Origin of the sequence: Oceanobacillus sp. E9 (assembly GCF_001741975.1) — a bacterium.
Taxonomy (GTDB): Bacteria; Bacillota; Bacilli; order Bacillales; family Amphibacillaceae; genus Oceanobacillus; species Oceanobacillus kimchii.
In genome coordinates this window covers 288,357-346,027 of record NZ_LSNA01000008.1, presented here as the reverse complement: position 1 = coordinate 346,027, position 57,671 = coordinate 288,357, and the positions used below count along the sequence as shown (strand labels likewise).

The window sequence follows — 57,671 nt, the reverse complement described above, 5'->3', positions numbered from 1 at the left end:
CGAGATTATGAAAATAAATCAATCCCAAGTTTTGTAAGGACGCCTATTAAGATTCCATAAATACCAATGCTTATTGCGGATGATAAAAACAGGCGTTTTTTATCCATTCCAATTACTTTACCAACCACTCCAATTGCCCAAGATCCGAATAATGGAGTACCTATAAGTACTATCATAAATCCACCTTTATTTAAACGTTGGCTTGTTTTCGAATGAGTTAACTTATGAAAATATCTTTGAATCCTCTCGAATTTCGTTAACCAATCATAACTATATGCAATAAAAGGAATGGCAAAAAAATTACCAAACCAGGCCCACACAATAGAAGATACCATATCTAACCCTAAACCCATACTAACTGGAATTGCTAAATAAATTTCGAATAAAGGGAAGAAACCCATAAACCAAGCTGTAGCTGCTAATACAATGTACTCCATCATACATATCACCTCTGTATACACAAAATAAAACCTAACGTTCGGTAGTTATATTTTAACATAATTACAATACTTTTAGTAACCATTGAGGCTCAAAAATAATTGTGGGGGGGAAGGTTATTGAGAGATAGAGGGTCGATTATATTAGCTGTAAACAATAAAGTGGCAGTCATCAAGAGAGAATTCGGTAATAAAGTTTATTATGTTTTTCCAGGCGGAGGAATTGAAAAAGGTGAAACGCCCCAAGAAGCTGCGAAGAGAGAAGCTTATGAAGAGTTAGGATTACAGGTGACAATTGGAGAGTGTATTGCAGAAATAGCATATAATGGTATACAATATTATTTTGCTGCTCAAGTCATCGATGGTGAGTTTGGAACAGGAAAAGGAGCAGAATTTTTTAATGAAGGTAGAGGGTCATATACACCCGAGTGGATGGAAATCGATAAGCTCTCTATTGTTGATATGCGTCCTCCTGAATTACTGGAAGTAATTCAAGCTCATTATACTGCACAGCATAAGAAATAAATTATAAATCTGAGGAGAAAACAATGACGGGAAAGACACATATAATGGGAGGTATTGCAGCTACGACTGCCTATGCCTATTATTCAAATTATGATCCTACTGCATTAATTATTTCAGGTGCCATTGGTTCCATCATACCGGATATTTGTCATGGTGGAAGTAAAATTGGAAGGCGTTTTCCGATTTTATCAAACATTATCAATGCAATTTTTGGACATCGCACCATTACACATAGTTTGATATTTTTAGTACTAATAGGATATATTCTCACACTAATCACCGATAATCAGTCAATTATTATGGGTGTGGTGATTGGAATGGCGAGTCATTTGATTTTAGACGCATGTACAAAAAATGGCATAAAGCTTTTATATCCTGCTTCGGTAACTGTACGTTTGCCAATAACGACAAAAACTGGAGGGGCAGTTGAGAATATTGTTCTTATTGCTTTAACTATTGTAACGATTTATCTTGGAATAGAATTTATTCTCTAAACATGTACATAAAAAAAGGAAATGCCGGTCGGAGGCACTTCCTTTTTTAGTGATATTGTGACATGTTTATTCTGCTCGTTCTTATGATTTGGATCGTAACATGTCTGCTACAGCATGGAATACTTCTACGCCTTGATACGTAAAGACTGACAAGGCTGTTAATGAAAAGAATCCAACAATGATATAACGAATAATCATTGATTGTTACCTCCCTTGAAAAACTTTTACTTTATGTTTGTCAAAGGAGATTCACCCAGATAACTCGACTGATAAAATATCGGAGTGAACTGAATTCTGCGAGTAATAGATAAAACTTGAAAATTACTCGAAAGTCGTTGAATCAAATTAATTATAATGATAGCTGAAAAAATAGATAAAAAAATAACCTTATCGTTATAGCCGCTTTGAGAATAAGATAAATCAAGTGTGTTCTGATGTTCTACAATGTTTGCTTTTTCTAAACTTACGTGACTATGTGAGCCGACGGTTAATTGAGAAACCGGCAATAAAAGAATCATTAATGCAATTATTAAATATCGATTCATTAAGTCACGTCCTTTTTCATTTATTCTTACAATATGTTATTGAAATGAATTTAGTACTTCAAATAAACTTATTAAATAATTTTTATCATATAAATGTATCATAATTATGAAATTCACACAATGAAAAATATTCCATTTGCAAATAAGATAATCTCATTGTAAAATCAATTACAGATAATAAAGGTCTATAATAGTTATTTGAGAAAGGGTAATAACATGAAATTTTCTAAAGCGACAAATTATGCATTGCACACAATGGTGTATTTAGCGGATAAGCCAAAAGGAACATCTATTGGTGTGGAGCGATTAGCGGAAACACAAAAGTTGTCTCCAACGTATCTATCCAAAATATTGACCAAACTAGTGAAAGCAGGATTAATTGAATCCACACCAGGTGCTAAAGGTGGTTATCGATTAGCGAGAAAAGGGGATAATATTACGTTTTTAGACGTTATTCATGCCATTGAAGGACAAACAGTGTTATTTTATTGTTCTATAGATCATGATGACGACTTTTCTAGAAATGAAGAATGTTTAATAGAGAATGCTATGATTGAAGCAGAGGAAAAAATGAAAGAATCCTTAGATCGTAAGTATATCATGGATATTGCAAAGTTAATGCGCTCTCAAAAAAATCTTCAATGAGAGTGTTCTTTTTTAAACCTATTATAGATATTATGAGTCTTTAATATATTTGTTATAAGGAGTGTATGATGAATGTTAGACAGTATTGTTATTGGTGGAGGACCTGCAGGGTTAAGTGCGGCACTTGTATTAGGTAGAGCTGGAAAAAGAGCGGTTGTCTTCGATGATGATAATCCAAGAAATAAAGTCACCCATGAATCACATAGTTTTTTAACGAGAGATGGTATTCATCCTTCAGAACTAAAAGAATTAGGGAAACTGGATATATTAAAATATCCGACGGTTAGTATGGAAATGCAACGTGTGAATGAAATCCATAGGGAGAAGAATCATTTTCAATTAATTACCGAGAAGGGGGATTTATATCAAACAAAAAAAGTTCTCCTAGCAACGGGGCTTAAGGATGTTTTTCCAAAAGTGAAAGGACTCGATAAGTTCTACGGTTCCAGCTTATTTAGTTGTCCGTTCTGTGATGGCTGGGAAATGAGAAATCAAGCTTTAGTAGTCATTTCTGACAATAAAAATGCAGCATTTCAAATGGGTAAAAAGTTATCTAATTGGAGTAAAGATATTATCGTCTGTACGAACGGAAATCAAGTATTAACTGAAGAACAGAAACGTTCTTTTGCTAAAAATGGCATTCAAGTATTGGAAGAGGAGATAGATGAACTTATAGGAAACAATGGACAGCTTCAGAAGATAAGATTTATCAGTGGTGAAGAAATTCTTCGTGAAGGTGGCCTTGTTACAGTAGGTTTAGAGCAAGCTTCTCCATTTGCAGAAAGTTTAGGTTGTGTGATGTCAGATAATGGAGGAATTAAAACGGATGGTTTGGGTAGAACAAGTATTCCTGGTATTTATGCCAGTGGAGATGCTACAATCTCTACTCCTTCCCAATTAATTATGGCTGCTGGTGAAGGTAATAAAGTTGGAGCTATGATTGTTTCTGACTTGATTGATGAATCATTTAAATTATAAAAATAATAAATGTACGCTTATTTAGATTCAATGATTTAAATTTGTAAAACATGGGAATATATAAGTACACATAGGTATAAAGGAGTGTACAAATTGAGTGAACGAATTTTTATAAGTCCAGCAAAATATGTACAAGGAAAGAATGCCATCCAACGAATTGGTGAATATGTGAAAGATATTGGTAATCAAGCCATTGTTATTGCAGATGAAACTGTCTGGGAAATAGCAGCAAATGACGTTGTAAAGCATTTAAAAGAAGAAAGTATTGAAGTAGAGGAAGTAGTATTTAATGGAGAAGCTTCAAAAGCTGAAATGGAACGGATTTCTAAGATTGCAGGTGAATCTAATTCTACTGTAGTTGTTGGAGTTGGTGGCGGTAAAACGCTTGATACGGCAAAAGCTGTTTCTGATGAAGTAAAAGGTCAGACTGTTATTGTGCCAACAACTGCTTCAACTGATGCTCCAACTAGTGCGCTTTCTGTAGTTTATTCCAATGAAGGCGTATTTGAGGGATATCGTTTTTACGATAAGAACCCAGATTTAGTAATTGTAGATACGAAAATCGTAGCAGGAGCTCCTAAACGTTTCTTATCTTCAGGTATTGCGGATGCTCTAGCAACTTGGGTGGAAGCACGTAGTGTAATCGAAAATAAAGGTAAAACAATGGCGGGTGGATATACGACTATTGCAGCACAAGCTATTGCGGAAAAATGTGAAGAAACCTTATTTAAATATGCGGAATTGGCATATGAATCTGTGAAGGCGAAAGCTGTAACACCTGCTCTAGAGAATGTTGTTGAAGCAAATACATTATTAAGTGGGCTTGGATTTGAAAGTGGCGGCTTAGGTGCAGCACATGCAATTCATAATGGTTTCACTGCGTTAGATGGTGACATCCATCACTTAACTCACGGTGAGAAAGTTGCATTTGGTACCTTAGTTCAATTGGCTTTAGAGGAGCGCTCTAAAGAAGAGATTGAACGTTATATAAAATTATATATAAGTCTTGAACTTCCAGTAACACTAGAAGACATCAAGTTAAAAGATGCGTCTCGTGAAGATATTATGAAAGTTGCCGAAGCAGCTACAGTTGATGAAGAAACAATTCACGAAGCTTTTAAATTAACAGCAGATGATGTGGCAGATGCTATCTATGCCGCAGATCAATATGCGAAGTCATATAAAGAAAAATATCAGAAGTAATTATAATATAGAGAAAGCATATCAACACTCATAGTTGGTATGCTTTTTTAATGCCATTAATTTATCTTAACAAAGAAAGTAGTGAAACTTTTCTTATATATTAATCGTCTAATTAAATACAATCAGATTGGAAGGGAGAATGTATAGGTGAATATTAAAAAGATATATTTGTATATGGGCTTGTTATTTATTATTATTTTAATAAGTTGCTCTTTTTTAGAGAATGGATTGATCAAGGGAGATGTGCAAAGCATTCAAATAGCTAAATCCAAAGGTTTTGGATCTTATGCTAGTAATGACTTTCTTAATGAAATAAGGGACAAAGAAAAAGTTAAACTTTTTAAGGATGCTATTAATAGTGCTGTAAAACAATCTGGAGTAGTAGATATGATAGATCCAATTTACGATGTGAAGTTGATAAGCGATGATGATCAAACACAAGAATTGTATTTGTGGTTGTATGAAACTTCTGGATCAGTAATGACAGTCGAAGATACGCATACAGTTTATTCAATTTCTGAAAAAAACGCAGAAAAATTATATGATATTGTGAGGGATTAAAAGAAATATTAATAAATTTATTCGGATAAGATTCATCAAAAAAATTTGATATATTTCTTGTGTGATTTATTTAAATATTTTATAATTAATACATCAAGAAAAATTGATGTGAGGGGTTGATCTAAATGAACCAATTTTTAGAGTATGAAAAAAAATTCAAGGCACTAGCTGACCAAAAACGCTTAGAAATAATGTATGAACTTTGTCAAAGAGGAAGAACCTGTGTATGTGATTTAACTGATGTATTTGATGTTTCTCAATCAAAACTTTCTTATCATCTCAAGATATTATTAGAGGCAGGGTTAATTACTAAAGATACAAAAGGTAAATGGAATTATTACGTTTTAAATGATAAGGAAGTAAATAACCTGCTATCAGAAGAACTATGCTGTATTTTTAGGAAATAAGGAGAAAAAGATTTTTTTATTTTTTATCTAATACATCAATTTTTTTTGATATAACTATTTAGAGGGGGAATTTTTAATGAAGTATGTTCATGTTGGTGTAAACGTAACAAACCTTAATGAATCTGTAGAATTTTATTCAAAAGTTTTTGGAGTGTCACCAGTAAAATCGAAGTTTAACTATGCTAAGTTCTTACTCGATCAACCTGGCCTTAATTTCACACTTAATGTGAAGGATGACGTAGGAGGAAACCAGATCAACCATTTTGGGTTTCAAGTAGAGACAGCTGAAGAAATTTTATTGCACAAAAAAAGATTAGAAAAAGAGGGTTTTTTTGCTCGTAAGGAAATGAATACAACTTGTTGTTATGCAGTGCAAGATAAGTTTTGGGTGACCGATCCTGACGGTAACGAATGGGAATTCTTCTACACAAAAGCAGATAGTGAAATAGAGCGTAATACATGTTGTGCCAGCTAAATATATACTAGTCTCAATGCAAAGTAACTTGTGTATATACTTAATTAATTGTGATAAAAGAATATAAATAGAAGCGAACTTTTATTCAATCCAATATAATGTTCGCTTTTATTTGGATTCTAGGGAATTTCTAGTTCCCCATTTAGTTTGCACATAACACAAAGCAATTTAAAAATTGAACCTCTGATGGTTTGTTCATAATCGTATTAATTTTAACATGTGTTTGTATCGTTGGAGCCTCCTGGGAAAATGATTCTATAATGGGTTTACATAGGATATCTCCCATTGACCATCTTGTAAATATGTCGCATCTTACCCAGGGCGAGAGAAGCTATTATATCTCTTTAACCATATCCAATTTCAATAATAAGCATTGCCTTTTCTATTTGAAAAGATTCTACTAGCTCCATTCTGTGAATTTATTTGGACTGTCTGTAAATTAACAAGCAGTAGGAGAAAATTCCCCACTGCATAGTTTCACATTAAGCTTTTATATGAGATAAATAAAGATCTTTCATAATTTCTAACTGACGCCTTGGCTCAACTTCTACATCATAGTAGTTAACAGCTTTCATTAATGCCAATTTGCGAGCGAATAAACCAAAGTTATTTATGAACGATATCATTGTTTCTTTTATATTTAAATTATTACGAATCGATCCATCTCTTGAACCTTCTTGGATAAGTGTAGACATTAAGATATAAATTTCTTCTCTAACTGCATCGTACAAATCTATATCCTCTAAGGGTTCTTTGGAAATAGCTACGTAGTTTTCAAATGAATCAATAAACTTTGTAGAGTTTTTAGAAGCATGTGTAACAATTTGACTTAGGAAATCAAATACCTTTTCAAATTTTTTATATGCATTTTCGGTGTTATTGATAATTAATTGAAACTGATAAAGTTCTTCTTCCATGATGGATGTTGCAACGGCGACGATAAGTTTATCTTTCCTTGGAAAGTATCGAAATAATGTTGCTACTCCAATTCCTTCTTCATCTGCAATATTTTGCATTTTTACATTTTCTAATCCTGATTCCGCAAATAATCGTTCCGCAGTTTGAATGATACTTTGATAGCGCTTGTTTCTATTTTTTTCTCGCAATCCTGTTTTATTGGAAGCGTCCATAACAATCTCCTTCATGATAAATCTATATTTAATTTATACATGGAATAAATTTATTTTGCAATTATATCAGAATTCGTATACAATTTAATTAATGATAGTTTAACTATCATTAATTTATCTAATTAAAGTATTTATGATAGAATTCGCTATTATAGTGTATTTATATATTTTATGGAAATGTTCATAGGTAGAGCATTCCATAATGAATGGAGGAATTACAATGGGGCGATTAGTGAATAAGGTGGCTATTATTACAGGAGGAGCAAGAGGCATGGGTGCTTCTCATGTGAGGCTTTTTGCAAAAGAAGGAGCAAAAGTAGTGTTCACTGATTTAAATGAAGAGGGTGGAATTGCTTTAGCAAATGAATTAGGAGACAATGTTAAATTTGTAAAGCAAGACGTAACAAATGCAGAAGACTGGGCTACGGTTATTTCTGAGACAGAAGAAGCTTTTGGTCCTGTAAATGTATTAGTAAATAATGCGGGAATTAGTTTAAGTGTTCCTTTGATGGAGATGACAGAGGAACAATATCGTAAAATTATTGATATTAACCAAGTATCCGTATTTTTAGGAATGAAAGCAGTAGTTCCTTCTATGCAAAAATCAGGAAGCGGATCGATCGTTAATATTTCCTCTATGAATGGAATTGTAGCAGGTGCAGTAGGATATACAGATTCTAAATTCGCTGTACGTGGAGCTACAAAAGCAGCTGCAGTTCAACTAGGCGGGTTAGGAATTCGCGTGAACTCTGTTCATCCTGGTGTAATCGAGACTCCAATGGTTACGCAAGGCGATGCAATAGAACAAATTAAAGAATTTGCGAAACAAATACCATCTCAACGCATGGCACAGCCAGAAGAAGTTTCCAACATGGTACTTTTCCTTGCATCTGATGAATCTAGCTACTCTACAGGTTCTGAATTTGTCATCGATGGTGGTTTAACAGCAATGTAATAAATAGATTTTTTAAAGTATTACCTCTATGAGAAGAGCGATTCTTTCTTATAGAGGTTTTTGATTTTGTAGTAGTTTTAGCTACCTTAAAACTTTAAGAATAAAAACAGAAGCGTATAATAAGGTCTATACATTATCTATAGAAATTAAAAGAATCGAGGAAGAGTAATGAATGTAAGAAAGAAGCAACAAAGGAAGACTATGATGATTGTGCGTGGAATGATGATTATTATTGGAGGGTTTATCACTGCTTATGGATTAGAAGCTGTGTTAATTCCAAACAGTGTATCCGATGGGGGCGTGACCGGATTAAGTATTGTTGGTTCACAATTAACAGGGTTACCATTAGGTGTACTAATAGCATTACTTAATATTCCTTTTGTTTATTTAGGGTATAAACAAATCGGAAAGAGCTTTGCTGTATATTCTATAATCGGTATTGTTTCATTAGCTGTGAGCACTAGTTTAATGCATCATATCCCAACCATTATTGAAGGAGATACATTGTTGATTACGGTGGTCGGTGGTATTATCATTGGTTTTGGAATGGGGTTAGCACTTCGCAACGGCGGAGCATTAGATGGTATTGATATGCTTGCGGTATTGTTATCTCGAAAACTACCATTCGGTACAAGTGATCTTATTCTATTCTTAAATATGTTTGTTTTTATAATTGTCTCTACAGTATTTGGATTACAAGGAGCGATATTATCAGCCATAGCATATTTTATTGCTTCCAAGGTGATTCATATTGTAGAAGAAGGACTAAGTGGTTCAAAAACTTTCAATATTATCACAGATGAGCCTGAACAAATGGTTAAAACGATTTATGAAAGATTAGGAAGAGGAGCTACGTATAAAACTGTACAGGGAAGTTATTCAAAAGAATCTTATAGAGAAATCTCGTGTGTAATCAATCGATTAGAAGAAAGTAAAATGAAGGAAATTATCCAAGAAATTGATCCAAAGGCTTTTGTGACAGTATACGATGTTGCTGAAGTACGAGGTGGAAACTTTACAAAACATGATGTGTATTAGTGAACAGCCATCAAGGAGTTGTCTTACTCTTTTGATGGCTTAACTGTTTCTAAAAAAAATTTATTTGAACCTGAGGTGTGTGTTTTAGTGCAAGTAAGTTTAGGATTGAGGTTACTTTTATCATGTGAATGTGGATATCCTGTAGGCATTTTCATTGAACGAAATAAATACATACAGCTATTAACGCAGAGAGGATACCAATGCCTCCTGCCTTTAATCCAAAATTAGTGCGATAATGACGTTGTTCTTTTGATTGGGAATAATAATCGGCACGGTTATCGGGTCCTGTCTTCCATGTTCCAAGTACCAGCCCAGATATAATTAAACTAATCAAGCCTATTAAAAAGAATATATAAAACAATGCTTCTAATAATGTGGATAGCAATTTACTTCCTCCTCCTTTTTATTGTTTTGTAATAAATCAAAAAAAGGATATCTGATATAGTATCAAATATCCGCTGTTCCTACCTATCTTATTCAGGATAGTTAAGGGATATGCTTTTTATTGTGGATAATATATAATTACCCGTAATTGAACTATGTAAATCGTCGAAAAGGTGGGGACAATTTAATGAAGGATTTAGAGTTTAAATCAGAAGTAGATGGAGGCTACAAATTAGTTTTATGTATTGCGACGCTCATTTTATTTGTAGCTTGCATATTCCCGCTTATCCTTCTTCCTTTTAATTGGGTAATTTTGATTATACTTGTTAGTGTATTTGTTTTATCTACATTACTTATTTTGTTGCCATACTTTAATCTTCGTTATATTTTTTGTTCTGATCACCTTTTTGTTAAAAGTGGTTTATTCCGTTTTCATATTCAGTATAATCAAATAACCAAAGTAGAAGCGACATCCAACTTTTTAATTGGAACAAGAGCAATGATGGCGACAAAAGGAATTGTTATCTATTATTCGAGTGGGATTATGGGAGAATTAAAATTATCTCCTGTCAATCAAGATACCTTTTTAAAAATTCTGCAGGAGCGGGCTGTACAAGCAGATATTTATGTAAGGTGAAGGTAAATATTTTATTTAATCAAGAGATAAACACATATTGTGATCAAAGGTCATTTCCTATAATATATAGAATATACAGTCTTTAACGAATTCTTTTGTAGAGGGTGATCGGATGAAGCTCATTGGTAGACTGCTGTTAATAGTTGGAATAGTCATGGTTGCGGTAGCTGGATTTCATTTATATCAGACTGAAAAATCCCAAGATGAAGCTTTACTTGAAGCAGAAGAACGTATAAAGCAAGGCCTAACGGAAACTGAAGGGGAAACAGAAGGTTCTGCATCAGTTGATAAAAAGGAACCAATAGATTTTCAAACAGAAACTGGAGAAGCATTTGGGACTTTAGAAATTCCAAAACTAGAAAAAACACTACCGATTGTAGCTGGGACAGATCCAGATTCTTTAGATCGAGGAGTGGGACATTTAGATAATTCTATGTTGCCTAGTCAAGGAGAACAAATCGTCTTATCTGGTCATCGTGATACTGTATTTCGTAATTTTGATCAAATAGAAATAGGGGATCAATATATTGTCCACTTACCTTATGGATCGTACACATATGAAATTAAAGAGACAGAAATAGTTCCAGAGGATGACACATCCGTAATCAGACAAATGGGTGAAGAAGTTCTAGTCGTAACAACGTGTTATCCATTCCACTACGTAGGAAATGCACCGGAACGTTTTGTTACGTACGCTTATCCCGTAGAGATGCATGCAAATAGCGACTAATGAGCATTTTAGGTAGGCACTTGAATTGCTTGCTACGGACATAGATCACTAATCCGGTAAAGAAAGAACGATTTTTGATTCGTTTCACTCGTTCTGTGCTCTTTGATAGGAGAAGTCCTGCTGATGGAATTCTCACTTATTATATTGGGAAGGTGAGAAATATATGGAAAAATCTTTTCTATCTATTGATTTAGGGGGAACATATACAAAATATGGATTGGTTGATCAAAAGGGTAATGTAAGTAAAACATATAAGATAATAACACCAAAGGACTTGTCAGCATTATTAGAAGCAGCAAGAGTAATGGTAAATCAAAATCCAACCATCGATGGTATCGCTATTAGTGCTCCTGGAGCAGTTTCACATTCAGGGGTCATTCACGGAACGAGTGCAATACCATATATACATGGTCCAAACATTAAAAAATTAATGCAGCAATCTACTGATAAAAAAGTTTCAATTGAAAATGATGCAAATTGTGCTGCTCTAGCAGAAAGCTGGAAAGGTAATGCGCAAGAAGTACAAAATGCTATTGTTATTGTTGTAGGAACTGGAATAGGTGGGGCTTTTATTCATCAAGGAGTTGTTCAGCAAGGAAAGCATTTACATGCTGGTGAATTTGGTTATATGCTGCTAAAGCATGAAGGTCAATGGCATTCTTGGAGTGAGGTTGCCGCGATGTCTTCATTAAGAAAAGAAGTTGCTAGGCAAAAAAGTGTTCCGTACGAAAGTATATTCACTGGAGAGCAAATTTTTGAAATGGCTGCAAACGGGGATCCTGAATGTATACGTGCGATTAAACAGTTCTTTTATTACCTTGCAGTGGGAATTTATAATATCCAGCATATGTATGATCCTGATATAATTCTTTTTGGTGGGGGAATCAGCGCGAGAGAGAATTTCATAACTGAGTTATATCGTGAGTATGACGCCTTAACGGAAAATATGCATTTTGAAACGGTTCGACCAATACTAGATACGTGTTCTTTTAAACAACATGCGAATTTAGTTGGAGCAGTAAAGCATTTTCTACAATCAGAAAGAAATTAATCAAACGTTTAATTAAGTTGTATTATTCGTTTGAAAATAGAACTTTGCAATACATTATTTCAAGAGAAAAACTAAACAAAGGTAGGTCCACAGCATGAGTGAAAAATTAACATTTAGAAACGCCACTATAGAAGATTTACCAGAAATAGTTGCTATATATAATTCGACGATCGCAAGTAGAATGGTAACAGCGGATACAGAACCTGTCACCGTAGAAGATAGATATCATTGGTTTAGTGAACATGAATCTGAAAGACGACCTTTATTAGTAGCAGAATTGAATGGAGAAATCTGTGGGTGGATTAGTTTGGAGTCCTTCTACGGACGACCTGCTTATAATCATACTGCAGAGGTTAGTATATATATGGACAGTCGCTTTAGAGGAAAAGGATTGGGAAAGAAATTATTAAGCTATATTATAGAAAAAAGTCCTGTTTATGGAATCGAAATATTATTGGGATTCATATTTGCGCATAATGAGCCAAGCATTAAATTATTTGAGCACTTCGGGTTTGAACAATGGGCTCATCTACCGAGCGTTGCGAAACTGGATCGTGTGGATAGGGACGTTATTATATTTGGGAAAAGCTTAATAAAATAAGTAAGTAAAAGGATTAACTTGTGTAATCCTTTTTTCATGGAAAAAAATGCCTAAAATTCACTTTACAATAGGGGTTATTTGTTTTAATATTAATATTCTGATTTTATACCACATTATGGACGGGTGATTGAAAAGGAAATTGAGATACATAGATGAGGAGTTTTATAATGAGATTATTTCATGGAAAGCAAAAAGGGGTATTGTATTTGCTTGAGTGGGGAGTTGTGATTTTATTGTTGAGCTTCTTTATTATGAAGTGGTTTGATTACACACAATATCATTTTTCTGCAGATGCTGCTTTTGAAGAAGAACAAGATTTAAACTTTTACGGACCATCGAAGAAAGTTGAAAAAGTGGTTATTGATGATCGGGTATTTTACTTGAATACATATGATGATCAATTCTCTGTTGGAATATTAAAGAAAGATTTTGGACTTCTTTGGAAATATGAAAATTCCTTTTTTAGTATTAAAAGGGAAGATGAAGACCCTATAACCTACTTAAACGATGGATATATGGAAAATAATGATGTGTACTCTATTTACCTAGTAGGCGTTGTCAATGATCCGGATATTAAAAAGATACGAATACAGTTTAATGATGAAAAAACATTAGCTTATCCGATAAAAGATAGTGGTATGTTTGCGTTTTTCATTGAAGATAATCATGTTGGTTATGGTAATTGGGAGAAATTACTTGGAATAAATAAAAATGGTAAAGTGATTTATGAGAAAGCATTATAAGTTCATAGCCGTTCACGTATAACAAATGATAAAATAATTAGATAGATGGAAGATGAAGAAAAGAGGGTTTTCTATGACAGAAATATATTTAGTTAGGCATGGGGAAACGAATTGGAATAAGGAAGGAAGAGTACAAGGAAGAACGGACATTCCTCTAAATGAAACGGGAAGAATGCAAGCAAAACTTTGCTTTAACGGAGTGAAAGAATTTGAACCATCGATTCTAATTGCCAGCCCTTTACAACGAGCCAAAGTAACAGCTGAAATTCTAAATGAACAATGGGGTTTACCCATTATTGAAATGGAAGAATTTAAGGAACGGTCCTATGGTGATGCGGAAGGAATGACATTGGCGGATAGGGAACGATTCTTTCCTGATAAAGACATTCCGAATATGGAAAAATTGGAAGATGTAAAACAACGGGGGATTAAGGGAATACAAGAAGTATGTCAACGATTTCCAAATAAAAAAATCGTAATCGTAGCTCACGGAGCGTTAATCAATGCGATTCTATCGGTAATTTCTAAAGGAGAAATTGGAACTGGGAAAACACATTTAAACAATACGTGTATTAATAAGCTCACTTTCGTTGATAAAGTGTTTGTAATTAAAGATTATAATAACACGGATCATCTAATAACTGTGAATGATTAATTTAATAGTGAATTCATTTTAAAAATCCTGAGTAAGTATGTATGAGCTTATTCAGGATTTTTAATCTGTATGGAGTCGGCAGTAATACCATCGAAATGAAGTCTTAAAGTCTTAACTGGTACAAAAGTATGTTCTGCCTTGTTTTAGACAATATTTTCATAACAAAAACAGTACTATTTACCCTGCAAATGGAGAAGGTGTTTTATTATAATGATGCATATAAGTAGGAAAATAAAACCAATATAGAATAATAAATCGGGTATAAAGAGGTGGTAACACAATGGATGTATTTTCTATTAATGCAGAATTAAGCCGACTACAACATCGTATTTATTTAAATAATAACGACTTACAAGCAAAGCAAGAATATTTAGAGCGATTAAAGCGTACATTGCATAGCCTTGATTCCAAACGAGGGGACTTTCGTGGAAATAATCAATTATGTACGAAACCAGAATGTTCAAAGTCTACTTTTTTTGGGAATAATGCAGATACTGTTGAAGGGCTACGTGATAGTGACATCATTCCTAGTTATAAGGACATTACAGATAATCAGTTACATAGGAAGATTGATCAGATTGAAACTAAGATTAAGGAACTTGAAGGAGACATAAGTGCGCTAAATAGTTCTATTAATACCCTGGAATCAAGTAAGAGAAGTTTAATAGATAGGAGAAATGAAATGAGGAGATTATCATGAGTTAGGAAATCCAACTGAATTATAATTTAGTAGGTTTTTAGCGGTTCAGCGTACTAATGATTCTGTAGAAACGAACATAAACAGGAGAATTAATTGATGATACTATACTAAAAACCACGACATTATAAAATAATAATTTTTTTAATTGAGGATATAAAGGGTTATTACATGATAATTTAACAGTTACGCAGACGAATATCCAGTCTTTTGGACAAGCAGAAGAGCAGATGATTATTTCTATAAAAGGGCCGTTCCGGATATGGTAATAGAGACCCCTTCAAGACTTTGGTATCGTTAGAAGGGGATTTATAGTCACCATTTTGAAATAGAGTTCATTTCAAAAGCTTCCATTTTTTCTATTAAAGATTTAGGATTTGGGTCGATAATAATTAAATCTAAGTATGATTTTTTCATAAATCCCTCTTTGACCGTGTTTTCCAACATGCTTATTAAAGGATCATAAAACCCATTTATATTTAGAAATCCACAAGGCTTTTTGTGGTAACCTAATTGTAGCCATGTAAAGACTTCAAACCATTCCTCGAGGGTTCCAGCACCTCCGGGTAATGCAATAAAACCATCTGCGAGTTCTGCCATCTTCGCTTTTCGTTCGTGCATATCAGCAACAGTATGTAATTCATTTATATCTTCATGAGCGATTTCAACATCTACCAGTTTTTGAGGAATAACCCCAATGACGTGACCGTGATAAGTAAGAGACGCATTTGCTAATTCTCCCATGCATCCTACTTTTGCACCGCCATAAATTAATTTTCGATTGGTTAATGCCAAGAACTTTCCCATGTCATTAGCTGCTTTTACATAGCTTTCGTTGGCTCCATTACTTGAACCACAGAAGATAGCAATATTATTTAAATTCATTGTTTTTCCCTCCTCCTTCACTAGCATTATAGTATATTTTAGAATTATTTCCACATTGTTCGAGGTGTTTTACTTTTTTAGAATTGAATCAGATGACAATTATGAAATTGACTCAACTAGTAAGCTTAGATATTTTTGTGTCATAATATAAGTATTATAAATTGCTAAAGTGAGGGATTTATTGTGAGAATTAGAAGTTATATGAAGAAAGATAAGGGGAGTTTTTTACGTTTATCTAATCGATTAACAAATGTGGATTTCCCCCAGTATAGAGATATGGAAGTTATGGAGATAAAACAAAAGCAACTTGCTTTGAAAAGTCTTGAGAATAATAAAGATAATATATTTATTGCTGAAGTTGAAGGAGAATGTATTGGTTTTATCGAAATGAAAGAAAAACAAGACTTCTTCTCCGATAAGATATATGCATATGTTGCCACGTTAGTCGTAGATGAACGGGCAGAAGGTAAAGGTGTTGCAAAACGATTGATGAAGCATGCAGAAGATTGGGCCGTGCAACGGGATATATCTGTGTTAACATTAGATGTATTTGCTTCAAATAATCGTGCGAGACAGTTTTATCAACATATGGATTTTGAAGAAGATGTTATTAAGATGACGAAAGAATTACCATGAAAATGAATTGCCTTTAGGATGAGAAGGAGAAAAACAGATGAATGTCGACTATGTAAAAGTAGAGGTATACTTACCAGAAGAATATGTAGAAACCATGAGGAATGAGTTAAATGACCATGGTTTTTTAACCGTCGGTAATTATGATCATATTATTTCCTATTCAAAGGTAAAAGGGTTTTGGAGACCGCTGGAATTTGCTACTCCTTTTGAGGGAGAGCACGGGAAAATAACTCATGGAACAGAGTGTAAAATGGAGTTTAGCTGTATGCGGGATCAAATTGAACAAGTCCGAAAGATAATCATTGATAATCATCCATATGAGGAGCCAATAATTTATTTTATACCTATTTTAGTATAATACGTAGTACAGAGAAAGGTGCTCAGGACGTAACTAGAATTTTTCAGCCAAAAGACGGATTATAATCACAATTAAGCGTAATCGATTTTCTGCGCGTGATGCAATGCTATCGAGGTCTTCCTTGTCCAGTAGGAGTGAAGCTCACCAGCCGCCTCTGATAAGCAGAGTATATTTATGAAGCGGGTTTTCAAAACCCATTCATTCGGATTTATTTTTTGTGTACATACTTTTGTCCTATCCACTCCTTTTTTTCTGAATATTCTTTTTTAAATAGGTGTTGAAAAGATGCAGAAAAAACAACTCCTTATTTTTATCTTCGTCTTTGGCTTAACGTTAACTACTGGTTGTATGCGAAATATGTGGTTGGATATAACGGTTTTTGTTGGTACTAAAAGGGAAAAAAGAAAGGTTTTCTCGTATAACTATTTAAATGAACAACATGAAAAAATAGATAAAATAATACAAATGGTAGTTATTGTACTAGCTCCGATAACATTACAACCAATTATAAATATACGTTGGCTGAGACTCCATTTTGGACAACAATTATTGTTGTTGGCATTTTATTGATTATCGCTTACATTATCTTTAATTCTTAAGCTCTCATTAACGCTGAGATAATACAATTTTTTCAGCTTTTTTACATGTATTCGTGTAAATTATAAAGAGAATAAATAAAAATCTAACTTGTACGAATAACTTTGGCTATGTATAATATCGATAAGGAGGTAATAATATGAAAATTAAAAATATTAACCCAGTCGAATTGGAGATAAATGATAGTAATGATGTGAAATCATCCATTCTTCCACGAAAAGTAGCCGTTGAATTAGAAGATAGTGTGGTTGGAGAAATCGGTGTTTCTTGGGGAGAGTTGAACAAAAAAGAGTTAAAAGAAACAGGAGAAACAGTTGTTTATGGTGAAGTACATGTAAATGATTACCCCAACCCTTTAATTGAACAACGAGCAGATCCCTATATATACAAACATGTAGATGGGTATTACTACTTTACAGCTTCATACCCATTATACGATCGTATCATATTGCGAAGATCGAAATCCATTCAAGGACTTACAGATGCGGAGGAAGTAGAAATTTGGCACAAACATGAAAAAGGAATTATGTCAGAACATATTTGGGCACCAGAAATTCATTTTATAGATAATCATTGGTATATTCACTTCGCAGCCGGTGACCGAGATGATATATGGGCTATACGACCGTATGTGATTGAGTGTACTGACAAAAACCCACTAGATGGAAGATGGGGGGAGAAGGGTCAAGTAAATACGAGTTTTCAAAGTTTCTCATTAGATGCGACAACGTTTGAGCACCAAGGAGAAAGATACCTCGTTTGGGCGCAAAAAGTTAAAGAAGATACAATATCAAACTTATATATTTCTAAAATGGATAATCCTTGGACTCTAAAGGGAGAGCAAGTACTTATAGCGACACCGGAATATGAATGGGAACAACAAGGGTTCTATGTGAATGAAGGACCAGCTTTTATAAGTAAAAATGGAAGGGTTTACATATCGTATTCCGCTAGTGCAACAGATGACCGTTATTGCATGGGATTACTCTATGCCGATGAAAATAGTGATCTATTAGACCCTCATTCATGGATGAAATCGTCAAATCCTGTAATGGAATCGAATCACCATGAATTTGGGCCAGGTCATAATAGTTTTACTGTAGATGATTTTGGAGGGGATGTACTTGTTTATCATGCTAGACCATATAAAGAAATAAACGGTAATCCACTTTATGATCATAATCGTCATGCTCGTGTACAGCAATTATTATGGAGAAAGGATGGTTTCCCATATTTTGCTTCCCCGGGTATGCGATTGGAAAATACTACGTTACAGGCTAAAGCTATCGTAAAAATAAAAAAAGAAGACGTGGTTACATGATGAGTTATCCACTATAATTTGAACGTATAAGTTTTTTGTTGTATTCTGATAGTTAATAACAATCAGAGTACAACTTTTATTTTGGATGAGCGAAAGGGGGAGTTTGATTGAAAACAAAATATAGTATGGTAAAAGAATATATTCTTTCAAAAATCTTAGACGGTACATTTAAACCCAATCAAAAGATTAGTTCAGAAAGTGAATATATGAAGCAATTTAATGTGAGTCGTCATACGGTTAGACTTGCGATTGGAGATTTAGTTAGTCAAGGATATTTATACAGAGAACAAGGGGCAGGTACTTTTTGTGCGGATCGCAAGAATATAATGAATTCAGCATCAGTGGTAAATCAAAAAAACATTGCTATAATGACAACGTATATTTCTGATTATATTTTCCCGTCCATAATTAGAGGAGCTGAATCGGTCCTTAGTCAACAAGGTTATCAGGTAAGCTTGTTTAGTACGAATAACGATCATGAAAAAGAGAAGCAATTTTTACAACAAATCCTAACTCAACATTTCGACGGAGTAATAATTGAACCAACTAGAAGTTCGATATCCAATCCTAATATAAATTATTATTTAAGTTTGGAGAAATCGCAAATACCATATATTATGATTAATTCATATTATGATGAGCTGGAACCACTAAGTCTTACGATGGATGATGAAGCAGGTGGTTATAAACAAACCGAACACCTAATTAACTTAGGTCATAAGAATATCATTGGATTGTTTAAAACAGATGATATTCAAGGAAATAAACGGATGAAAGGTTATTTAAAAGCTCATAGAAAAAATAATTTAACTATTGACCCAACAAACATAATAACGTATTTTACAAATGAAAAAGGAACAAAACCATTAAAAGAACTAAGTAGGTTACTAGATAATTCAACGGAGGAAAGACCTACTGCAATTGTTTGTTATAATGATGAACTTGCAATCAAATTACTTGATGTTCTTAGAGAAAGAAATATATCAGTACCCCATGATATGTCGATCGTAGGATACGACGATTCATTCTTAGCTAAAGTTTCAGAAGTGAAATTGACTACAATTGCTCATCCGTTAAGTGAGATGGGATCAAAAGCAGCTGAAATGATATTGAGTTTGGTAAAAGGTAATAAACCATTAACAAGAAAAAATGAATCGATTGTATATGAGCCAGAATTAATTATAAGAAATTCAACGATTTCCATTAATAATCAAGAAGAAGAGATGCCTATATAAAGGCATCTTTTTTACTTATGCGTATAAGTTGTAAATATAATTCAAGTAAGTTATTGACTAATTTTTGTTAAAGTGCTAATATTTACACAATAAACAACTTATCAGTCTAACTAGAATTCATACGTACATTTAAGGTGTATATCTTTCTTAATAAGGGGGATAGAGTTAATTAGATAAATTGTAAGCGCTTAATAAAAGGAGGGTTAAAATGAAAAAGTTTTATTTACTTATTTTATTAATTATTTCCACCCTATTAGTTGCATGTGGTGGTGGCGGTGATGAAGAAGCACAGGCTGATGAAACTAGTGTTATTGGTGATGATATTGAAGGAGCTACAGAATTAACCTATTGGACATTTGCGACACAACATGTCGATTTATTTGAAGAATCTGCTAAAAGATGGAATGAAGAAAATCCGGATAATCCTATTAAATTAGTTGCAGAGGCTTATCCATTTGATCAAATGCATAATAATCTTTTACTGTCTTTACAATCAGGAAAAGGCGCACCAGATATTGTTGATATTGAGCTTGGTAGATTTGCAAATTACTTACAAGGTGAACCTCAATTAGAATCAATGAATGAGTATGTTGAACCTATAATCAATCAAGTGGTAGACTCACGTTTTGAAATTTATGCAAAAGATGGAGAATATTATGGTATCCCAACGCATGTGGGAGCAACAGTGATGTATTACAATACTGAAATTATGGATGAAGCTGGTGTAGATATTGATTCTATTAAAACTTGGGACGATTTTATAAATGCTGGTAAAGAAGTTGTTGCGAATACAGATTCAGTTATGTGGAATGTCAGCACAACGGATTGGTTAATGGACTACTGGCCAATGATTTCCCAACAGGATACGGATATGTTTGATGAAAACGGCAATCTAATCATGGATAGCCAGACACATATTGATACATTACAATTCTTACAAGATGTCATTTATGAACATGAAATAGCAGAGTTAACTCCTGGTGGTATGAACCAATCTGAAGAATTCTACGGATACATGTCGGAAGGAAAATCAGCAAGTATATTAGCTCCTATTTGGTATATGGGACGTTTTCTTGATAATATGCCGGAATTGGAAGGTAAGATTGCAATTAGACCAATGCCTGCATGGGAAGAAGGTGGAGATCGTTCTGCTGGAATGGGGGGAACTGGGACTGTAGTTACGAACCAAACCGAAGAGGTAGAACTTGCTAAAGAGTTTTTAGCATACACAAAATTATCTGAGGAAGGTAGTCAAGATCTTTGGACGGTACTTGGATTTGATCCTCCGAGATGGGATGTATGGGAAAGCGAAGCGGTGAGAGAAAATAATAAATATTATCAATATTTTGGGGATAACATATTCGATGTATTGTTAGATGTACGAGAGGAGATCAATGTATTAAATATTACAGAATATACTCCAGATGTAGTAACGGAGTATAATACAAACGTGGCGGAGAATGTTTTAAGGCAACAAGCACAAACGCCGGAAGAAGCGCTTAAACAAGCTTCCGAGACGATTAAGTCTAGTATGAATGAATAAACTTAAGAAGAGTAGGATGGTCATACCTGCTCTTCTTTTATGTAAAATAACAAAAATATTGAATTATAAGAAAAATGATGTATAATAACCATATTGCAACTTATACGTACAAATTAATAACTGCAAATGAAACCGTATACAAATATGGATTGAGGAGAGTGACATATGGTAAATCAATGGAAAGCGAAAATGTTATTGGATAAAAACTATAAAATTGGAGTGATTGATAAAAGAATCTATGGTTCATTTATCGAACATCTTGGTAGAGCGGTATACGGTGGGATTTACGAACCTAATCATCCAGAAGCTGATGAGCAGGGATTTAGAAAAGATGTTATTAATCTTGTAAAAGAATTACAAGTTCCGATTGTTCGCTATCCTGGTGGAAATATGGTTTCTGGTTATCATTGGGAGGATGGAATTGGTAATGCGAGTGACCGACCTAGACGACTCGAATTAGCCTGGAGAACAATTGAAACAAATGAAGTAGGTACAAATGAATTTATGGATTGGTCAAAAAAAGTACATGCTGATGTGATGATGGCAGTTAACCTTGGTACTAGAGGAATCGATGCAGCCCGTAATTTAATTGAGTATACAAACCATTCGCATGGAACTTACTGGAGTGATTTAAGGAGATCACATGGCTACGAAAATCCGCATAATATAAAAACTTGGTGTCTCGGAAATGAAATGGATGGGCCATGGCAAGTAGGGCATAAAACGGCAGTTGAATATGGAAGAATTGCACAAGAAACAGGTAAGGCAATGAAGCTTGTAGATTCATCAATCGAATTAGTTGCCTGTGGTAGCTCAAATACGGATATGCCAACTTTTCCTGAGTATGAAGCAACTGTATTAGATTTAGCTTATGACGAAGTAGATTATATCTCGCTTCATCAATACTATGGAAACAAGTCTGATGATACCCCTAACTATTTAGCAAAAAGTATGGATATGGACCACTTTATTCAGACAGTTATATCTACATGTGATTATATCAAAGCGAAAAAAAGAAGTAAGAAAAAAATCATGTTGAGTTTTGATGAATGGAATGTTTGGTACCATTCCAATGAAGCAGACCAAAAGGTAGAACCATGGAGTGTTGCTCCTCCTTTATTAGAAGATATTTACAATTTTGAAGATGCTTTATTAGTTGGAAGTATGTTGATTACACTTTTAAAACATGCAGATAGAGTGAAGATGGCATGTATGGCTCAACTCGTAAATGTTATTGCACCTATTATGACAGACAATCAAGGTTCTTCATGGAGACAATCTATTTTTTACCCATACAAACATGTTTCTGTGTTTGGGAGAGGTATCTCCTTACACTCAATAATAGATTCTCCTAAATATGATAGTAAGGACTTTACAGATGTCCCTTATATAGATAGCGCAGTTGTATATAACGAAGAAAAGGAAGAGCTTACTATTTTTGCTGTGAATAAACATCTAGAAGAAAATATAGTACTAGATGTCGATATACGTAGCTTTCAAGGTTACGAGTTAATAGAACATATCGTTCTTGAAAATAATGATTTAAAAGCGACGAATACCGTTCATCGTTCAAATGTTGTCCCTCATAACCAAGGGGAATCTGTTATAGAAGATGGAGAATTGCAAATTCAATGTACATCGGCATCATGGAATGTTATTCGGTTAAGAAAGAATCATGAATAACGAAATTGAATTGAAAATGAGTCAATTTCATAATTGCCAATTATTATTAAAAAAAAGAATTATTAGTAGTTATATATTATTGATCGGAATATAGGAACAACTTGATTTTGATTGGAATGGAAGGCGGCGACTCCTGGTCAGAACAGGGAGTTTGAAGATTCTCTCAGAAATTGTGTTCTTCTTTTACAAGTAAGCTAAAACCCAGTGTCTTCGGAAAGCGTCGTCTGCAATGGAGATCAAACAGCATCACATTCGGATTTCATATAAATTATCTTATTATGAAATTGGTTCAAATAGGAGGGAATAAAATGGAGTCAATGTCAAATTCTGAAGAACTCTCGCATCAAAAACCTGGATCTATTCAGAAAGGCAAACCACCAAAACCAAAAAAGCCAAACAATAAATTTCTCAATTTTATTAATTCGAGAAAAGTTGTACCATATTTATTTGTTTCGCCATTCATATTGTCTTTCTTGGTGTTAACGTTATATCCAGCAATACAAGGGATAACAATGAGTTTTCAGCAAATCCTCCCTGGACAAAATACATTTATTGGTTTTTCTAATTATGAACGATTGTTCAATCCAGTATTTTTCAAAGCACTTTCTAATACATCACTTTATGTATTATTTACTGTGTTGATTCTAACAGTACTACCATTGTTTTTAGCAGTGTTTTTAGATTCAAAATTTGTGAAGTTTAAGACTCTTTTCCGTGCCTCTCTATTTATACCTGCATTAACATCGACGATTGTCGGCGGTATGATTTTTCGGTTAATGTTTGGTGAACAGGATACAGCTGTGGCAAATCAAATTATTAATTTTCTTGGATTTGAGACCATGAATTGGAGATTTACAGCTTGGTCGGCTATTTTCTTAATGGTTATTTTAGCATCTTGGCGCTGGATAGGGGTTAATATTTTATATTTTCTTGCCGCCTTACAAAATATTCCACGAGAGTTATATGAAGCAGCTGAAATCGACGGTGCATCGAAATGGCAAAAACTTCGATTTATTACTGTTCCGCAATTAAAACCGATAATTATTTTTGTTAGTTCGATTACGATTATTAACGGATTTAGAATGTTTGAAGAGAGTTTTGTATTTTGGGAAGCTGGTTCGCCTGGAAATATAGGCCTATCGGTTGTTGGTTACATCTATCAAGAGGGAATCCGTCAAAATGATATGGGGTTCGGAGCGGCAATAGGGGTAGTTTTAATGTTGATAATTGCTGTTGTAAGTATGATTTACTTGATTGCAACAGGGGCCTTTAAGAAGGGGGATCAGTAAAATGGTAGAAAAAAGAAAGAATACAATACTTACATGGATAGGCACAATTAGTTTTACTATTATATCCCTTATAGCGTTATTCCCAATTATTAGTTTGATTATATCATCGTTTCGTCCATCTTCAGAATTAATGCGACAAGGAATATCTTTTAAAATCAATTTGAGTGAATTAAGTCTCGATAATTATACTTATTTATTTACTCAAGCAGGCGAATATTGGGCATGGTATGGAAATAGCTTGGTTATCTCAGCTTTGACCATCATTCTTTCATTATTCTTTTCTTCAATGGTTGGATATGCATTAGCAGTATATGATTTTAAAGGGAAAAATTTATTCTTTGTCTTAGTTTTATTAATACTTATGATACCTTTTGAAATTTTGATGCTACCTCTCTATCAGCTTATGATAAATACACAATTAATTGATACTTATTTTGCGGTTATATTACCAATGGTGGTGGCTCCAGTTGCTGTATTCTTCTTTAGACAATATGCGTTAGGATTACCAGTACAGTTAATGGATGCAGCTCGAATTGACGGAAGCACCGAATATGGCATTTTCTTTAAAATAATGTTGCCTTTAATGGGTCCTTCCTTAGCAGCAATGGCAATTCTGCAAGGTTTATCAAGCTGGAATAACTTTTTATGGCCGTTATTGGTACTCAGATCTAACGATATGTTTACGCTTCCTTTAGGATTAGCTACTTTACTTACACCATATGGAAATAATTATGACGTACTTATTGTTGGATCAGTCTTAACAATTATACCAATTGTAATTTTGTTTATTTTCTTCCAACGTTATTTTATTGCAGGATTAACGACCGGTGGAGTAAAAGGTTAAAGACAAAGGTGGAGATATATGATGTACTCTGGTGGTTTGATACATTCAATCGATCGAATTTTTGTTTGGATTTCTAAAGCAGCGTTACTCCAGCTAATTTGGTTATGGTATACCATTGCTGGATTAATAGTTTTGGGTATATTCCCTGCGACGATTGCTGCCTTAGGAATAGCTAGAAAATGGCTGCAAGGAAATGACGATATTCCGATTTGGAAAACATTCAAACAAATATATGTTGATGAGTTTAAAAAATCAAATGTATTAGGATGGGTGCTACTTACGGTAGGAATAGTTCTATATTTAAATTTCAAAGTCATAGAGAGTTATCCAATGAATTTGCCAATAGTAGTACCATTTTCATTTTATTTGATTATACTTTTTTATTTTATCGTATTTGTTTGGTCCTTTCCGCTGTTAACACACTATAATACTTCTGTTTTAAAACTGTTGAAGATTGCTTTTATTATCGGAATCTCAAAAATTCATGTTTCTCTATTGATTATGATTAGTTTATTTTCCGTTGTATATGTTTCATTGCAATTTCCTGCATTTTTATTTTTGTTCTTTTCTAGTTTAATTGCAGTAGTGTGGATTTGGTTCTCCTTACGTGTTTTTAAGAAGATGGATAAAGAACAAACGAATGAGATGTAACGATTTAAAACTATTGGAGGGATAGTATGGTAAGCTTAGAAAAAATCAATATTCTTGCTCAAAATTTAAATTTGGAACATGTCGAATTACCGTCTATTTTTCTTGGTCAAGGAGTAATAAAGGAAATAACGGAGTATTTAAAACAAAAAGAGTTCCAACATATTACGATTGTTGTAGATAACAATACGTATGAAGCTGCAGGTAATAGAATTAAATCAAATGTAATAAATGAAGGAATTGAAGTCAATGTAGTGGTTCTGACAGACAATGAACATCAACAAGTTATTGCTGATGAACAAACGTTGGTGGAACTTTTTACAAAAACATCAGTGTATACGGATGTGTATATTGCTGTTGGATCCGGTACTATTCATGATATTACTCGTTTTTGTGCTTACTATATGAAACTGCCATTTATATCCGTGCCGACTGCTGCATCTGTCGATGGATTCACATCGAAAGGGGCACCTGTCATCTTGAAAGGAGTGAAGAAAACACTTCAAACTTCCTCACCGATAGCAGTTTTTGCAGATACAAACATTTTAGCAAACTCTCCAAAAGAACTTACAGCAGCAGGATTTGGGGATATGATTGCAAAATATACATCGCTGATAGATTGGAAGATTTCAGCATGGATAGCAAATGAACCATATAATCAACAGGCTGCAGATATTACAAAAGCTTCTTTACAACTTTGTGTAGATCACCGTGAAGAAATCGCGGACCGGAGCAGTTATGGATTGGAAATCCTAATGAAAGCATTAATTGAATCTGGATTAGTTATGCTATTATTGAATTATTCTCGACCAGCTTCCGGAGCTGAACATCATCTGTCTCATTATTGGGAAATGTCCTTATTAGAAAAAGATAAAAAACAACTATTACATGGAGCAAAGGTTGGGGTCGCTAGTACGATTATTATCAATGAATATAAGAATGAATTGGCAACAAAAAGTTTCGATTCATTTATTGGAACAACTTTTGAACAACAACTAAAGCAACATTGGCCAGAGATAATGACTCTAATAGATAAGCTACCTTCAGTAAAAGAAGTAGCTGAGATGTTATCACTTGTTCATGGACCTTCAACGGTTGAAGAATTAGGATTAGAGAAAGAGTTAGTACTAGAAAGTCTACAGAATGCGCACACGTTGCGAGAAAGATGTACAGGTCTCTTTCTATTAAATACATTATCAACTCATAATCGGATAATAGGTTATGAGTTGTAAAGGCTGCAATAGGAAAACTGACTTTTCCTCAATTCAAGTGGATGAACTTGTAAAAGAACAGCTTGCTTTGGAAGAGGATTTAGTTGATGACGCAATATTTGAACATAGACTAGACAAGTGTAATCAATGTACAGCCTTGCTCAATCAAACCACTTGCAGTTATTGTGGTTGCTTTGTAAAGTTTAGAGCGCGATTAGCTTATAAAACATGTCCCTATCCATCTGGAGGAAAGTGGGATATCTGATGTTAGGTTTGGGAGGAATAGAGATGGAAAAACCTCTTATAATTGCGATATCTTCTGTTTCAGGCCAAAACGTATTTAGTTAACAGAACAGTATCAATTATTGACATAGGAAAGAAGTTATCTAAATTTATTTGATAGCTTCTTTTTGTGTATTATAACTCATGAGTAAAAATAAGAATTCGTTCTATTAGCTTATTTTTTCCATTTTATGTAAGGAAATCTGACAAACTCCTAGATATCTATTTGGATAAAGATATGATTTTAGTAGAATCATTCTTTCAAAATAGATTTACAGGAGGCGGAAACCATGAGAATTAAAGCAATGATGAACAACACTGTAGCGATCTTTGTACTTTCATTTACACTACTGATAGGAGTTGCCTTTACTCCTACTGTTTTCGCAGAAGAACAATTCAGCCTTGAAGAGATTACTGTTAAGGAGTTAAAGCAGGGCTATCAAGATGGTGATTTTACAGTAGAAGAAGTAGTAGCGGCATATTTAGAAAAAATTGAACAATATGAGAATACGTACAATGCATTCACATTTATGAATGAAGATGCATTAGATCAAGCAAAAGAAATGGACCAACGAATACAGAGCGGGGAAGCTGAAGGCGAACTTGCAGGGGTACCAATTGTAATAAAAGAAGCAGTAGATGTAGCTGGTTTTCCTTCCACTTTTGGATGGGAAGGTTTTAGTAAAGCGAATGGGGGCGTTGAAATTATGCCGGAGGTGGACGCACCTATTGTACAGGAGTTAAAAGAAGCTGGAGCTATTATTTTAGGTAAGACAAATATTCCTGCATTTAGTGCTTCTGGAACAAATGCTAGTTCAAGTTGGGCAGGAGATACTTATAACGCTGTTAATCCTAAATTTGCACCGGGTGGAAGTAGTTCGGGTACAGCAACAGCGATTTCTGGTAACTTCGCAGTTCTAGGTATTGCTGAAGAAACTGGTGGATCGATTCAAAATCCAGCAGCCGCTCAAGGTATTGTAGGGGTGAAACCGACGTTTGGTTTGGTTACTAGTGCTGGTACAACACCTTTAGCAGCTAATACTAGGGATGTATTAGGTCCACATGCTAGAACAGTGGAAGATGCTGCAGCGATGTTGGATGTGATTGCTGGGCAAAATGACCAGGATGAAAATACAGAGCAAGCGGTTATTCCAGAAGAGGGTTACTCAAGCAGTCTTGATGCTTCAAGTTTAGAAGGAAAGCGTCTAGGAGTTTATGGTGACGGTTGGCGTGATGAAGAACTTTCTAAAGAGACTCAAGAGATGTATGATCGTGAAATCAAAGAGTTAGAAGCACAAGGAGCAGAGATTGTCGAAGACCCATTTGCTAATTCGGGATTTAAGGAGTTTGTGGAAGAGTCAGGAAATATCGGATACGATGCACTAGTAAGTGATATGCAAAGCTATTTGGATCGTATGGACCTAGACGGGAATATGCCCACAATATCAGAAATATTTAATCAAGTAGAAGAAGTCCCTTGGGCGGAAGGTGGCCCTCTGAATCACTTTAAAGAAGAGCGCGGAATTAATTTTGAAGAGGATTTAAAAGACCCTTACGAAGTACCAGACCAAAATGAATTTGAAGAGGTTAGAAATAAGTATATCGAAATAATAGATCAAGTTATGGAGGAAAACGATTTGGACGGTTTCGTTTATCCTCAAATGTCACAAGAAACACCTCTTTTGCATGATGAAGAGGGAAGCATTGAAGCAACAACAGTATCAGAAATTAACATAAGTGGGTTACCACTTGTGACAGTTCCTGCAGGTTACTATGAAAGTGGATCACCATTTGCATTAGCATTCTTCGGTAAACAATGGAGTGAAGCAGAATTATTAGCTATGGCGTATGATTATGAGCAAGCTACGCAACACCGTGAAGCACCTGCACTACAAGAAGGTGAAGAACTGCCTCAAACTGCTACAAATAACTTAAATTATGTTATGTTCGGAGCAATGATTATCGTAGTGGGTGTTATATTACTCACAAGCAAAAGAATAGCTATAAGAAGAGCGAACTAAGTAGCTGTTACTAAGACTAGGGATGAGAGAAGAGATTAATTTATAGATAAAGTGAACTTGATTCAGGAAGAATCCTGTGCGCAATATGTGGAGTAGGCTTTTGAAAAGTGTAACAAAAATATACCCCACTCATCACTAGGAAAGTTGGCGAGACCCTATGCAATTATAGAAGGGGTTGGCCCAATCGAATTTTAAGAGAGATTATGTCTAGCGGTTGTCATACCTGTTTCAAATGGATTAAAACCGTATAGCAAATCCTAAGTTATTAGGATAGCTATACGGTTTCCCGTCTTTAATGGGGCATCACCACGGAATAAAGTTTCATTTTATCTTTTCTTTTTATGCTGCATGCTGATTTTCTTCCACTTCTTTTTTTCTTCAGAAGCTAATTTTGCATTTTGTTTTCGTTCGATATAAGCTAACTCACGTTGTAACTTAAGATAACTATTCCAACGCCCTTCATCAAGATCACCCGTTTGCAAAGCTTCTTTAACTGCGCAGCTTGGCTCCGTATCATGTTTGCAGTCTGTAAATCTACATTCAGCTATCAAATTATTAATATCTGAGAAAGTATGGCTTAATGTATCGCCATCTTCTGTCCATAATTGTAATTCTCGCATTCCGGGAGTATCAATAATTACCCCGCCAGTTGGTAAGATAAATAATTCTCGATGTGTAGTGGTATGCCTACCGCGTTTATCATCTTCTCTAACAGATCCCGTCTTTAGAACTTTTTCCGTCAAAAGTGCATTAATAAGTGTAGATTTCCCAGCGCCTGAACTTCCAATTAAGACGACAGAATCATCCTCGTGAATATTGGCCAAAATGTTTTCCTTGCCTTCTTCAGTAGTCGCATTCCATTTGAATATTGGAATACCAAAAGCAATACTGTCAGCATGTTCAATGTTTGTATCAATATCGCTGGCGAGGTCTACTTTCGAAAATATAATACATGGTGAGGCTCCGCTCTCCCAAACAGCAGTTAAATAACGTTCTAATTTCCGTTCATTTAATTTTTCATCCGCACTAATGACAATAAATACTTTTGTAACATTACTAGCAACGATTTGTGCGTCTGTCTTCAAGCCAGCAACCTTTCGTACAATACTACTAAATCTAGGTAGCACTTTATCAATAATTACGATATCATTAGAGTCTTTTTCTTGTAAGGTCACCCAATCTCCAACTGCTGGATAATCTTCTCTAGAGATAGCTTCATGTCGCAATTTTCCTTTTATTACTGCGGGTTTGGAACCATTTATCGTCTGTAAGATGTATCGTTCTTTTTGTTCCGTTACTACACGAGCTAATAGATCCATTTGTCCGTTATAATTGATTTCTTCTCGATATGCATATTTTTGTTGAAATTCGTTCAAGTTCATTTCCTCCTAGTGTTTTGTTGACATAAAAAAATTCGGATAGGCACTCGCCAACCGAATAAGACAAAACACTAGAATAAACATGTATAAACAATTACATGTTAATGGGCGTCCGGCGTATAGGTAGGCAAGTGCATAAGAAAAATACGATAATTTACATTTATCATTTTCATCACACATCACCTTCCTCCACATTATTTTCATTCATCATACAACAATTTCGGAATAATGTAAAGAAAATATAGAAAAATTAGGCGATTATACTGATTTTTCATGGTAAAGTAAAAGAACGAGAATAAATTAAAGGATGATTCTAATGGAATATGTTTTACTAGAACCTTTAAAGTTAGAGGATGCATATGAACTTCTTTCATTTGAAAAAGAAAATAAAGATTATTTTGAGAGGTTTGTCCCTTCAAGAGGAGAGGACTTTTATGACCATTATAGCTTTATGCACCGTATGGAAAATTTAATTAAAGAGCAAAAGGCTGGAATTGGAATTTACTTCTTAATTAAGAATAACCATGGAAATATTTTAGGGCGTATCAATGTTGCTGAATTCGATAGAGAAAGTGGGCATGGAATTCTGGGTTATCGAATTGGGAAACTATACATAAAACAGGGAATTGCTAGTAAAGCTCTACAAATGTTATTAGATAATGCTGATACTTTAGCAATCCATAGTTTAAGCGCTCAAACTACGATAGAAAATAAAGGATCGCAAAAGGTATTACTGCGAAATGGTTTTGTAGAGGATACATCTGTGGCGAAGTATAAAGTATCGTTTAATAATACAACTGACGATTTAATTACTTATAGGTGGGTGCGGTAGTGTTAAGTGAACAGGATTTTAAAACTAAATTAAAACAATTGTATGATGAAGAAAAAATTAGATTAAAAGATAATGATTTAGAATATGTATTAATCCATATGCTACGTTATATCGGTAGTACGGACAGTGAACTGCGGGATAATCTTATTTAGTTATTAAGGGATGATTGCTTAAACAATTATGGTTGAAAATCCTTATATAGATGATGAAGAAGTAAGACTTTCTTATATACTTCCAATATTATTAAAAAAAGAATCAGGAGAGAATATCATTTTAAATTGGCTCGATGGGATCAACAAAAAGTAGAAATGTTGATAGCTGGAAATAAACAAAGTAATAGGTCTTATCGACTTAAGTGGAATGTTATCAATTTTTATAAAGCAGCATATTTCTTTTTGAATCAAAAAAATTTATCCGTAAATGTACAGGAGAAACTGTTGGATTACATACATGAATGGTATGTGAAGGCCTACAGTTAATGGAGGAAAAGATTTGTTAAAGTTCTTTGAGTATAATTGGCAAGTTCGTGACGAGTGGCTTAATTGGTGTGAAACTCTACCTGAAGATGAGTTGTTTAAAAGAAGAGTCGGTGGAGTAAATAGTATTCATTATACGTTATTTCATATTATTGAAGTGGAGTATAGTTGGCTCAGAGCCATTCAAGAGAAGCAAGATGTTCCGATAAACTATAAAGACTATTCATCTATTGCGTCATTACAATCCTTATCAAAAGAATGTCGGCTTGAAATAGCTAGTTTCTTCGTCGACAATCCTACTTTTGATAGTAACAAACAAGTTCAGCCAGAATGGGAAAAAACAAGCCTATCCATACAAGATATCTTATACCATATCATTGTTCATGAAATTCATCACATTGGTCAATTATCTATCTGGGCGCGGGAAATAGGACTAGAACCTGTCTCTGCTAATTTTGTTGACAGGGATATGATTCAAGTATCACATTATTTGGAATAGAGGGAAGTGAACAAGTTTGATAAAAGCGGTCCTATTTGATTTGGATAACACATTATTAGACCGAGATGAATCCATTATCCGATTTATCGAGAGCCAATATAGTCGTATGAAATATATATTTATTGATATTAGTCAGTATTATTATGTCAATCGTTTTATCGAATTGGATAAACAAGGATATGAGCCCAAAGAGAAGGTATATAATGTGCTAACTCAGGAACTTTCCTTACCTGTTTTTGCTAGAGATTTACTTTATGAAGACTACATGAATCATTTTCATCAATATTGCGTACCATTTTCCCATATAATTGATACATTGAGTAATTTGAAACAATCTGGATATCAATTAGGGATTATAACTAACGGGTTGACGGATTTTCAGTCGGCAAGCATTAAAGCTTTACGAATAGAAGGATTTTTTGACCTAATCCTTATATCTGAAAAAGAGAAAATAAAGAAACCAAACGCTAAGATATTTCAACGTGCTTTGAATCGGTTACAACTATCACCGGAAGAGGCAATATTTATAGGTGATCATTATGAAAATGATGTGAAAGCTGCGGAAAATGCAGGTTTACATAGCATATGGAAAATTAGAAATCAAGAAGTCGAAAGCCAATTTCCAACATTTAGCGATTTCACTGAACTCATTTTCATAATTGAGAAGCTACAGTAAAGAAGTGATTTATTATTTAAATTAGTAATGAAAGACTGCGTCCCCGTAAAAATAAAGAGCTGAAACTGAACTGATTGTTTCTGTAAAAACCGATGCCTGTTCTTTTTAAAATGAACGATAGAGGATAGGACATAATATAACGTTTTGTTTAAAAGACAAATGATATTTAGAATAAGCGAAAAAAATATACGGAGATACTTTGAAAATCAAAAAATATTTTCTGCGTGTGATGCAATGCTGTCGAGGTCTTCCTTGTCCTATAGGAGAGAGGCATAGGCGAGACCCCGGTGCATAAGCGTCTGAAGGCTCACCAGCCGCCTTAAGATAAGCGCAGTATATTTCTGAAGCGGGTTTTCAAAATCTATTCAGACGGGTTTAACTTTTGTGTAAAAACCTTTGTCTCAACTTCTTTTGTTATCCTATAAATTAGCATGTAGCATACCATTGTTGCTGACTTCTGTAATTATTTTAGTCATTTCTTCCGTTGACTCCTTCATTCCATCTTCTAGCCAACGCTCAATGACGTTAATACTACCACTAATCACATATAGACTAATATACTTGGAACGGGTTTTATTGGATATTATATGGTCATGAGTTAATGAACTCATGATATGCGACTGGGCAGCTTCCATTACTCTATGCTGAAAACCCTTGTTACCATGTTCACTAAAAAGAATTCGGAAATGCTCACTTCTATTAACTACATAGTCCAGTAAGTATTTTGCCATTGCAAACATTTCTTTTTTATTTTGATAATTATATTGCAGTAAACTTTGATCCAATTCTTCAATTATCTCTTCTTCAATATGATTAAGTAAATCATATTGATCCGTGAAATGGCTATAAAAAGTGGAGCGATTGATATCCGCTTGAGAACATAGTTCTTTAATAGTAATAGAAGAAATGGGTTTCTCATTTAAAAGTTCCATTAAACTGTTTTTTAATACCATTCGAGTATATTTTTTTCTTCGATCTAATTTCTTTTCCATATAAAAACCCTTTCATTTTGTGTTTTCCAACATTTTTCAGATAAGTGTTGTTAAAGTAACACAAGTTAAACAACTGTTTGTTGTGTAACTAACATCATGTATATATAATGTTAATGTAAAATCATTAAATCATCAAGATGTGGGGAAATTACATTGTCAAATATAATTATTCGATTTAAAAAATCTGTGGTCATTCTGTTCTTCGTATTAATGGTGATCTCAGCAGTTGCTTTCTTATTTGTAGATGTTAATTATAATATGCAAGATTATTTACCAGAGGATGCAGAATCAACTGTAGGATTAGACGTAATGGATGAAGAGTTTTCAAGCGGTGTTACTAATACGAATGTAATGATTGAGAATGTCACGATTCAAGAAGCAATAGACTATAAGCAAGAAATAGAGTCACTTGATGGTGTCACCGAGGTGTTATGGCTAGATGATGTCGTCGACCTGCGTGAACCAATCGAAGTGGCTGATACTGATACTGTAGAGAATTACTATAAGGATAATAAGGCACTTTTGGCTGTTACGATAGAAAGTGGTGAAGAAGTAGAAGCTACCGATCAAATTTACGAACTAATCGGTGAAGAAAATGCTATCTCTGGTGAAGCAGCGAATACAGCGACACAACAGAAGATGGCTGGTAGTGAAACAATGTATGCTGCAGCTTTACTAATCCCGATTATTGTTATCATACTTGTTCTATCGACAAATTCATGGTTAGAACCGGTATTTTTCCTAACTGCAATTGGTGTATCTGTACTGATTAACCTAGGTACAAATATCTTTGTAGGTGAAGTTTCTTTTATCACTCAATCGGTAGCGCCAATCTTACAACTAGCAGTCTCACTGGATTATGCCATATTCCTATTACATAGTTTCCAGGATTATCGTAATAGGGGAAATAGGCCTGAAGAAGCTATGAAACTGGCAATGAAAGAATCTTTCCCAGTTGTTAGTGCTAGTGCCTTAACTACTTTCTTTGGATTCACAGCTCTAATGTTTATGGACTTTGGAATTGGTGCTGATTTAGGATTAAGTCTTGTTAAAGGTATTTTATTGAGTTTCATTAGTGTCATGGTGTTTCTACCAGCATTAACATTATTATTCTATCCTTTGATTGATAAAACACAGCATAAATCACTTATTCCAAGTTTCAAAGGTGTAGGAAAGAAATTAATCAAATTACGAATTCCGGTATTTATTCTTATAGCACTGGTAATTGTTCCGAGTTTTCTTGCTCAAAGTAGTACTGAATTCACTTATGGTATGGGTGAGCAGCCAGAAAACACTCGCTTAGGTTCTGATATAAATCAGATTGAAGAGATTTTTGGAGAATCAACATCTGTCGTTCTATTAGTGCCAAATAATGATATTGGAAAAGAACAAGAAATGATACAAGAAATTGATACGATAGAACATGTAACATCTGTTGTGGGTTACGCTAATATGGTTGGAAGTACAATTCCACAGGATTATTTAGAGGAAAATGTAACCGAACAATTTCTTTCGGAAAACTACAGCAGAATTATTATTAATACTGACGTTGGTGCAGAAGGAGATGTACCATTTTCGTTAGTTGAAGAAGTTCGAAATGTAGCCTCCTCTTATTATGGAGATGAAGCATTAACGCTTGGAGAAAGTGTTGCGCTCTATGATATGAAAGAAACGGTCACGGCGGATAACAAATTAGTTAATATCCTTACAATTGTAACTATAGCAATTGTTTTGTTATTCAGCTTCCGTTCGATATCTATACCTGTTGTATTATTGCTGACTATACAATCAGCAGTATGGATTAACTTATCAGTACCATATTTTACAGATACCTCCCTCGTATTTGTAGGATATTTAATTGTGAGTACGGTACAATTGGCTGCAACGGTAGATTATGCAATTCTTTTAACCGAGACGTATAAACAAAATCGTAAAGATATGGCTGCCTTACCTGCCATTAAAAAGACGCTTGATGATAAATTATTCTCCATAGCGGTATCTGCATCAATATTGTCTAGTGTAGGATTTATATTGTGGTTAACATCATCAAATCCGATTGTAGGATCGATTGGTCTATTGCTAGGTAGAGGGGCGTTATTAGCCTTTATTCTAGTAATTACATTATTACCAGCATTGCTTGTTATTGGAGATAAGTTGATATGGAAGACTACACTCGGTACGAGAGTTTATAAGGAGGAAAAGCATGAAGATAATTAAATGGTTATGGCTTACACTAGCAATCTTTTTCTTTCCTGTATTGATTACAAATGCAGAAGCGAATACTTCTGATTCTAATGATATAGATAGTGAAAATACAGAAGCTGGAGAGGTTTCCAGTAAGAATGAAGTTATTTACGCAAATTTACAAGCCGGTGGAAGCTTGAAAGATATGTATGTTGTTAATGCTTTTGAATTATCAAAGCCTGGTTTGATTGAGGATTATGGTAATTATCAAGGTGTGAAAAATCTAACAGATACGTCACCTGTAGAACAGAATGATAATAAGATTTCGATGATAGCAGAAAATGATACTTTTTATTATCAAGGCAATATTGCTAAAGAGTTACCTTGGGCTTTTGATATCGCGTATTTTCTAGATGGTAAAGAAATGGAACCTAAAGAGATGATTGGTAAACCTGGAGAAGTTGAAATAATCATTGATGTTCAAGAAAATGATATGGATACATCTGCATTCTTTGAAAACTATATGCTTCAAATTTCATTACCATTGAATACAGATCACTTTCAAAAAATAGAGGCACAGGATGCAACCATAGCAAATGCAGGTAAGAATAAGCAAATTGCGTTCACCGTAATGCCTGAGGAAGAGGAAACGTTTTCCATTAAAGCACAAACAGATAATTTTGAAATAGATGGCTTAGAAATTTCTGCATTACCATCTTCTATGTCTATAGATAGTCCAGATACAGGTGAAATAACGAGTGAGTTTGAATCTCTAACGGATGCTGTTGGAGATATCGATGATGGCGTAGGAGAATTAAATAATGGCATAACTGGATTAGCTTCTGGATTGTCAGAACTAGAAAATGGCTCATCCCAATATAAAAATGGTATGGATGAATTGAACCAATCTAGCAGTCAATTAACAAATGCTTCGTCTCAAATCAATGATGCATTATCTGCGATTCAATCCCAAATAGGGCAAGCAAGCGGTGCAAGTGGATTAGAGCAATTGGAAGAATTAGAGACTGCTGTAACTGAAATGTCCGATGGATTAGAAGAATTAGCTAATGGCATGGATCAATTAGCTTCCAACTACAGTGACGCAAATCAAGCTTTAAAGAATGCAATTAACCAGATTCCTGACAGTTCAATTTCAGACTCAGATATTGAGGAGTTATACCAAAGTGGTGCAGATCAAGAAGTTGTTGATGAATTGGTAAAAACATACGAAGCAGCTCAGGCGGTAAAAGGAACGTTTGATTCAGTTGGAAAAGCGTTCGGTGCAATTGAACCTAGCTTAACTACTTTTAGTGAGTCTACAAGAGAAGTATCAGGTCATTTACGTGATTTAGGAGCCGGTTTAGAAGAATCTATGAATCAAGTGGATGTTGATGAAGGGCTGAATGAACTTACGTCTGGCTTAGAGGAAATGTCTGCTAATTACAGCCAATTTCATGATGGATTGATAGAATATACAAATGGTGTTAATGAATTAGCTAATTCATATGGTGATATTCATAATGGAATCGGTGAATCTGCTGACGGTGCAGACCAAATTGCTGATGGCGCTAGTGAATTAGAAGATGGTACTGGACAGCTTTATGATGCAACCTCAGAAATACCTGATGAAATGCAAGAAGAAATTGATTCTATGATTTCACAATATGATAAATCGGATTTTGATCCAATTTCATTTATTTCCGATAAGAATGATGAAATAACGGATTCGGTTGAATTTGTTATTAGTACGGACAGTCTTGTAAAAGAAGAACAAGAAAATACGGAAGAGGAAACTGAAGAAGATAAAGGGTTCTTAGAAAAATTAAAAGATTTATTTCGATAAAATATATATGAGGACTATCGAGTTTAATAGCTTGGTAGTCTTTTTTAGTTGAAGTGAGATGATGAATTACAGATGGTATTCAGAATTTTATAACATGAATAGTATAATGATACATAAAGGGGAGAACAAGATTGAAAAGAAAATATGGTGATCGAGGTAATTGGCAGAGGATTCTAGAGAGAAGATATGCTCAAGCCTACTTAAACGAAAAAGACTTTAAAGGATATATAACATTAATTCATATGAAAAAAGTGGCCCAACCGTTGGTTATTAATTATGAGCAAGGAGAACAATTGAGCATTGTTGAGGATGGCTATATGTGGTTACAACAATTTCCAGATTGTAAACATTTTGCTGTTACTACAACATTTGATGATAATGGTAATGTGAAGCAGTGGTACATTGATATTGCGTGGACTAATGGGGTGGAAGAGGGGATTCCATACGTTGATGATTTATATCTTGATATCGTTCATTTGCCATCCGGAGAAACGTTTATGTTAGACGAAGATGAACTAAAGGATGCCTTATTAAATAATGAAATTAATCACGGTATGTATGATTTGGCACGAGAGGAATCTAACAGAATACAAGAACAAATTAAGAAGAATTCATTTTCAATCTTATCATTATCATATGAACATATGGAGTATTTAAAACGTAGATTAGTCTAAACGGTTTGAGCAAACGTTTGATTTAAGTTGACATGGTTGAATAGGAGCAAGAAGTATGGGTAAAGCAGCATATTAGAATAGAGAGTGTGACAAAAGGACTTAATACTGAAAAACAACTACTTTACTACCAGTGAAGTGTGAAAAACATCTAGGAAACTCATCCAACAAAATTGAAAAATATCTTGAAAAATGAAAGGGAGTTTCCCAACTTAATTGTCTATAAATCTAATATTATCAATGATAAGATTAAAGTAGAAAAAGTAAACATGTGGTATTAGCATAAAAGCTTCCCCCCACTCACATGTTTACTCTTTTTATGTACAATCTATAAATCGCCAATATATTCAATGTTCATACGTTTTAATAGGTATTCTTGAGACATTTGAAAGTATATAGAAGCAAGCTTATACTTTCCTCTTGTTTTGAATCCATTAGCAAGCCATCCGGAATACTTTAAACAATGTCTCAGGTCTTGAATTTCATCAAAGTAATTAATTGCTGCAACTCCTACCTCTTCCGTTATATATTGATAATTGGCAAGGTCTTGATACACTTTCAAATGATACGTGTATTTTGGGTGAGCTTCCGGTGCGTCTTTTATTAAGGCAAATCCTTGATCTATCCAATAAGAAACCTTATCCCATTTCTCATATTTTGCATATTCAATTACGATAGAGAAAATGGTAACAAGTTTGTTGTTTGCTTTTTGTTTATAGGATAGGCTTTTTTTATAATATGGAATGACCTTTTCTGGCTGTAAATGAGAACTCAATGAACCTAGATTTTGATAAATTACTCCTTTTAAGAGTTCAACATCCTCTAACATTCGAGTTTCATTTGTCATTTTTAAAGCTAGCTCATAAGAATCGAGTGCTTCTTTAAGATTATTTCCTTTCTTATAAGCAATTCCAATTAACAGATAACAGTCAATGGTCCGGTTGATAATGAAGGCACGTTGAAAATACTTTAAAGAAAGTTTTCCGTATTCTATTGTATTAATTACTTCGTCACAGGAATTATATGCAATGGCAAGCATGTAGTGATGATCAGCTCTCTCCCATCCTTCTAGTACTATATCATCTGATACTACTAAAGCCTCTTTAAAACACTTTAAGGCTTGATGAATATCTGCATAAGTATGGTGAAAAATCGCTTTGCACTGTAAAAATAAAAATTTTTGATTTGGTGTAAAGTTGTCTTTTTCTTGTTCTAAGTATTCTAGATAAAAAGTACTACGTTCTTTGTCTTCAAAGAAAAGTGTTAATCGTAAAATCAGTAATTGCAGTTCTAAAAATGTCGTTTTACGGTAAATATTCTTTATATATTGCAGTTCATTTAATTTTTCTTCTATAAATTTGGATTCTCGATAAATTCGAGCTCGCTTAGAAATGGCGCGTATTTCCTCAATAAATGCATCCTCATTTTTTTCCTGATCGGAAAGCTCAATATTCAATTTTTGTAATAAAAGGTTAATGACCTCATCACTTGCTGTAGTGGTATTGTTTTCAATTTTACTTAAATAGGATGTGGAACAAATACCTTTTGCTAATTGAGTTTGTTTAATTTGCTGCTTCAGCCGTTCTAGTTTAATAATGTCCCCAATGTTATTCATAGTTCTCCCCCACATTGCACGTATCTATAAAATTGTTATTTTGTATATTAATTAGAATTGTCTGTTATTATTAGTTTAACGGTAATCTTATAATTGAACAATAAAAATAGGTAAATTTGTATAATTTTGAATGAAAAACCAATAAATACTCCTAGAGTAGTAGATTTTGGAGTGGATATAATTGAACAAATGGATAGGTGCAGCGGCAGTTTGTATAAATAATCAGAGAGAAGTTTTAATGGTTTTTCAAGGAAAGACAAAAGAAATCAAAACGTGGTCAATTCCTTCTGGCGGAGTGGAAGGTGGAGAAACATTTGAGGAATGTTGTATACGTGAGTTAAATGAAGAAACGGGATATATTGGAGAATTAATTGGTTCACACCCTATTAAAACTAAAAACAGAATAGAAAAAGATATATCTATAAAAGTAAAATATTATGAAGTTAAGATTATTGGCGGAAGTATGCGTATACAGGATCCAGATGAATTAATCTATGATATTAGGTGGATAAATTTACAAGAGTTACGAGATCTAAATTTAACATTTCCAGAAGACCGCAAGTTTTTAGAAGGATTGCTAGAGTAAGTTCAATCAGGGGGTAATTTGTTTGTTGTATGTAGATGAGATATATGGTGAGTTTGAAATTGGTGGAGTACTTGTTGATCTAATAGAAAGAGATTCTATACAACGATTAAAAGGAGTCTATCAAGGTGGTGCCAGTGCACTTGTAAGTGATAAATGGAATGTTACTAGGTTTGAACATTCTCTCGGTGTTATGCTACTGGTAAAACAATTAGGGGGATCATTGGAAGAACAAATCGCAGCTTTACTCCATGATGTATCACACACTGCTTTTTCGCACGTCATCGACCATGTGATGGATAATAGACAAGAAAACTATCATGAGTTAATATTTCAGAGACTTATTGAAGAATCTACTATTCCAACTATATTAGAGAGTTATGGATACGACTACCAAACGATTCTTTTCCATATTGAACAATGGAGAATACTCGAACGAGATGCTCCTCACTTATGTGCAGATCGTGTGGATTACACCTTGCGAGATCTATATCGTTCGAGACAGGTTGAGTGTCAAGATATCGAACGATTTTTAGAAGACCTTACAATAATAGATGGTTATATGCATTTGCGTACAATTAATGTCGCAGAGTGGTTTGTTCAAATATACTATCAAGAGGTGTTAGATTATTTTTTGCATCCGAAAAACATATACGCCTATGATCAGTTATCAAAAGTATTAAGAGATGCGTTGGATGAGAAAGTGATTGTTGAGGATGATTTTCTAAAGCGAGATAACGAAGTGTTAGAGTTACTGAAGAGATCGGGAAATAAGGATATAACAGAAATGTTGAAGTCTATTCATAAAGATATTCAAGTGGTAACCGTTGATGATAATTTCGATATCTACATAAAAATGAAACCACGCTTAATTGATCCAGATATTATAATTGGCGACGAAGTTATTCCGGTGTCACATGTTTCCACGAAAGCGCAACAAATGAATAACTATGCTAAAGAAAGAGCTGAAAAAGGAACTGGGATACGTATTATACAAAGCTAAATATGGGGGAGAGTGATCGTATTGAAGAGAATCGAAAATAACTTGATAGAATCCTATAATAAAATGGCTGAGGAAAGAGATAAGCTCCATATTAGTGAATGGAAAAAGCGGGAAAGAGACGTTTTCAAGCGTTTTATATTGGAGAAAGAAAGTAAAAATTTACTTGAAGTTGGTGCTGGGACAGGTCAGGACAGCCTTTATTTTCAACAACTAGGATTAGAGGTAACTAGCGTGGATTTGTCGCCAGAGATGGTAAAGCTTTGTATAGCCAAAGGGCTACATGCAAAAGAAATGAGTGTCTTTGATTTGGAATTTCCAGACGATATCTTTGATGTAGTGTGGTCATTAAACTGTTTACTACATATTACGAAGGAAGACTTACCACGGGCATTACATGAAATTAAACGAGTCCTAAAGCCAGACGGTATATTTTACATGGGTGTATATGGAGGTAAAGACTCTCAAGGGATTTGGGAAAAAGATACGTATAATCCAAAAAGATTTTTTTCTTTCTACCCCGATGAAAAGATAAGAGATGTTGTAGAAAAAGTCTTTAAAGTAGAGTATATCAACATTATTCCTAAAAATATTATTGGTGGAGAGCGAGAGCTAAGTTTTCAATCAATGATATTAAAGAAATAAAAAAAAACCTCCATATCTATGAGAAGAATGCATGGATTGGAGGTTTATGTCTTTAAATTCTCTTGAAGTTTCTGTTGTTTACGTTTAGTGTGAGCTTGTCCCCATTCATGCATTGCATGAAGCAAATCTTCTAAGGTTCTTCCATATTCACTTATAGAATATTCTACACGAGGAGGAACTTCAGGGTAGACGACGCGATCAATGATCTCCTCACTTTCTAACTCTCGTAGATGTTTGGTAAGCATTTTTTGTGTGATTCCTGGAATACTACGTTTAAGATCACTAAAACGAACGGTTCCTTTTTCCATTAAATGTAATAGAATAATTGGCTTCCATTTTCCGACCAATATACCTAGGGCATCTTCTACACTACAATGATTTGCATCAATGTTCATCTGCTCATCCCTTTCAAAATAACAATAGTATCTTTTAGGAAACTATGTTTCTTCTAGGTGCGTACTTCTAAAATAACACTATATCATTCATAATAGCATTAATAGAAAATATGGTACAGCGACAATTCAAAATATTAGAGGTGTTGGTAATGGAGAAATATCGTATTAATCCGAACCAAGGATTAGAATTTGGTTTATATACATTAGGGGATCATATGACAGATCCAAACACGAATAAGCGCATTTCTGCTGAACAGCGATTAAATGAGATTATTCGTCTTGCTCAACTTGCAGAACAAGCAGGGATAGATTTTTTTAGTGTCGGTGAGAGTCATCAAGATTATTTTGCTACGCAAGCACACTCGGTTGTACTGGGCGCCATTGCACAGGCAACAGAGAAAATAAAAATCGCTAGTTCTTCTACAATCATTAGTACATTAGATCCAGTAAGAGTCTATGAAGATTTTGCGACGATAGACCTTATTTCTGGTGGACGTGCAGAGATTATTGCTGGACGGGCATCTAGAGTGGGAGTTTTTGAGTTATTAGGCTATGATTTACGTGACTATGAAGAATTATATGAGGAGAAGCTGGATTTATTATTACAGCTTAATGAAAATGAAGTTGTAAACTGGGAAGGGGAGTTTCGTGCCCCTTTAAAAGACGCTAAAGTGCTTCCACGTCCGAAAGAAGGAAGTATGCCTATTTGGCGTGCTGTCGGAGGACCTCCCGCTAGTGCCATTAAAGCTGGTTATGCTGGCGTGCCAATGTTCTTAGCGATGCTTGGAGGACCAGCACAAAGTTTTAAAACATCCATAGATGCGTACCGTGAAGCTGCACGTCGTGGGGGACATGATCCTGAACAACTTCCAATTGCTACAGCAGGATTCTTTTATGCTGCGGAAACAACACAGCAAGCTCAACGTGAAATGTATCCTTTTATTAACGAAGGAATGAAGCTTTCAAACGGAAGAGGGTTTCCGAAGCAACATTTTGCTCAAGGGGCAGACCCAAGAGATGTAATGAATATTGGTAGTCCTCAAGAAATTGTCGAGAAAATTCTTTATCAACATGAAATGTTTGGTCACCAACGATACATTGGCCAAATGGATTTCGGCGGTGTTCCATTTGAAAACTTGGAGCGGAATATTGAATACATTGGTAATGAGATACTACCTCAAGTACGAAAATATACAGCGAAGAAATAGGAGGACGTGTCGTGAAGATAGTAGGATTATCAGGGTCGGTAGTTGGATCAAAAACGAGAACGGCAATGAATTTTACGATAGATAAGTTTAAAGAAAAATATCCAGAGGAAGATATTTCACTCATTGACTTAGCGGACTATGACGTGCAAATTAGTGATGGCAGAAACTATTTGGACTATACAGGTGATACAGGATATGTTGCGAAAGAGCTAATGGGAGCAGATATAATTATTATCGGTACCCCAATATTTCAAGCATCAATACCTGGTGCATTGAAAAATATCTTTGACCTTTTACCAGTGCAAGCTTTCCAAGATAAAGTTGTAAGTATAATTGTGACAGCAGGTTCGACCAAGCATTTTCTAACGGTAGAACAACATTTGAAACCGATTCTTGGTTACATGAAAGCAACAATTGTACAAACCTATGTATTTATTGAAGAAAAAGATTTTTATCAAAAAGAAATCACTAATGTCGATGTACAATTCCGTATCGAACGATTAGTGGAAGACTCCATAGATGTAACGCGTGCATTTCAAAAAATTCGAGAAGAAAAAGATGACAAATATGATTTTTAAATAGCGGTTAAGTGCAAAAAACTTATCTCTTAGGAGGTAAGTTTTTTTTAGTCTGCAGGCTTGATTGCTGAGTGTCCAGAGTGCAGAAGAGTAAGGGGAAATGGTAACTCATAAATGTTAGCAATCGATTGTAGTGAGGATGATAATTAAAGAGAAAAAATGTAGAATAAAAGAAATGCTAAAACCTTAAAGGTGGATGAATATAATATGAATATATTAATTGTGGAAGACGATAAGACCATTGCGGCAGGATTAGAGTACTCGTTAAAACAAGAAGGCTATGATGTGATGGTTTGCCATAAAGTTCAAGAGGCACAGATGAAAATAAATAATGATTTAGATGATATATCATTGTGCTTGTTGGATTTGTCCTTACCTGATGGGAGCGGCTATGAACTTTGTGAAATGGTGAAGCAACAAGCAGATATCCCGGTGATTTTTCTTACGGTAGTGGATGATGAAGTAAATGTTGTTATGGGGCTTGATATGGGTGCTGATGATTATATAACGAAGCCTTTTCGAATTCGTGAATTAATCTCTCGAATAAAAACAGTACTTCGGCGATATGAAAGAAGTAAAATAAATAATGACCAATCATCCAGCATTATTCCTATTGGTCCGATCAACGTTCATACATTGGAAGGAAAAGTATATAAAGGGACAGAAGAAATACTATTAACAGCTTTAGAATATCGTTTGTTAATGATTTTCGTTAACCATCGTGGACAAGTTTTGTCTAGAAAACAATTGCTTGAATTAATATGGGATGTGGCTGGTGACTTTGTGAACGATAATACATTAACCGTATATATTAAGCGCCTAAGAAAAAAGATTGAAAATGATGCACAACATCCTACAGTAATTGAGACTGTTCGAGGGATGGGATATAGGATGGTAAATACACATGTTAAGAAATAATGAGGTTCAGAGATATTTGTTTATCTCAATTGGCATTCTAATAATTAGTACGATTTCGATATCATTTATTTCGACTGTAGCTGCTGTATTTGTTTTTGTATCGACTTCTCTAATTATTACTGTTTTTTTATGGATGACATACTGGAGATATAAACAAATTAAAAAACTTTCTCATTATTTGCGACAAATATCAGCTGGGAATATGTCACTTGATGTACGGGATAATCGGGAAGGAGAACTGAGCATATTAAAAAATGATATTTATAAAATGAGCTTAATGCTATCTGAGCAACGTGAAGACCTAAAAAAAGATAAACAAAAATTAACAGATGCTATCTCTGATATTTCTCATCAGCTAAAAACTCCACTTACATCGATGACGGTAATGGCAGAATTACTTAGTGATGAGACGATGGATGATGATAAACGATTGGAGTTCACACATAATATTCGTAAACAACTTGAACGTATGGACTGGTTGGTGTCTTCTTTATTAAAGTTATCAAAAATAGACGCAGGTACCATTCAGTTTGCGAAGGAACGAGTAATTGTATCTAATCTAGTTGATGAAGTCATTGCTTCTTTGGAAATACCGCTGGAACTAAAAGACATCAGTTTCCAAAAGCTAGGTGATAGAGAAGTTACTTTTTTAGGGGATTACAATTGGACGAAAGAAGCGTTGATTAATATTATGAAAAATGCGATTGAGCATACACCTGAGGCTGAACGTATCGCCATAAGCTTTAAAGAGAATGCACTTTATACAGAGATTATCATACAGGATACTGGGAAGGGAATTGCAAAACAAGATATTCCTTATATTTTTAAGCGGTTTTATAAAGGTGGAAATGCCATAGATGGAAGCGTAGGAATCGGATTAGCAATGGCGCATAGTATTATTACAAATCAACACGGCGATATTGAAGTAGTAAGTGAAGAAGGAAGGGGAACAACGTTTACTATAAAATTATATAAACAAGTGATTTGATTTAGAAGGTGACAATATTGTCACTGAATTAGTCACTGAGCCGTCATTTTGGACAAGTATGATAAAGATAAAGCAATACGAGGAGGAAGATTCACATGGAAATGTTAAGAATAGAAAACTTGTCTAAAGTTTATGGGAAAGGTGACACTGCGGTAAAAGCACTAGATGATATATCATTCTCTGTCGACAAAGGAGAATTTGTAGCAATTATTGGTCCATCCGGTTCTGGTAAATCTACGTTACTTCATTTACTTGGAGGCGTAGATCGTCCTACAGAAGGAAAGGTATTCGTAGATGGAACGGACATGTATCAATTGAATGAAACACAATTGGCGATTTTTCGAAGAAGGCAAATTGGATTGATATACCAATTCTATAATTTACTACCAATACTAACAGTTGAAGAGAATATTACATTGCCATTACTATTAGATTCTCATAAAGTGGATCAAAAACACTTTAAAGAGATTGTAGACATTTTAGGTTTACAAAAACGTATCGAGTACTTGCCTAATCAATTATCAGGAGGGCAACAACAACGTGTTTCGATAGGAAGAGCAATAATTAGTAACCCTTCTATTATTTTAGCAGATGAACCAACAGGGAATTTAGATAGTGAAAATAGTAAGGAAATCGTGGATTTATTGAAAATGTTTAATCGAACTTATAACCAGACACTTGTAGTTATTACACATGACGATCGAATTGCACTACAAGCAGATCGTGTTATCTCAATTGAAGATGGAAGGATTGCTAAGGATGAGGTGATCCGTCCGTGAATATCGTAAATAAAGTAACGATAAGGCATTTGAAAGAAAATAAACGACGAACACTTGTAACCATTATAGGAGTAATTATCTCGGTAGCTATGATTACCGCAGTTGCAACGTTAGGTCTGTCCTTTCTAGATTTAAATCAGCGTCAAACTATTGAAAATACAGGAGAATGGCATTATAGCTATAACGATTTAAATGAAGAACAATATCAAGCAGTGAAAGATCATGATAAAACGGAATCTATTGCTCTTATGAACGAACTCGGGTTTGCACCACTAGAAGGAGAAGGTAGTAAACCATATGTGTATGTGCATCAATTAAATAAAGCAGGAATGGACCAATTTCAAGTGAAATTACAGGATGGTAGACTTCCTAAGAAACCAAACGAAGTTGTTCTATCTGAAGTGTTATTACAGTCAGGCTATGATAAGGAAATTGGAGATACAATCCATTTAGAAGTTGGAAAACGTTATTCATTATCTGAAGAAATGGCAGGGGAAGGCCCACTAAATCAAAATACTTCAGCTTCCGTGGCCGAAGGTGAATTGGAAGAAGAGTTAAGAAATACAGAAGAATATACGTTTACAGTTGTCGGTACGATAGAAGAGCCTTTATGGGATTATTCTTGGGCACCGGGATATAGTATGCTTTCGTATATTGATGAGGACATTCTCGCCACAGAGGAAAATGTAACCGTCTTTGTGAAAAGCAATGATATCTCAACTTCGCTTTTTGATGCTATTCCAGTGTTTGCTAAGAATCAAAACATAGACCAAAATCAAATTGAATTTAATTACAACCTTCTCGAAGCATATGTTGTATCTCCGAACGAAGGAGCAATGACAACTGTTTTTGGCTTAATAGCGATTATCATTGTCATTATCATGATTGGCTCTGTTGCCTTGATTTATAACGCATTTGCCATCTCAGTATCAGAACGATCACGTTACTTAGGAATGTTATCTAGTATTGGGGCGACAAAACGACAAAAGCGGAATTCAGTATTTTTTGAAGGAATTATTATTAGTTTAATTAGTATTCCTTTGGGAGTTGGAGCAGGACTTTTAGGGATCGGCATTACTTTATACTTTGTTAATCGTATCCTTTCGGAAGCACAGTTTGATGTGGATTTACAGCTCATTGCTTCGTTTGGCTCGATCGGAATTGCGGTTGTAATTTCTTTTATCACGATTATGATTTCAGCATATATTCCAGCAATTCGTGCCTCAAAAGTAACGGCGATTGATGCTATTCGTCAATCGAAAGATATAAAACTAACTAAGAAAAAAGTAAAAGCAAATCCACTTGTGCGAAAAATATTTGGCTACGAGGCGGAAATAGCTTTAAAAAATCTTAAACGAAATAAGAAACGGTATAATGTTACAGTTTTATCTTTGATTGTGAGTATAGTTTTATTTTTATCCGTAGGGTATTTTTCCAACACAATGACAAAATCATTTGAGTTACAATCAAATCAATTAAATTATGATATAGCAGCTTCTTCATCTACTGGTTATGGTGGAGTAGAAGAATTGAAACAAGTAATGGATAATATCCAAGGACTTCAAGAAGTAAACAACACGATCATGTATCAAAAAATGAATATGAGTGGAATCGTAAAAGAGGAAATGGCAGGGGAGCCAATTACTTCTTTGGAAAATGCTTCTGATTATATTAGTGATCAAGGAGTACAATATTTCATGCAGTTTATTGCTTTGGATGATAAAGCTTTACAAGATTATGCCGAAGAAAATGGAATCTCATACAGTGATATAGATGAAGGAGAAGGTATACTGATTAATCATGTATCTTATCCAGATGATAATCAGGGTAAGTATGTAGAAACAGAAGTACTTGATGCAGAAGTTGGAGATTCGGTGATAGCAGCTCAAGAAAATTACGATGAAGAGACTGGAGAAGTTTCTTTTGAAAGAGTATCCCAAATAGATATAGCTGGTCTAGCCGATCATTTCCCGATGGGTAATTTTTATCCCTCACCGGACACATTATTTTTTGTAGTATCTGAAAAGACATTGGCTAACATTGATGAACAGACAGATTATCAACCAGATGGAATGACATTATATATTCAAACGGAAGATCCAGTAAGTACACAAGAGCATATAGAAGAATTAGAAGTGGCAAGTGAACTTAATATAGCCAACCAATATTTTTATGAACAACAAGATAGACAGATGACACTAATCCTTTCCATATTTGTTTATGGATTCATTACTTTAATCACATTGATTTCTGTCGCGAATATCTTTAATACAATATCAACGAGTGTGGCATTACGTCGAAGAGAATTCGCAACCATGAAGTCGATTGGAATGACACCTAAAGCCTTCCGTAAAATGATTCAATTTGAAAGTGTTTTTTATGGATTGAAGTCTCTTTTATACGGGTTGCCGATTAGTATAGGTGTTATGTATTTAATTTATAATCAAACACAGAATACTTTTTCTTATTCGTTCTCCATACCTTGGATAAATATTGCAATTGCTATATTGGCTGTATTTGTCATTGTTAGTGTAGCTATGTTATATTCGATTTCGAAAATTAAGGACGATAATATTATTGAAACATTAAGACAAGAAAATATTTAATTAGGAAGCGCATGTAATATGATGACCACTTATCATATTACATGCGTTTTTTTTACAGGTAAGACAGTATATAAATTTGGACCTCATATTTGTAGATAGAAATTGCCACGTCCATCTCCAGCGCCCAAAAACTAGGCGACTTCACGAAATCGCCCTACGATACAGAAGACTTGCCGAATGTTCTTTATGAGGCATAGCCGCACTTATACCCTTGCGGTGAAAGTCATTACGGCTCGTCCCTCACCGTGATTCCTTTATCTCAAAGGAAAGAGGAAGTTCGACCTTCGTTGAACCACCCCCCTAAAAAACAGGGGGCGCACTCGCTACATTTCTAAACGGGCGCTTGCGCTTTTGGTCTTTTTCACTATGCTATAAAAAAGAACATTTTGTGAATGTAGAGGGATTATTAAGCAGTGTATAGAATATAAAACTATATCGGAATGATTGAGGTGATGGTATGAACCTACAAAAATGGAAGAATCCTTCTTTACTTCTTACTTCTATTGGAATTGCAAATATTGGTGATTTTATTTACTTAGTTGCGATCAATATTCTAGTATTTCAAATGACAGGGTCTGCAGCAGCAGTAGCTGCATTGTGGTTAATCGGACCATTGACAAATATATTTGCAAAGTTTTGGACAGGGAGTTTTATTGATTATCGTAGTAAGCGAAAAGTGATGATGTCTACATATGCAATTCGAGGTATATTTATATTCATTCTCCCATTTATGGATAATTTGTTTTTGTTATATAGTGTTTTAATAATATTAAGTATTGCTAAGGCATTCTTTAACCCGGCATCGATGACATATATTACAATAGTCGTACCGAAAAACATGAGAAAAAGGTTTAACTCTATTCGCGCTTTTGCATCTTCTGGTGCCTTTATTATTGGCCCGTCTATTGGAGGAGCATTAATCTATGCGACTTCTATTGATGTAACATTATGGATTAATGCGATCTTTTTCTTACTGTCTGCTGGTCTATTATGGTCGTTGCCGGAAGAAAGAAAGCGTGCAGAGCAGATTCCACAATTGACAATCAAACAAGTTATGAAAGATTTCACCGTCGTCCAGAACTTTATGAAACATAACCGATATGTAACTGGTATATATCTAGGCTTCATTGTTGTATTATTATGTACATTTGCCATGGATGCACAAGAAGTAGTCTTTACTCAACAAGAGGTTGGTCTGTCGGAAGTGGATTATACGTTATTGATTAGTATTACAGGGATTGGTTCAGTTACCGGTGCAATTTTGCTATCGATCATTTCTAATAAGTTATCTTTACGAATGATGATTGTTGTGGGATTAACATTTGTGGCAATTGGATATATCATATACGCGTTTTCTTGGTCTTTTATATCGATTACGATTGGGTTTATCATTTTAGGTTTCTTTCTTGTATTCTTAAATGCTGGAATGATGACGTTTTATCAAAACAATATCCCAATTGATTTAATGGGGAGAGTGACGAGTATCCTTGATTTGATTCAAAGTACGTTGCAAGTATTAATTGTTCTAGCGGTAGGATTACTGGCAGATATTATATCATTGCGTGGTACAATCGTTAGTTTATCAATTTCAATGTTCATATTATCGATAATGTATATGTTTTTTGTATTAAAACCAACGCATGTAAAACTATATCAAGATGCTTCCTAGTTCATTATATTGACTTTCTTTCTTGCATTCGATACTATATTCTTACGGTCAATAAAATGATGAATTCGATGACGAGAACGAGTAATTAGGAACGTCTTATCTACAGAGAGTTGACAATAGCTGAAAGTCAATGGTGAGAAGCTTAATGAAAATCATCTCCGAGAAGCAAAGTTGAACGGTTACTGGTAAACTTTGACGGTCTCCAACCGATATCTTGGACGCGTATGATGGTACGTAGTGCTAATTAGAAAAAACCGCTACGATGGTTTTTTATTTTTGTCTAATAATGGTAATACTCGATTCTACGTGGTGGATTCGAGTTTTTTTAATTTAATGAAGAGGTGAATGGAATGGATCACGCACAACGTGAACGAAGCATGAGGGCACATTGGAAAGACAATAAAACGTTTCAACGCTCCATTGAAAATAGAGAAGGTCAACAAACGTATGTATTTTATGAAGGACCACCAACGGCAAATGGAATGCCACATGCTGGCCATGCGCTAGGTCGTACGATAAAAGACTTTGTTGCCCGTTACAAAACAATGTCTGGTTATCAAGTATTACGTAAAGCAGGCTGGGACACACATGGTCTACCAGTAGAATTAGAAGTAGAAAAACAGCTTAATATCCGCGGAAAAGATGATATTGAGAAGTTCGGTGTAGAGAAATTTATTGAGAAATGTAAAGAAAGCGTCTTTGTTTATGAAAATGAATGGAAGGAATTCACGGATAAGCTTGGGTATTGGGTAGATATGGAAAATCCATACAAAACATTAAATAACCCATATATTGAGTCTGTTTGGAATATCCTTGCTACTATTCATGATGAAGATTTACTTTATAAAGGCCATCGTGTAGTTCCATATTGCCCAAACTGTGAGACATCTTTAAGTTCTCATGAGGTGGCACAAGGTTATAAAGATGTGACGGATTTATCCGTAACTGCTAAATTCCGAGTTAGTGACAAAGAAAATGAATTTATCCTTGGATGGACAACAACTCCTTGGACATTACCCGGAAATGTTGCGTTAGCGGTGAATCCGGAAATGACCTATGTAAAAGCAAAACAGGGTGAAGAAATCTATGTCGTTGCTAAATCGTTAGTGAACTCTGTTCTAGGTGAAGCGTATGAAGTGGTAGAAGAACTAGCTGGAGAAGATTTAATCGGTATCAATTATGAAGCTCCATTTGACTTTATTTCTTTAGATAATGGTCATTACGTTATCGGTGCAGATTTTGTTACCGATACAAGTGGTACGGGTATTGTTCATTTAAACCCAGCACATGGGGAAGACGACTATAATGCTATCCAGGCAAAAGGGATGGATTTTGTAAATGTAGTCGATTCAAAAGGAAGATATAAGGATGAAATCGCTCCACTTGTAGGACAGTTTGTGAAGGATAGCGATGTAGATATCATTAAAATGCTAGCAAAAGATGGAACACTATATGAAAAGCAAAAATATGAGCATAGCTATCCTCATTGCTGGAGATGTGATACACCATTACTTTACTATGCAATGGAAGGTTGGTTCATTAAAACCACTGCAGTAAAAGAAAAAATGCAGGAAAATAATCAATCTGTTGAGTGGTTCCCGAACCATATGCGTGATGGGCGTTTTGGTAACTTCTTAGATAATATGGTCGATTGGAATATTGGACGTAATCGCTATTGGGGAACACCATTAAATGTATGGGTATGTGATGATTGTGGTAAACAAAAATCTCCTCACTCAATCCAAGAATTACGTACTTTTGCAGATAGTGACGTACCAGAAGATATTGAATTGCATAAACCATATGTTGATAAAATTACGTTTGACTGTGAATGTGGCGGTAAAATGCATCGTACGAAAGAAGTTATTGATGTTTGGTTCGACAGTGGATCGATGCCATTTGCACAGTATCATCACCCGTTTGAAAACGATGAACTATTTAATAAACAATTCCCAGCGGATGTGGTTATTGAAGGTGTCGATCAGACACGTGGCTGGTTTTACAGTCTCCTAGCGGTATCTACACTGTTTACCGGAAAAACACCGTACAAACGAGTATTGTCGCTTGGCCATATTCTAGATGAACATGGGCAAAAAATGTCTAAAAGTAAAGGGAATGCTTTAAATCCTGTAGAACTTATTGAAGAGTTTGGTGCAGACGCACTTCGTTGGGCACTACTTGCTGACAGTTCACCATGGAATAATAAGCGTTTCTCAAAAAAGACAGTTAGTCAAGCAAAATCAAAAGTGATTGACACCATATTAAATGTGTTTTCATTCTACTCTATGTATGCTGACATTGATAAATTTACTGTTGAAGAACATGCAAGTGATGCTAAAACGACAATGGATCATTGGATTCTGTCCCGATTAAATTCGGTGATTAAAGAAGTTACCACAAGTCTCGATCAATATGATATTACAAAAGGTGCTCGATCCATTGCGTTATTTGTAGATGAATTAAGTAACTGGTATGTACGTCGTTCTAGACAGCGTTTTTGGAGCAGTGGCATGAATGAAGATAAGAAAGCTGCCTTCACTACATTGCACGAAGTACTAACAAAACTCACTCAGTTAATGGCGCCATATACACCATTCGTTGCAGATGATATTTATACAAATCTGCAAGGGGACAGTGTTCATGTATCGGACTTCCCGAAAGCGGACGAAGATGCAATCGATGAGAAACTAGAAGCAGATATGCAGGGGGTGCTTGAAGTCATTGAGGGAGCACGTTCACTCCGTAATGAAGTAAACATTAAAACAAAGCAACCTCTAGCAGAACTAGTGGTTGTACCAAATGACGCCCAACTTCAATCTGGGTTACAGGCATATACCTCTATTATTGAAGAGGAAATTAATGTAAAACAAGTTAGTTTTAAGAAAGACACTGCTGATTTCTTGGATACAGAGATGAAACTTAATTTCCCAGTTGCTGGACCAAAACTGGGTAAACAAGTTGGCCAAGCAAAAGGAAAAGTAGAAAACTTTACGGAACAAGAAAAAGAAGCATTCTTAGTGGACGGTACAATTACTGTTGAGCTTCAAGATGGTAGTAAGGCCACTCTTGAAAAAGAAGACATTATAGTAGAGAAAAAAGGCCAAAAAGGATATCAATTATTTGAAGGCAATCGATTTGTGCTTTTATTGGATACCAACTTGACGGAGAAGTTAAAGGAAGAAGGTTTTGTAAGAGAGTTTATTCGTGCGGTACAAACATATCGTAAAGAACTTGACCTTCCAGTTGAACAACGTGTGGATGTGTACGTAAATTCCAATGAAAATGCAGAGCGGATTTTATCAGAATTCGATTCTCTAATCCATGAGGGATTAATTGTTAACAGTATTCAATTTTTAGAAAAAGAGAATATGAAGCAAGTAACAGTAAATGATACGGAGATGGGTTTATCTATAGTATAAGCAAAAGCAGGGGAGGTCCCCTGCTTTTTTGTATGCATAAGTATATATAATCATTTATAAATACTTCGGTAAAAATAGCAGGAATCTTCTTAATTCATGTCGAATATTAATAGGATTAAGGAGGAAATAAAAATGTCTAAACATATAGGTTCTATCAATAAAGATCAACACGTTTACATTGCAGAAAAGGATGATATGAAAGGCATTGTTCGCTTGTTGAAAGGAGTCTCTTCATGGTTACAGGAGAGTCGTTTAAAACAATGGGAGTTTCTAAATGAAGGCGGAGAAGATCCAGAAATTAAACAGGCGATTGAGGATGAGAATACGTTTGTAGTTAAAGAAGGTGACGATTTAATAGCAACCTTTACGCTATATGAAATTCAAAATCCTTGGGATAAAAATATTTGGGGGCAATCCAGCGATGATGCCTTTTACTTACATAGGCTATCCGTTGATTACTCTCGATTAGGAACAGGTCTAGGTCGTGATGTCATTGCCTGGATGGAAACATATACAAAAACACAAGGAATGAAACGCATTCGCCTAGATTGTGTAGAAAATAACGAAAAGCTTAATTCCATTTATCAAAACCTTGGCTATGATTATAAAGGAACTAATCACGAACACTGCCGTTATGAGAAGATGTTATAAATGAGACGCATATCCCTTTGTCGGATATGCGTTTCTCTATGTTAGTGCATGGAATTATTCGAAAGCTTATCCATTGATTGAAGAAGTTGTGTACTCTCTTTGTTCATACCTCTAATTCGTACAACAATATCGTTTGCCTCAAACTTTGTTTTAATCTTGTCTAATGCACCGACTGCAGAATCATCCCATAAATGAGATTCGCTTAGGTCGATTTCTATATTATTTACACTGTCATGAAAATCAATCTGTAATAAAAAGTCCGTAACGGATGCAAAGAATAGCGGACCTTGTACTTTATAATAACGTGTGTCATGATTTAATGTTTTAATTACGTTTACTTTTGAGATTTTCGCAGCGAAGAATATCATGCTGAGAAGGACCCCTGCAAGAACTCCGTATGCAAGATTATGAGTTAATACAACCGTACCAACAGTAACAATCATTACTATAGCGTCAGTACGTGGAATACGGTGAATGTGTAGTACCGAATTCCAATCAAATGTACTCACTGATACCATAATCATTACTCCCGCTAGAGCTGCCATTGGAATTTGAACTACGATATCTCCTAAAATTAATATAAGGAACATTAAGAACACACCAGCAACAAATGCAGATAGTCGCCCACTTCCACCAGACTTCACATTAATAACGGATTGTCCGATCATGGCACATCCAGCCATACCTCCAAAACAACCTGCTACAATGTTAGCAATTCCTTGCCCTCTGGTTTCTTTGTTTTTATTGCTTTCCGTATCTGTCATATCATCAATAATATTGGCTGTTAATAATGATTCCAGAATCCCAACAATTGCTAAAGCGAGGGCATACGGCAAGATAATCATTAATGTCTCAAAGTTTAGTGGTATATTAGGTAGAGCAAACATAGGTAAAGATTGTGTTAACTCTCCCATATCGCCAACATTACGTACACCTATATTCATTGTTAATGCAATAATTGTAACAACAATAATTGCTACTAAAGTAGATGGCACAGCTTTCGTTATTCGAGGGAAAATATAAATTATTGTTAGAGTTAAGGCTACTAAAGCATACATAATCCATGTCTCGCCTACAAAATGCTGTAATTGTGAGGTGAAGATAAGAATTGCTAAAGCATTAACAAATCCTGTCATTACAGTTCTAGGAACAAATTTCATAAAGCGTGCTAATTTAAAAATGCCAAATAAGATTTGAAGAATTCCCGTTAAAATTGTAGCTGCTAACAAATATTCAATTCCGTGATTAGCTACCAAAGTTACCATTACTAATGCCATTGCGCCAGTTGCTGCAGAAATCATTCCAGGACGTCCGCCGACGAATGAAATCATCACTGCAATACAAAAGGATGCATAAAGTCCAACCATTGGATCTACACCTGCAATTATAGAAAAGGCAATCGCTTCAGGAATTAAAGCAAGTGCGACAACGATTCCTGCCAATATATCTCCTTTGATGTTTCCAAACCATTGTTCCTTCCATGTTTGTTCCATATTTATACCTCTTTCAATCTATTAAAATTTATTAAACCAAAATGATAAACACCATAACAATTTATAACAGATGACAACAATATACAAGTTATCAACCTGTTTATAATTTAATTATTAATAATTCGAAA

General features: G+C 34.6%; 61 protein-coding genes (1 of these 61 only partly in view). 51 read left to right on the top strand and 10 right to left on the bottom strand.

Annotated features, from left to right (window positions below):
• Positions 1 to 11 carry the end of a class I SAM-dependent methyltransferase gene (locus AQ616_RS15405; protein ID WP_069686176.1) on the top strand. 703 nt of this gene lie to the left of the window's left edge, so only the last 11 of its 714 coding nucleotides appear in the window; its start codon lies beyond the left edge, outside the window; the stop codon is at positions 9 to 11.
• Here the strand turns inward: AQ616_RS15405 and AQ616_RS15400 are convergent.
• On the bottom strand, positions 6 to 437 hold the full coding sequence (locus tag AQ616_RS15400) for a small multi-drug export protein (protein ID WP_017795370.1): 432 nt from the start codon (positions 435 to 437) through the stop codon (positions 6 to 8). The two genes, AQ616_RS15405 and AQ616_RS15400, sit on opposite strands and share 6 nt — an antisense overlap.
• 120 nt (positions 438 to 557) lie before the next feature.
• Between AQ616_RS15400 and AQ616_RS15395 the strand changes: the two genes are divergently transcribed.
• Complete coding sequence (locus tag AQ616_RS15395; protein ID WP_017795371.1) at positions 558 to 962, top strand: NUDIX hydrolase; 405 nt, start codon at positions 558 to 560, stop codon at positions 960 to 962.
• A 23-nt stretch (positions 963 to 985) separates the two neighbouring features.
• Positions 986 to 1,456, top strand: a complete 471-nt coding sequence (locus AQ616_RS15390; protein WP_069686175.1) for a metal-dependent hydrolase — start codon at positions 986 to 988, stop codon at positions 1,454 to 1,456.
• A 224-nt stretch (positions 1,457 to 1,680) separates the two neighbouring features.
• On the opposite strand, the gene AQ616_RS19455 is transcribed toward AQ616_RS15390, so the two are convergent.
• Entirely contained in the window at positions 1,681 to 2,001 is a 321-nt protein-coding gene (locus AQ616_RS19455; RefSeq protein ID WP_139136374.1) for a hypothetical protein, read from the bottom strand.
• 216 nt (positions 2,002 to 2,217) lie between these two features.
• Here AQ616_RS19455 and AQ616_RS15385 point away from each other — a divergent pair, with 216 nt between their 5' ends.
• From AQ616_RS15385 to AQ616_RS15360, 6 genes are all read left to right on the top strand, one after another.
• Positions 2,218 to 2,646 carry an Rrf2 family transcriptional regulator gene (locus AQ616_RS15385; protein WP_069686174.1) on the top strand — a complete coding sequence of 143 codons (429 nt, stop codon included), beginning with the start codon at positions 2,218 to 2,220 and terminating at the stop codon, positions 2,644 to 2,646.
• 72 nt (positions 2,647 to 2,718) lie between these two features.
• Positions 2,719 to 3,624: an NAD(P)/FAD-dependent oxidoreductase gene (locus AQ616_RS15380; RefSeq protein ID WP_069686173.1), complete on the top strand. Its 906-nt coding sequence runs from the start codon at positions 2,719 to 2,721 to the stop codon at positions 3,622 to 3,624.
• 93 nt (positions 3,625 to 3,717) lie between these two features.
• Positions 3,718 to 4,827, top strand: coding sequence for a glycerol dehydrogenase (locus AQ616_RS15375; protein WP_139136373.1), 1,110 nt, complete (start codon positions 3,718 to 3,720; stop codon positions 4,825 to 4,827).
• Positions 4,828 to 4,974: 147 nt separating this feature from the next.
• A complete protein-coding gene (locus AQ616_RS15370) occupies positions 4,975 to 5,388 on the top strand; it encodes a YhfM domain-containing protein (RefSeq protein ID WP_017795377.1) in 414 nt (137 codons plus the stop codon).
• A gap of 125 nt (positions 5,389 to 5,513) precedes the next feature.
• Complete coding sequence (locus AQ616_RS15365) at positions 5,514 to 5,795, top strand: ArsR/SmtB family transcription factor (protein WP_017795378.1); 282 nt, start codon at positions 5,514 to 5,516, stop codon at positions 5,793 to 5,795.
• Positions 5,796 to 5,871: 76 nt separating this feature from the next.
• Positions 5,872 to 6,270 carry an ArsI/CadI family heavy metal resistance metalloenzyme gene (locus AQ616_RS15360; RefSeq protein WP_017795379.1) on the top strand — a complete coding sequence of 133 codons (399 nt, stop codon included), beginning with the start codon at positions 5,872 to 5,874 and terminating at the stop codon, positions 6,268 to 6,270.
• 482 nt (positions 6,271 to 6,752) lie between these two features.
• On the opposite strand, the gene AQ616_RS15355 is transcribed toward AQ616_RS15360, so the two are convergent.
• The gene (locus tag AQ616_RS15355; protein ID WP_069686171.1) at positions 6,753 to 7,400 is read right to left on the bottom strand and encodes a TetR/AcrR family transcriptional regulator; all 648 of its coding nucleotides are present in this window, start codon (positions 7,398 to 7,400) and stop codon (positions 6,753 to 6,755) included.
• A 220-nt stretch (positions 7,401 to 7,620) separates the two neighbouring features.
• Between AQ616_RS15355 and AQ616_RS15350 the strand changes: the two genes are divergently transcribed.
• Positions 7,621 to 8,355: a glucose 1-dehydrogenase gene (locus AQ616_RS15350; protein WP_017795381.1), complete on the top strand. Its 735-nt coding sequence runs from the start codon at positions 7,621 to 7,623 to the stop codon at positions 8,353 to 8,355.
• A gap of 168 nt (positions 8,356 to 8,523) precedes the next feature.
• Positions 8,524 to 9,393: a YitT family protein gene (locus AQ616_RS15345; RefSeq protein ID WP_026133683.1), complete on the top strand. Its 870-nt coding sequence runs from the start codon at positions 8,524 to 8,526 to the stop codon at positions 9,391 to 9,393.
• Between the two features lie 151 nt (positions 9,394 to 9,544).
• Here the strand turns inward: AQ616_RS15345 and AQ616_RS15340 are convergent, their stop codons facing one another.
• Positions 9,545 to 9,778, bottom strand: coding sequence for a DUF5316 family protein (locus AQ616_RS15340; protein ID WP_017795383.1), 234 nt, complete (start codon positions 9,776 to 9,778; stop codon positions 9,545 to 9,547).
• A gap of 186 nt (positions 9,779 to 9,964) precedes the next feature.
• Between AQ616_RS15340 and AQ616_RS15335 the strand changes: the two genes are divergently transcribed.
• The 7 genes from AQ616_RS15335 to AQ616_RS15305 all read left to right on the top strand — a co-directional run bounded on the left by AQ616_RS15335 (position 9,965) and on the right by AQ616_RS15305 (position 14,894).
• On the top strand, positions 9,965 to 10,414 hold the full coding sequence (locus AQ616_RS15335; protein ID WP_017795384.1) for a PH domain-containing protein: 450 nt from the start codon (positions 9,965 to 9,967) through the stop codon (positions 10,412 to 10,414).
• A gap of 112 nt (positions 10,415 to 10,526) precedes the next feature.
• Positions 10,527 to 11,144 (top strand): class D sortase, encoded by a 618-nt coding sequence (locus AQ616_RS15330; RefSeq protein WP_017795385.1) that lies wholly within the window; start codon positions 10,527 to 10,529, stop codon positions 11,142 to 11,144.
• Between the two features lie 163 nt (positions 11,145 to 11,307).
• A complete protein-coding gene (locus AQ616_RS15325) occupies positions 11,308 to 12,195 on the top strand; it encodes an ROK family protein (RefSeq protein ID WP_017795386.1) in 888 nt (295 codons plus the stop codon).
• 94 nt (positions 12,196 to 12,289) lie between these two features.
• Positions 12,290 to 12,796: a GNAT family N-acetyltransferase gene (locus AQ616_RS15320; protein ID WP_069686170.1), complete on the top strand. Its 507-nt coding sequence runs from the start codon at positions 12,290 to 12,292 to the stop codon at positions 12,794 to 12,796.
• Between the two features lie 167 nt (positions 12,797 to 12,963).
• A complete protein-coding gene (locus tag AQ616_RS15315) occupies positions 12,964 to 13,539 on the top strand; it encodes a hypothetical protein (RefSeq protein ID WP_017795388.1) in 576 nt (191 codons plus the stop codon).
• Positions 13,540 to 13,612: 73 nt separating this feature from the next.
• The gene (locus AQ616_RS15310) at positions 13,613 to 14,194 is read left to right on the top strand and encodes a histidine phosphatase family protein (RefSeq protein WP_017795389.1); all 582 of its coding nucleotides are present in this window, start codon (positions 13,613 to 13,615) and stop codon (positions 14,192 to 14,194) included.
• 280 nt (positions 14,195 to 14,474) lie between these two features.
• Positions 14,475 to 14,894: a YwqH-like family protein gene (locus tag AQ616_RS15305; protein WP_017795390.1), complete on the top strand. Its 420-nt coding sequence runs from the start codon at positions 14,475 to 14,477 to the stop codon at positions 14,892 to 14,894.
• Positions 14,895 to 15,206: 312 nt separating this feature from the next.
• Here the strand turns inward: AQ616_RS15305 and AQ616_RS15300 are convergent, their stop codons facing one another.
• Entirely contained in the window at positions 15,207 to 15,776 is a 570-nt protein-coding gene (locus AQ616_RS15300; protein WP_017795391.1) for an LOG family protein, read from the bottom strand.
• A gap of 201 nt (positions 15,777 to 15,977) precedes the next feature.
• Between AQ616_RS15300 and AQ616_RS15295 the strand changes: the two genes are divergently transcribed.
• The 13 genes from AQ616_RS15295 to AQ616_RS15235 all read left to right on the top strand — a co-directional run bounded on the left by AQ616_RS15295 (position 15,978) and on the right by AQ616_RS15235 (position 29,444).
• On the top strand, positions 15,978 to 16,412 hold the full coding sequence (locus AQ616_RS15295; RefSeq protein WP_139136372.1) for a GNAT family N-acetyltransferase: 435 nt from the start codon (positions 15,978 to 15,980) through the stop codon (positions 16,410 to 16,412).
• A 37-nt stretch (positions 16,413 to 16,449) separates the two neighbouring features.
• Positions 16,450 to 16,770 carry a divalent cation tolerance protein CutA gene (cutA, locus tag AQ616_RS15290; protein WP_017795393.1) on the top strand — a complete coding sequence of 107 codons (321 nt, stop codon included), beginning with the start codon at positions 16,450 to 16,452 and terminating at the stop codon, positions 16,768 to 16,770.
• Positions 16,771 to 17,055: 285 nt separating this feature from the next.
• Positions 17,056 to 17,340: a hypothetical protein gene (locus AQ616_RS15285; protein ID WP_069686169.1), complete on the top strand. Its 285-nt coding sequence runs from the start codon at positions 17,056 to 17,058 to the stop codon at positions 17,338 to 17,340.
• Positions 17,341 to 17,506: 166 nt separating this feature from the next.
• Positions 17,507 to 18,688, top strand: coding sequence for a glycoside hydrolase family 43 protein (locus AQ616_RS15280; RefSeq protein WP_017795395.1), 1,182 nt, complete (start codon positions 17,507 to 17,509; stop codon positions 18,686 to 18,688).
• 107 nt (positions 18,689 to 18,795) lie between these two features.
• Positions 18,796 to 19,923 (top strand): GntR family transcriptional regulator, encoded by a 1,128-nt coding sequence (locus tag AQ616_RS15275; protein ID WP_017795396.1) that lies wholly within the window; start codon positions 18,796 to 18,798, stop codon positions 19,921 to 19,923.
• A gap of 208 nt (positions 19,924 to 20,131) precedes the next feature.
• A complete protein-coding gene (locus tag AQ616_RS15270) occupies positions 20,132 to 21,466 on the top strand; it encodes an ABC transporter substrate-binding protein (RefSeq protein ID WP_069686168.1) in 1,335 nt (444 codons plus the stop codon).
• 165 nt (positions 21,467 to 21,631) lie between these two features.
• The gene (arfA, locus tag AQ616_RS15265; protein ID WP_069686167.1) at positions 21,632 to 23,149 is read left to right on the top strand and encodes an arabinosylfuranosidase ArfA; all 1,518 of its coding nucleotides are present in this window, start codon (positions 21,632 to 21,634) and stop codon (positions 23,147 to 23,149) included.
• A 308-nt stretch (positions 23,150 to 23,457) separates the two neighbouring features.
• The gene (locus AQ616_RS15260; protein ID WP_017795399.1) at positions 23,458 to 24,438 is read left to right on the top strand and encodes a carbohydrate ABC transporter permease; all 981 of its coding nucleotides are present in this window, start codon (positions 23,458 to 23,460) and stop codon (positions 24,436 to 24,438) included.
• A 1-nt stretch (position 24,439) separates the two neighbouring features.
• Positions 24,440 to 25,282, top strand: coding sequence for a carbohydrate ABC transporter permease (locus AQ616_RS15255; RefSeq protein WP_017795400.1), 843 nt, complete (start codon positions 24,440 to 24,442; stop codon positions 25,280 to 25,282).
• Positions 25,283 to 25,300: 18 nt separating this feature from the next.
• The gene (locus AQ616_RS15250; RefSeq protein ID WP_017795401.1) at positions 25,301 to 25,933 is read left to right on the top strand and encodes a YesL family protein; all 633 of its coding nucleotides are present in this window, start codon (positions 25,301 to 25,303) and stop codon (positions 25,931 to 25,933) included.
• A 26-nt stretch (positions 25,934 to 25,959) separates the two neighbouring features.
• Entirely contained in the window at positions 25,960 to 27,162 is a 1,203-nt protein-coding gene (locus AQ616_RS15245) for a sn-glycerol-1-phosphate dehydrogenase (protein WP_017795402.1), read from the top strand.
• Positions 27,152 to 27,406, top strand: a complete 255-nt coding sequence (locus AQ616_RS19950) for a DUF6171 family protein (RefSeq protein WP_017795403.1) — start codon at positions 27,152 to 27,154, stop codon at positions 27,404 to 27,406. The genes AQ616_RS15245 and AQ616_RS19950 overlap by 11 nt, the downstream gene beginning before the upstream one ends.
• Positions 27,407 to 27,713: 307 nt before the next feature.
• Positions 27,714 to 29,444 carry an amidase gene (locus AQ616_RS15235; RefSeq protein WP_069686166.1) on the top strand — a complete coding sequence of 577 codons (1,731 nt, stop codon included), beginning with the start codon at positions 27,714 to 27,716 and terminating at the stop codon, positions 29,442 to 29,444.
• A 326-nt stretch (positions 29,445 to 29,770) separates the two neighbouring features.
• Here AQ616_RS15235 and rsgA read toward each other — a convergent pair whose 3' ends face one another.
• A complete protein-coding gene (gene rsgA, locus AQ616_RS15230; protein WP_026133685.1) occupies positions 29,771 to 30,826 on the bottom strand; it encodes a ribosome small subunit-dependent GTPase A in 1,056 nt (351 codons plus the stop codon).
• A gap of 313 nt (positions 30,827 to 31,139) precedes the next feature.
• Between rsgA and AQ616_RS15225 the strand changes: the two genes are divergently transcribed.
• The 5 genes from AQ616_RS15225 (at position 31,140) to AQ616_RS15210 (ending at position 33,306) form a co-directional block, all read left to right on the top strand.
• Positions 31,140 to 31,655, top strand: a complete 516-nt coding sequence (locus AQ616_RS15225; RefSeq protein WP_069686165.1) for a GNAT family N-acetyltransferase — start codon at positions 31,140 to 31,142, stop codon at positions 31,653 to 31,655.
• A complete protein-coding gene (locus tag AQ616_RS19650) occupies positions 31,655 to 31,807 on the top strand; it encodes a hypothetical protein (RefSeq protein WP_017795407.1) in 153 nt (50 codons plus the stop codon). The genes AQ616_RS15225 and AQ616_RS19650 overlap by 1 nt, the downstream gene beginning before the upstream one ends.
• Positions 31,808 to 31,933: 126 nt before the next feature.
• Positions 31,934 to 32,134 carry a hypothetical protein gene (locus tag AQ616_RS15220; protein WP_069686164.1) on the top strand — a complete coding sequence of 67 codons (201 nt, stop codon included), beginning with the start codon at positions 31,934 to 31,936 and terminating at the stop codon, positions 32,132 to 32,134.
• A 13-nt stretch (positions 32,135 to 32,147) separates the two neighbouring features.
• Positions 32,148 to 32,630 (top strand): DinB family protein, encoded by a 483-nt coding sequence (locus AQ616_RS15215; protein WP_017795409.1) that lies wholly within the window; start codon positions 32,148 to 32,150, stop codon positions 32,628 to 32,630.
• Between the two features lie 16 nt (positions 32,631 to 32,646).
• Entirely contained in the window at positions 32,647 to 33,306 is a 660-nt protein-coding gene (locus tag AQ616_RS15210) for an HAD family hydrolase (protein ID WP_069686163.1), read from the top strand.
• A gap of 419 nt (positions 33,307 to 33,725) precedes the next feature.
• On the opposite strand, the gene AQ616_RS15205 is transcribed toward AQ616_RS15210, so the two are convergent.
• Positions 33,726 to 34,298 carry a TetR/AcrR family transcriptional regulator gene (locus tag AQ616_RS15205; protein WP_017795411.1) on the bottom strand — a complete coding sequence of 191 codons (573 nt, stop codon included), beginning with the start codon at positions 34,296 to 34,298 and terminating at the stop codon, positions 33,726 to 33,728.
• A 153-nt stretch (positions 34,299 to 34,451) separates the two neighbouring features.
• Between AQ616_RS15205 and AQ616_RS15200 the strand changes: the two genes are divergently transcribed.
• From AQ616_RS15200 to AQ616_RS15190, 3 genes are all read left to right on the top strand, one after another.
• On the top strand, positions 34,452 to 36,515 hold the full coding sequence (locus tag AQ616_RS15200) for an efflux RND transporter permease subunit (protein WP_069686162.1): 2,064 nt from the start codon (positions 34,452 to 34,454) through the stop codon (positions 36,513 to 36,515).
• On the top strand, positions 36,502 to 38,325 hold the full coding sequence (locus tag AQ616_RS15195; protein ID WP_069686161.1) for a methyl-accepting chemotaxis protein: 1,824 nt from the start codon (positions 36,502 to 36,504) through the stop codon (positions 38,323 to 38,325). Before AQ616_RS15200 ends, AQ616_RS15195 begins: the two co-directional genes overlap by 14 nt.
• A gap of 131 nt (positions 38,326 to 38,456) precedes the next feature.
• Positions 38,457 to 38,999 (top strand): ribonuclease FAU-1 family protein, encoded by a 543-nt coding sequence (locus AQ616_RS15190; RefSeq protein WP_017795414.1) that lies wholly within the window; start codon positions 38,457 to 38,459, stop codon positions 38,997 to 38,999.
• A gap of 325 nt (positions 39,000 to 39,324) precedes the next feature.
• Here the strand turns inward: AQ616_RS15190 and AQ616_RS15185 are convergent, their stop codons facing one another.
• Complete coding sequence (locus AQ616_RS15185; RefSeq protein WP_017795415.1) at positions 39,325 to 40,611, bottom strand: helix-turn-helix domain-containing protein; 1,287 nt, start codon at positions 40,609 to 40,611, stop codon at positions 39,325 to 39,327.
• A gap of 181 nt (positions 40,612 to 40,792) precedes the next feature.
• Here AQ616_RS15185 and AQ616_RS15180 point away from each other — a divergent pair, with 181 nt between their 5' ends.
• From AQ616_RS15180 to AQ616_RS15170, 3 genes are read left to right on the top strand one after another with little or no spacing between them, the layout of a single operon-like run.
• Positions 40,793 to 41,197 carry an NUDIX hydrolase gene (locus AQ616_RS15180; RefSeq protein WP_017795416.1) on the top strand — a complete coding sequence of 135 codons (405 nt, stop codon included), beginning with the start codon at positions 40,793 to 40,795 and terminating at the stop codon, positions 41,195 to 41,197.
• 22 nt (positions 41,198 to 41,219) lie between these two features.
• Positions 41,220 to 42,197, top strand: coding sequence for an HD domain-containing protein (locus tag AQ616_RS15175; protein ID WP_069686160.1), 978 nt, complete (start codon positions 41,220 to 41,222; stop codon positions 42,195 to 42,197).
• Positions 42,198 to 42,218: 21 nt separating this feature from the next.
• Positions 42,219 to 42,839: a class I SAM-dependent methyltransferase gene (locus AQ616_RS15170; protein WP_017795418.1), complete on the top strand. Its 621-nt coding sequence runs from the start codon at positions 42,219 to 42,221 to the stop codon at positions 42,837 to 42,839.
• A gap of 44 nt (positions 42,840 to 42,883) precedes the next feature.
• Here AQ616_RS15170 and AQ616_RS15165 read toward each other — a convergent pair whose 3' ends face one another.
• A complete protein-coding gene (locus AQ616_RS15165) occupies positions 42,884 to 43,234 on the bottom strand; it encodes a winged helix-turn-helix transcriptional regulator (RefSeq protein ID WP_017795419.1) in 351 nt (116 codons plus the stop codon).
• Positions 43,235 to 43,383: 149 nt separating this feature from the next.
• Between AQ616_RS15165 and AQ616_RS15160 the strand changes: the two genes are divergently transcribed.
• The 9 genes from AQ616_RS15160 (at position 43,384) to AQ616_RS15120 (ending at position 56,050) form a co-directional block, all read left to right on the top strand.
• On the top strand, positions 43,384 to 44,442 hold the full coding sequence (locus tag AQ616_RS15160; protein WP_017795420.1) for an LLM class flavin-dependent oxidoreductase: 1,059 nt from the start codon (positions 43,384 to 43,386) through the stop codon (positions 44,440 to 44,442).
• Between the two features lie 11 nt (positions 44,443 to 44,453).
• Positions 44,454 to 45,020 carry an NADPH-dependent FMN reductase gene (locus tag AQ616_RS15155; RefSeq protein ID WP_069686159.1) on the top strand — a complete coding sequence of 189 codons (567 nt, stop codon included), beginning with the start codon at positions 44,454 to 44,456 and terminating at the stop codon, positions 45,018 to 45,020.
• A 207-nt stretch (positions 45,021 to 45,227) separates the two neighbouring features.
• Positions 45,228 to 45,938, top strand: a complete 711-nt coding sequence (locus tag AQ616_RS15150; RefSeq protein ID WP_069686158.1) for a response regulator transcription factor — start codon at positions 45,228 to 45,230, stop codon at positions 45,936 to 45,938.
• Positions 45,925 to 46,926 (top strand): sensor histidine kinase, encoded by a 1,002-nt coding sequence (locus AQ616_RS15145; RefSeq protein WP_069686157.1) that lies wholly within the window; start codon positions 45,925 to 45,927, stop codon positions 46,924 to 46,926. The genes AQ616_RS15150 and AQ616_RS15145 overlap by 14 nt, the downstream gene beginning before the upstream one ends.
• 95 nt (positions 46,927 to 47,021) lie before the next feature.
• Positions 47,022 to 47,705, top strand: coding sequence for an ABC transporter ATP-binding protein (locus AQ616_RS15140; RefSeq protein WP_017795424.1), 684 nt, complete (start codon positions 47,022 to 47,024; stop codon positions 47,703 to 47,705).
• Positions 47,702 to 50,311 (top strand): ABC transporter permease, encoded by a 2,610-nt coding sequence (locus AQ616_RS15135; RefSeq protein ID WP_069686156.1) that lies wholly within the window; start codon positions 47,702 to 47,704, stop codon positions 50,309 to 50,311. The genes AQ616_RS15140 and AQ616_RS15135 overlap by 4 nt, the downstream gene beginning before the upstream one ends.
• A 457-nt stretch (positions 50,312 to 50,768) precedes the next feature.
• Complete coding sequence (locus tag AQ616_RS15130; RefSeq protein WP_069686155.1) at positions 50,769 to 51,980, top strand: MFS transporter; 1,212 nt, start codon at positions 50,769 to 50,771, stop codon at positions 51,978 to 51,980.
• A 350-nt stretch (positions 51,981 to 52,330) separates the two neighbouring features.
• On the top strand, positions 52,331 to 55,399 hold the full coding sequence (gene ileS / locus AQ616_RS15125) for an isoleucine--tRNA ligase (protein ID WP_069686154.1): 3,069 nt from the start codon (positions 52,331 to 52,333) through the stop codon (positions 55,397 to 55,399).
• Between the two features lie 132 nt (positions 55,400 to 55,531).
• Positions 55,532 to 56,050, top strand: coding sequence for a GNAT family N-acetyltransferase (locus tag AQ616_RS15120; RefSeq protein WP_017795428.1), 519 nt, complete (start codon positions 55,532 to 55,534; stop codon positions 56,048 to 56,050).
• A gap of 41 nt (positions 56,051 to 56,091) precedes the next feature.
• Here the strand turns inward: AQ616_RS15120 and AQ616_RS15115 are convergent, their stop codons facing one another.
• Entirely contained in the window at positions 56,092 to 57,543 is a 1,452-nt protein-coding gene (locus AQ616_RS15115; protein WP_017795429.1) for a SulP family inorganic anion transporter, read from the bottom strand.
• Positions 57,544 to 57,671 lie beyond the last annotated feature (128 nt).

Bases quoted from the DNA above. Each gene is read 5' to 3' on its own strand.
- AQ616_RS15400 (WP_017795370.1), bottom strand. From the start codon at position 437: ATGGAGTACATTGTATTAGCAGCTACAGCTTGGTTTATGGGTTTCTTC.
- AQ616_RS15390 (WP_069686175.1), top strand. From the start codon at position 986: ATGACGGGAAAGACACATATAATGGGAGGTATTGCAGCTACGACTGCC.
- AQ616_RS19455 (WP_139136374.1), bottom strand. From the start codon at position 2,001: ATGAATCGATATTTAATAATTGCATTAATGATTCTTTTATTGCCGGTT.
- AQ616_RS15385 (WP_069686174.1), top strand. From the start codon at position 2,218: ATGAAATTTTCTAAAGCGACAAATTATGCATTGCACACAATGGTGTAT.
- AQ616_RS15380 (WP_069686173.1), top strand. From the start codon at position 2,719: ATGTTAGACAGTATTGTTATTGGTGGAGGACCTGCAGGGTTAAGTGCG.
- AQ616_RS15365 (WP_017795378.1), top strand. From the start codon at position 5,514: ATGAACCAATTTTTAGAGTATGAAAAAAAATTCAAGGCACTAGCTGAC.
- AQ616_RS15360 (WP_017795379.1), top strand. From the start codon at position 5,872: ATGAAGTATGTTCATGTTGGTGTAAACGTAACAAACCTTAATGAATCT.
- AQ616_RS15355 (WP_069686171.1), bottom strand. From the start codon at position 7,400: ATGGACGCTTCCAATAAAACAGGATTGCGAGAAAAAAATAGAAACAAG.
- AQ616_RS15350 (WP_017795381.1), top strand. From the start codon at position 7,621: ATGGGGCGATTAGTGAATAAGGTGGCTATTATTACAGGAGGAGCAAGA.
- AQ616_RS15345 (WP_026133683.1), top strand. From the start codon at position 8,524: ATGAATGTAAGAAAGAAGCAACAAAGGAAGACTATGATGATTGTGCGT.
- AQ616_RS15335 (WP_017795384.1), top strand. From the start codon at position 9,965: ATGAAGGATTTAGAGTTTAAATCAGAAGTAGATGGAGGCTACAAATTA.
- AQ616_RS15330 (WP_017795385.1), top strand. From the start codon at position 10,527: ATGAAGCTCATTGGTAGACTGCTGTTAATAGTTGGAATAGTCATGGTT.
- AQ616_RS15325 (WP_017795386.1), top strand. From the start codon at position 11,308: ATGGAAAAATCTTTTCTATCTATTGATTTAGGGGGAACATATACAAAA.
- AQ616_RS15320 (WP_069686170.1), top strand. From the start codon at position 12,290: ATGAGTGAAAAATTAACATTTAGAAACGCCACTATAGAAGATTTACCA.
- AQ616_RS15315 (WP_017795388.1), top strand. From the start codon at position 12,964: ATGAGATTATTTCATGGAAAGCAAAAAGGGGTATTGTATTTGCTTGAG.
- AQ616_RS15310 (WP_017795389.1), top strand. From the start codon at position 13,613: ATGACAGAAATATATTTAGTTAGGCATGGGGAAACGAATTGGAATAAG.
- AQ616_RS15305 (WP_017795390.1), top strand. From the start codon at position 14,475: ATGGATGTATTTTCTATTAATGCAGAATTAAGCCGACTACAACATCGT.
- AQ616_RS15300 (WP_017795391.1), bottom strand. From the start codon at position 15,776: ATGAATTTAAATAATATTGCTATCTTCTGTGGTTCAAGTAATGGAGCC.
- AQ616_RS15295 (WP_139136372.1), top strand. From the start codon at position 15,978: ATGAAGAAAGATAAGGGGAGTTTTTTACGTTTATCTAATCGATTAACA.
- cutA (WP_017795393.1), top strand. From the start codon at position 16,450: ATGAATGTCGACTATGTAAAAGTAGAGGTATACTTACCAGAAGAATAT.
- AQ616_RS15285 (WP_069686169.1), top strand. From the start codon at position 17,056: ATGCAGAAAAAACAACTCCTTATTTTTATCTTCGTCTTTGGCTTAACG.
- AQ616_RS15280 (WP_017795395.1), top strand. From the start codon at position 17,507: ATGAAAATTAAAAATATTAACCCAGTCGAATTGGAGATAAATGATAGT.
- AQ616_RS15270 (WP_069686168.1), top strand. From the start codon at position 20,132: ATGAAAAAGTTTTATTTACTTATTTTATTAATTATTTCCACCCTATTA.
- arfA (WP_069686167.1), top strand. From the start codon at position 21,632: ATGGTAAATCAATGGAAAGCGAAAATGTTATTGGATAAAAACTATAAA.
- AQ616_RS15260 (WP_017795399.1), top strand. From the start codon at position 23,458: ATGGAGTCAATGTCAAATTCTGAAGAACTCTCGCATCAAAAACCTGGA.
- AQ616_RS15255 (WP_017795400.1), top strand. From the start codon at position 24,440: ATGGTAGAAAAAAGAAAGAATACAATACTTACATGGATAGGCACAATT.
- AQ616_RS15250 (WP_017795401.1), top strand. From the start codon at position 25,301: ATGATGTACTCTGGTGGTTTGATACATTCAATCGATCGAATTTTTGTT.
- AQ616_RS15245 (WP_017795402.1), top strand. From the start codon at position 25,960: ATGGTAAGCTTAGAAAAAATCAATATTCTTGCTCAAAATTTAAATTTG.
- AQ616_RS19950 (WP_017795403.1), top strand. From the start codon at position 27,152: ATGAGTTGTAAAGGCTGCAATAGGAAAACTGACTTTTCCTCAATTCAA.
- AQ616_RS15235 (WP_069686166.1), top strand. From the start codon at position 27,714: ATGAGAATTAAAGCAATGATGAACAACACTGTAGCGATCTTTGTACTT.
- rsgA (WP_026133685.1), bottom strand. From the start codon at position 30,826: ATGAACTTGAACGAATTTCAACAAAAATATGCATATCGAGAAGAAATC.
- AQ616_RS15225 (WP_069686165.1), top strand. From the start codon at position 31,140: ATGGAATATGTTTTACTAGAACCTTTAAAGTTAGAGGATGCATATGAA.
- AQ616_RS15205 (WP_017795411.1), bottom strand. From the start codon at position 34,298: ATGGAAAAGAAATTAGATCGAAGAAAAAAATATACTCGAATGGTATTA.
- AQ616_RS15195 (WP_069686161.1), top strand. From the start codon at position 36,502: ATGAAGATAATTAAATGGTTATGGCTTACACTAGCAATCTTTTTCTTT.
- AQ616_RS15185 (WP_017795415.1), bottom strand. From the start codon at position 40,611: ATGAATAACATTGGGGACATTATTAAACTAGAACGGCTGAAGCAGCAA.
- AQ616_RS15165 (WP_017795419.1), bottom strand. From the start codon at position 43,234: ATGAACATTGATGCAAATCATTGTAGTGTAGAAGATGCCCTAGGTATA.
- AQ616_RS15160 (WP_017795420.1), top strand. From the start codon at position 43,384: ATGGAGAAATATCGTATTAATCCGAACCAAGGATTAGAATTTGGTTTA.
- AQ616_RS15150 (WP_069686158.1), top strand. From the start codon at position 45,228: ATGAATATATTAATTGTGGAAGACGATAAGACCATTGCGGCAGGATTA.
- AQ616_RS15145 (WP_069686157.1), top strand. From the start codon at position 45,925: ATGTTAAGAAATAATGAGGTTCAGAGATATTTGTTTATCTCAATTGGC.
- AQ616_RS15140 (WP_017795424.1), top strand. From the start codon at position 47,022: ATGGAAATGTTAAGAATAGAAAACTTGTCTAAAGTTTATGGGAAAGGT.
- AQ616_RS15130 (WP_069686155.1), top strand. From the start codon at position 50,769: ATGAACCTACAAAAATGGAAGAATCCTTCTTTACTTCTTACTTCTATT.
- ileS (WP_069686154.1), top strand. From the start codon at position 52,331: ATGGATCACGCACAACGTGAACGAAGCATGAGGGCACATTGGAAAGAC.
- AQ616_RS15120 (WP_017795428.1), top strand. From the start codon at position 55,532: ATGTCTAAACATATAGGTTCTATCAATAAAGATCAACACGTTTACATT.
- AQ616_RS15115 (WP_017795429.1), bottom strand. From the start codon at position 57,543: ATGGAACAAACATGGAAGGAACAATGGTTTGGAAACATCAAAGGAGAT.